The sequence below is a fragment of the Pseudomonas sp. TAE6080 genome, assembly GCF_018732265.1.
GTDB classification, from domain to species: domain Bacteria; phylum Pseudomonadota; class Gammaproteobacteria; order Pseudomonadales; family Pseudomonadaceae; genus Aquipseudomonas; species Aquipseudomonas brenneri.
This window is the reverse complement of the sequence record NZ_JAHIDY010000024.1, coordinates 1-57,671: the sequence shown is the minus strand read 5'-3', so window position 1 is coordinate 57,671 and position 57,671 is coordinate 1. Positions and strand designations below refer to the sequence as shown.

51 protein-coding genes and 3 pseudogenes (1 of these 54 running past the window's edge) are annotated in these 57,671 nt (G+C 59.2%); 32 read left to right on the top strand and 22 right to left on the bottom strand.

Annotated features, from left to right (window positions below; genetic code table 11):
• The 8 genes from KL786_RS18320 to cobA form a co-directional block, all read left to right on the top strand.
• A protein-coding gene (locus KL786_RS18320; RefSeq protein WP_215518503.1) for a CmpA/NrtA family ABC transporter substrate-binding protein crosses the window boundary here: on the top strand, positions 1-504 show its 3' end. The gene continues 723 nt to the left of window position 1, outside the view; only the last 504 of its 1,227 coding nucleotides appear in the window; its start codon lies off the left edge, out of view; its stop codon occupies positions 502-504.
• Between the two features lie 14 nt (positions 505-518).
• Complete coding sequence (locus tag KL786_RS18315) at positions 519-1,094, top strand: ANTAR domain-containing response regulator (RefSeq protein WP_032863377.1); 576 nt, start codon at positions 519-521, stop codon at positions 1,092-1,094.
• Positions 1,095-1,298: 204 nt separating this feature from the next.
• A complete protein-coding gene (locus tag KL786_RS18310) occupies positions 1,299-2,510 on the top strand; it encodes a nitrate/nitrite transporter (RefSeq protein WP_070995172.1) in 1,212 nt (403 codons plus the stop codon).
• Positions 2,510-4,177: a bifunctional protein-serine/threonine kinase/phosphatase gene (locus KL786_RS18305; protein WP_215518525.1), complete on the top strand. Its 1,668-nt coding sequence runs from the start codon at positions 2,510-2,512 to the stop codon at positions 4,175-4,177. Before KL786_RS18310 ends, KL786_RS18305 begins: the two co-directional genes overlap by 1 nt.
• Positions 4,178-4,448: 271 nt before the next feature.
• Positions 4,449-6,902: a nitrite reductase large subunit NirB gene (nirB, locus tag KL786_RS18300; protein WP_215518502.1), complete on the top strand. Its 2,454-nt coding sequence runs from the start codon at positions 4,449-4,451 to the stop codon at positions 6,900-6,902.
• Positions 6,899-7,216: a nitrite reductase small subunit NirD gene (nirD, locus tag KL786_RS18295; protein WP_032863380.1), complete on the top strand. Its 318-nt coding sequence runs from the start codon at positions 6,899-6,901 to the stop codon at positions 7,214-7,216. Before nirB ends, nirD begins: the two co-directional genes overlap by 4 nt.
• Entirely contained in the window at positions 7,216-9,924 is a 2,709-nt protein-coding gene (locus KL786_RS18290; protein ID WP_215518501.1) for a nitrate reductase, read from the top strand. Before nirD ends, KL786_RS18290 begins: the two co-directional genes overlap by 1 nt.
• Positions 9,925-9,935: 11 nt before the next feature.
• Entirely contained in the window at positions 9,936-10,673 is a 738-nt protein-coding gene (gene cobA / locus KL786_RS18285) for a uroporphyrinogen-III C-methyltransferase (protein WP_215518500.1), read from the top strand.
• 62 nt (positions 10,674-10,735) lie between these two features.
• Here cobA and KL786_RS18280 read toward each other — a convergent pair whose 3' ends face one another.
• The 8 genes and pseudogenes from KL786_RS18280 to ppsA form a co-directional block, all read right to left on the bottom strand.
• A complete protein-coding gene (locus tag KL786_RS18280; protein ID WP_215518499.1) occupies positions 10,736-11,716 on the bottom strand; it encodes an OmpA family protein in 981 nt (326 codons plus the stop codon).
• A 107-nt stretch (positions 11,717-11,823) separates the two neighbouring features.
• Positions 11,824-12,414 (bottom strand): RNA polymerase sigma factor SigX, encoded by a 591-nt coding sequence (gene sigX, locus KL786_RS18275; RefSeq protein WP_032863384.1) that lies wholly within the window; start codon positions 12,412-12,414, stop codon positions 11,824-11,826.
• An 87-nt stretch (positions 12,415-12,501) separates the two neighbouring features.
• Positions 12,502-13,326: a mechanosensitive ion channel family protein gene (locus KL786_RS18270; protein WP_032863385.1), complete on the bottom strand. Its 825-nt coding sequence runs from the start codon at positions 13,324-13,326 to the stop codon at positions 12,502-12,504.
• Positions 13,327-13,328: 2 nt separating this feature from the next.
• Positions 13,329-13,574 carry a hypothetical protein gene (locus tag KL786_RS18265; protein ID WP_029298275.1) on the bottom strand — a complete coding sequence of 82 codons (246 nt, stop codon included), beginning with the start codon at positions 13,572-13,574 and terminating at the stop codon, positions 13,329-13,331.
• Between the two features lie 85 nt (positions 13,575-13,659).
• Complete coding sequence (gene cmaX / locus KL786_RS18260; protein ID WP_215518498.1) at positions 13,660-14,655, bottom strand: divalent cation transporter CmaX; 996 nt, start codon at positions 14,653-14,655, stop codon at positions 13,660-13,662.
• Positions 14,656-14,681: 26 nt separating this feature from the next.
• Positions 14,682-15,170, bottom strand: coding sequence for a ribonuclease E activity regulator RraA (rraA, locus tag KL786_RS18255; RefSeq protein WP_215518497.1), 489 nt, complete (start codon positions 15,168-15,170; stop codon positions 14,682-14,684).
• A 230-nt stretch (positions 15,171-15,400) separates the two neighbouring features.
• A pseudogene (locus KL786_RS18250) lies at positions 15,401-16,389 on the bottom strand (alpha/beta fold hydrolase).
• Between the two features lie 99 nt (positions 16,390-16,488).
• A complete protein-coding gene (gene ppsA / locus KL786_RS18245; RefSeq protein WP_215518496.1) occupies positions 16,489-18,864 on the bottom strand; it encodes a phosphoenolpyruvate synthase in 2,376 nt (791 codons plus the stop codon).
• Positions 18,865-19,042: 178 nt separating this feature from the next.
• Here ppsA and ppsR point away from each other — a divergent pair, with 178 nt between their 5' ends.
• A complete protein-coding gene (gene ppsR / locus KL786_RS18240; protein WP_032863389.1) occupies positions 19,043-19,861 on the top strand; it encodes a posphoenolpyruvate synthetase regulatory kinase/phosphorylase PpsR in 819 nt (272 codons plus the stop codon).
• A gap of 111 nt (positions 19,862-19,972) precedes the next feature.
• Here the strand turns inward: ppsR and KL786_RS18235 are convergent, their stop codons facing one another.
• Positions 19,973-21,397 carry an aminotransferase-like domain-containing protein gene (locus tag KL786_RS18235; protein ID WP_215518495.1) on the bottom strand — a complete coding sequence of 475 codons (1,425 nt, stop codon included), beginning with the start codon at positions 21,395-21,397 and terminating at the stop codon, positions 19,973-19,975.
• Positions 21,398-21,557: 160 nt separating this feature from the next.
• On the opposite strand from KL786_RS18235, the gene KL786_RS18230 reads away from it, so the two are divergent.
• The 5 genes and pseudogenes from KL786_RS18230 (at position 21,558) to KL786_RS18210 (ending at position 27,029) form a co-directional block, all read left to right on the top strand.
• Positions 21,558-22,451 carry a DMT family transporter gene (locus tag KL786_RS18230; RefSeq protein ID WP_162237661.1) on the top strand — a complete coding sequence of 298 codons (894 nt, stop codon included), beginning with the start codon at positions 21,558-21,560 and terminating at the stop codon, positions 22,449-22,451.
• Positions 22,452-22,477: 26 nt separating this feature from the next.
• Positions 22,478-24,341, top strand: a pseudogene (gene moeB, locus KL786_RS18225) (molybdopterin-synthase adenylyltransferase MoeB).
• Positions 24,342-24,367: 26 nt separating this feature from the next.
• A complete protein-coding gene (locus KL786_RS18220) occupies positions 24,368-25,282 on the top strand; it encodes a PLP-dependent cysteine synthase family protein (protein ID WP_154841978.1) in 915 nt (304 codons plus the stop codon).
• 23 nt (positions 25,283-25,305) lie between these two features.
• Complete coding sequence (locus KL786_RS18215) at positions 25,306-26,298, top strand: serine O-acetyltransferase (protein ID WP_215518494.1); 993 nt, start codon at positions 25,306-25,308, stop codon at positions 26,296-26,298.
• Positions 26,299-26,300: 2 nt separating this feature from the next.
• Positions 26,301-27,029 (top strand): alanyl-tRNA editing protein, encoded by a 729-nt coding sequence (locus KL786_RS18210; protein ID WP_215518493.1) that lies wholly within the window; start codon positions 26,301-26,303, stop codon positions 27,027-27,029.
• A gap of 110 nt (positions 27,030-27,139) precedes the next feature.
• Here KL786_RS18210 and KL786_RS18205 read toward each other — a convergent pair whose 3' ends face one another.
• The 8 genes from KL786_RS18205 to KL786_RS18170 form a co-directional block, all read right to left on the bottom strand.
• The gene (locus KL786_RS18205; protein WP_215518492.1) at positions 27,140-28,069 is read right to left on the bottom strand and encodes a hypothetical protein; all 930 of its coding nucleotides are present in this window, start codon (positions 28,067-28,069) and stop codon (positions 27,140-27,142) included.
• A gap of 169 nt (positions 28,070-28,238) precedes the next feature.
• The gene (gene prpD, locus KL786_RS18200; protein ID WP_215518491.1) at positions 28,239-29,723 is read right to left on the bottom strand and encodes a 2-methylcitrate dehydratase; all 1,485 of its coding nucleotides are present in this window, start codon (positions 29,721-29,723) and stop codon (positions 28,239-28,241) included.
• Between the two features lie 203 nt (positions 29,724-29,926).
• A complete protein-coding gene (gene prpF / locus KL786_RS18195; RefSeq protein ID WP_215518490.1) occupies positions 29,927-31,117 on the bottom strand; it encodes a 2-methylaconitate cis-trans isomerase PrpF in 1,191 nt (396 codons plus the stop codon).
• A gap of 11 nt (positions 31,118-31,128) precedes the next feature.
• Positions 31,129-33,723 carry a Fe/S-dependent 2-methylisocitrate dehydratase AcnD gene (gene acnD, locus KL786_RS18190; protein ID WP_215518489.1) on the bottom strand — a complete coding sequence of 865 codons (2,595 nt, stop codon included), beginning with the start codon at positions 33,721-33,723 and terminating at the stop codon, positions 31,129-31,131.
• A gap of 187 nt (positions 33,724-33,910) precedes the next feature.
• On the bottom strand, positions 33,911-35,038 hold the full coding sequence (prpC, locus tag KL786_RS18185; RefSeq protein WP_215518488.1) for a bifunctional 2-methylcitrate synthase/citrate synthase: 1,128 nt from the start codon (positions 35,036-35,038) through the stop codon (positions 33,911-33,913).
• The gene (locus KL786_RS30125; protein ID WP_215518526.1) at positions 35,017-35,169 is read right to left on the bottom strand and encodes a hypothetical protein; all 153 of its coding nucleotides are present in this window, start codon (positions 35,167-35,169) and stop codon (positions 35,017-35,019) included. Before KL786_RS30125 ends, prpC begins: the two co-directional genes overlap by 22 nt.
• A gap of 28 nt (positions 35,170-35,197) precedes the next feature.
• Entirely contained in the window at positions 35,198-36,091 is an 894-nt protein-coding gene (gene prpB / locus KL786_RS18175; RefSeq protein ID WP_029298299.1) for a methylisocitrate lyase, read from the bottom strand.
• On the bottom strand, positions 36,088-36,810 hold the full coding sequence (locus KL786_RS18170; protein ID WP_065943460.1) for a GntR family transcriptional regulator: 723 nt from the start codon (positions 36,808-36,810) through the stop codon (positions 36,088-36,090). Before KL786_RS18170 ends, prpB begins: the two co-directional genes overlap by 4 nt.
• A 273-nt stretch (positions 36,811-37,083) precedes the next feature.
• Between KL786_RS18170 and rloA the strand changes: the two genes are divergently transcribed.
• The 6 genes and pseudogenes from rloA (at position 37,084) to KL786_RS18140 (ending at position 42,512) form a co-directional block, all read left to right on the top strand.
• The gene (gene rloA, locus KL786_RS18165) at positions 37,084-37,620 is read left to right on the top strand and encodes a retropepsin-like aspartic peptidase RloA (RefSeq protein WP_032863401.1); all 537 of its coding nucleotides are present in this window, start codon (positions 37,084-37,086) and stop codon (positions 37,618-37,620) included.
• A gap of 5 nt (positions 37,621-37,625) precedes the next feature.
• Entirely contained in the window at positions 37,626-39,158 is a 1,533-nt protein-coding gene (gene rloB / locus KL786_RS18160; RefSeq protein WP_215518487.1) for an osmotic stress tolerance membrane protein RloB, read from the top strand.
• The gene (locus tag KL786_RS18155) at positions 39,158-40,144 is read left to right on the top strand and encodes an alpha-L-glutamate ligase-like protein (RefSeq protein ID WP_032863403.1); all 987 of its coding nucleotides are present in this window, start codon (positions 39,158-39,160) and stop codon (positions 40,142-40,144) included. The genes rloB and KL786_RS18155 overlap by 1 nt, the downstream gene beginning before the upstream one ends.
• Positions 40,145-40,260: 116 nt before the next feature.
• Positions 40,261-41,604: an aminodeoxychorismate synthase component I gene (gene pabB / locus KL786_RS18150; protein WP_215518486.1), complete on the top strand. Its 1,344-nt coding sequence runs from the start codon at positions 40,261-40,263 to the stop codon at positions 41,602-41,604.
• Between the two features lie 249 nt (positions 41,605-41,853).
• Positions 41,854-42,156 (top strand): annotated as a pseudogene (locus KL786_RS18145) (type II toxin-antitoxin system HigB family toxin).
• Entirely contained in the window at positions 42,156-42,512 is a 357-nt protein-coding gene (locus KL786_RS18140) for a helix-turn-helix domain-containing protein (RefSeq protein WP_070995160.1), read from the top strand. The pseudogene KL786_RS18145 and the gene KL786_RS18140 overlap by 1 nt, the downstream one beginning before the upstream one ends.
• A gap of 68 nt (positions 42,513-42,580) precedes the next feature.
• Here the strand turns inward: KL786_RS18140 and thrH are convergent, their stop codons facing one another.
• Positions 42,581-43,198 carry a bifunctional phosphoserine phosphatase/homoserine phosphotransferase ThrH gene (thrH, locus tag KL786_RS18135; RefSeq protein WP_029298307.1) on the bottom strand — a complete coding sequence of 206 codons (618 nt, stop codon included), beginning with the start codon at positions 43,196-43,198 and terminating at the stop codon, positions 42,581-42,583.
• Between the two features lie 154 nt (positions 43,199-43,352).
• Here thrH and KL786_RS18130 point away from each other — a divergent pair, with 154 nt between their 5' ends.
• The 3 genes from KL786_RS18130 to KL786_RS18120 all read left to right on the top strand — a co-directional run bounded on the left by KL786_RS18130 (position 43,353) and on the right by KL786_RS18120 (position 46,853).
• The gene (locus tag KL786_RS18130; RefSeq protein WP_016973617.1) at positions 43,353-44,087 is read left to right on the top strand and encodes a phosphoadenylyl-sulfate reductase; all 735 of its coding nucleotides are present in this window, start codon (positions 43,353-43,355) and stop codon (positions 44,085-44,087) included.
• A gap of 494 nt (positions 44,088-44,581) precedes the next feature.
• Positions 44,582-46,111, top strand: coding sequence for an NCS1 family nucleobase:cation symporter-1 (locus KL786_RS18125; RefSeq protein WP_032863407.1), 1,530 nt, complete (start codon positions 44,582-44,584; stop codon positions 46,109-46,111).
• 13 nt (positions 46,112-46,124) lie between these two features.
• A complete protein-coding gene (locus KL786_RS18120; RefSeq protein WP_215518485.1) occupies positions 46,125-46,853 on the top strand; it encodes an aspartate/glutamate racemase family protein in 729 nt (242 codons plus the stop codon).
• A 14-nt stretch (positions 46,854-46,867) separates the two neighbouring features.
• Here the strand turns inward: KL786_RS18120 and KL786_RS18115 are convergent, their stop codons facing one another.
• Positions 46,868-47,341 (bottom strand): anti-virulence regulator CigR family protein, encoded by a 474-nt coding sequence (locus KL786_RS18115; protein WP_032863409.1) that lies wholly within the window; start codon positions 47,339-47,341, stop codon positions 46,868-46,870.
• A gap of 73 nt (positions 47,342-47,414) precedes the next feature.
• Complete coding sequence (locus tag KL786_RS18110; RefSeq protein WP_215518484.1) at positions 47,415-48,338, bottom strand: LysR family transcriptional regulator; 924 nt, start codon at positions 48,336-48,338, stop codon at positions 47,415-47,417.
• A 127-nt stretch (positions 48,339-48,465) separates the two neighbouring features.
• Between KL786_RS18110 and KL786_RS18105 the strand changes: the two genes are divergently transcribed.
• Positions 48,466-49,212: a 3-oxoacyl-ACP reductase family protein gene (locus tag KL786_RS18105; protein ID WP_215518483.1), complete on the top strand. Its 747-nt coding sequence runs from the start codon at positions 48,466-48,468 to the stop codon at positions 49,210-49,212.
• Between the two features lie 25 nt (positions 49,213-49,237).
• Here KL786_RS18105 and KL786_RS18100 read toward each other — a convergent pair whose 3' ends face one another.
• A complete protein-coding gene (locus KL786_RS18100; protein WP_215518482.1) occupies positions 49,238-49,927 on the bottom strand; it encodes an HAD-IA family hydrolase in 690 nt (229 codons plus the stop codon).
• A gap of 115 nt (positions 49,928-50,042) precedes the next feature.
• Here KL786_RS18100 and KL786_RS18095 point away from each other — a divergent pair, with 115 nt between their 5' ends.
• Entirely contained in the window at positions 50,043-50,429 is a 387-nt protein-coding gene (locus KL786_RS18095; protein WP_215518481.1) for a DUF2784 domain-containing protein, read from the top strand.
• Here KL786_RS18095 and KL786_RS18090 read toward each other — a convergent pair.
• Positions 50,376-51,428: an alpha/beta hydrolase family protein gene (locus KL786_RS18090; protein ID WP_215518480.1), complete on the bottom strand. Its 1,053-nt coding sequence runs from the start codon at positions 51,426-51,428 to the stop codon at positions 50,376-50,378. The genes KL786_RS18095 and KL786_RS18090 overlap by 54 nt on opposite strands.
• Positions 51,429-51,620: 192 nt before the next feature.
• On the opposite strand from KL786_RS18090, the gene KL786_RS18085 reads away from it, so the two are divergent.
• The 7 genes from KL786_RS18085 to KL786_RS18055 all read left to right on the top strand — a co-directional run.
• Positions 51,621-51,995, top strand: coding sequence for a c-type cytochrome (locus KL786_RS18085; protein ID WP_215518479.1), 375 nt, complete (start codon positions 51,621-51,623; stop codon positions 51,993-51,995).
• A 371-nt stretch (positions 51,996-52,366) separates the two neighbouring features.
• Positions 52,367-53,827, top strand: coding sequence for a site-specific integrase (locus KL786_RS18080; protein WP_215518478.1), 1,461 nt, complete (start codon positions 52,367-52,369; stop codon positions 53,825-53,827).
• A gap of 842 nt (positions 53,828-54,669) precedes the next feature.
• Positions 54,670-54,912, top strand: coding sequence for a hypothetical protein (locus KL786_RS18075; protein WP_215518477.1), 243 nt, complete (start codon positions 54,670-54,672; stop codon positions 54,910-54,912).
• Positions 54,899-55,540: a hypothetical protein gene (locus KL786_RS18070; protein WP_215518476.1), complete on the top strand. Its 642-nt coding sequence runs from the start codon at positions 54,899-54,901 to the stop codon at positions 55,538-55,540. The genes KL786_RS18075 and KL786_RS18070 overlap by 14 nt, the downstream gene beginning before the upstream one ends.
• A 79-nt stretch (positions 55,541-55,619) precedes the next feature.
• On the top strand, positions 55,620-55,829 hold the full coding sequence (locus KL786_RS18065) for a hypothetical protein (RefSeq protein ID WP_215518475.1): 210 nt from the start codon (positions 55,620-55,622) through the stop codon (positions 55,827-55,829).
• A complete protein-coding gene (locus tag KL786_RS18060) occupies positions 55,829-56,272 on the top strand; it encodes a hypothetical protein (protein ID WP_215518474.1) in 444 nt (147 codons plus the stop codon). The genes KL786_RS18065 and KL786_RS18060 overlap by 1 nt, the downstream gene beginning before the upstream one ends.
• 6 nt (positions 56,273-56,278) lie before the next feature.
• A partial coding sequence (locus KL786_RS18055; RefSeq protein WP_215518473.1) for a hypothetical protein occupies positions 56,279-57,671 on the top strand: 1,393 nt, incomplete at its 3' end.

The window sequence follows — 57,671 nt, the reverse complement described above, 5'->3', positions numbered from 1 at the left end:
ACCGCTCGCGTGCTGGTGATGGCGGTTCTGGAGGCCAGCCGTTTTATCGACGACAGCATCGAGAACCGCCGCTCCACGGCGCAACTGCTCAGTGCCGGGGACTACCTGGACGCCCCACTCGACTGCATCGAGCCGCGCCTGCTGGGCCTGTATGACGACGGCTTGGGCAATCACTGGCAGGACGCCCACGCACTGCGCTTCCACGCGGGTGGCGAGGTCAACTTGCCCTATCTGTCCGACGGCATGTGGTTCATGACCCAATTTCGCCGCTGGGGCCTGCTGCGTGAAGACCCCGACTACCTTGCCGTTGCTCGCCAGGTGCAACAACTGGATATCTATCGCCAGGCCGCGACAGCCGTGGGCGTCGCCGCCTGGGGCGAGGAAATGCGCAGCAGCCAATTGATCGACGGCAAGGTCTGGGATGGCTCGGACCCGGCCGCCTATGCCCGCAGCTTCCACCTGCATGCCCTGGCCGACGATGTCGTCCGCCACGCCTTGCGCTGATGGGAGACCGACCCATGTTGCGAATCCTGCTGATCAATGACACCCCGCGCAAAGTCGGACGTCTCAAGAGCGCGCTGACCGAGGCCGGCTTTGAGGTGATCGACGAGTCCGGCCTGATCATCGACCTGCCGGCGCGCGTCGAAACGGTGCGCCCGGACGTGATTCTGATCGATACCGAGTCACCCGGCCGCGATGTGATGGAGCAAGTGGTGCTGGTCAGTCGCGACCAGCCCCGGCCCATCGTGATGTTTACCGACGAACATGACCCTGGCGTGATGCGCCAGGCGATCAAGTCCGGGGTCAGCGCCTATATCGTCGAAGGCATCCAGGCCCAGCGCCTGCAACCGATCCTCGATGTAGCCATGGCCCGTTTCGAGAGCGACCAGGCCTTGCGCGCGCAGCTCATAGCCCGCGACCAGCAACTGGCGGAACGCAAGCGCATCGAGCTGGCCAAGGGCCTGTTGATGAAAATGAAAGACTGCAATGAGGAACAGGCCTACACCCTGATGCGCCGCCAGGCCATGAGCCGCCAGCAGAAGCTGATCCAGGTGGCCGAGCAGATTATTGCCATGAGTGAGTTGTTGGGCTGAGATAGCGGTGTCACGGTTGGCGCAAGACTTGCTATGTAAACATCACAGGTAGCCAACGGCGGTTGCCCCTCCACGACAAAGACGTCGCACATCCGGTTTGCATACACAAACCCGGTGGCGGCGTTTTTTCGTTTTGGTGGGGCGGCTTTTGCTGGCCGTTCCATCACCAGGCCTTCTACAAGATCCCCAATCGTGAGGTGCGTGATGAAATCAAGCTTCTGGAAATCCGGGCACACCCCGACCCTGTTTGCCGCGTTCTTGTATTTCGACCTGAGTTTCATGGTCTGGTACCTATTGGGCCCGCTGGCGGTACAGATCGCCGCCGACCTGCAACTGACCACCCAGCAACGCGGGCTGATGGTCGCCACGCCGATCCTGGCGGGGGCGATCCTGCGCTTCTTGATGGGCATGCTGGCCGACAAGCTGTCGCCCAAGACCGCCGGGCTGATTGGCCAGGTGATCGTGATTGTGGCGCTGTTCTTTGCCTGGAAACTGGGGATCCACAGCTATGAACAGGCGCTGCTGCTGGGGCTGTTCCTCGGCATGGCCGGGGCCTCGTTTGCCGTTGCCCTGCCGTTGGCGTCCCAGTGGTACCCCGCCGAGCACCAGGGCAAGGCCATGGGCATCGCCGGGGCCGGCAACTCCGGCACCGTGTTTGCCGCGCTGCTGGCGCCGTTGATCGCCGCCGCATTTGGCTGGAGCAATGTGTTCGGCTTTGCCCTGATCCCGCTGATCCTGACCCTGATCGTTTTCGCCTGGCTGGCGCGCAACGCCCCTGAACGGCCAAAAGCCAAATCCATGGCCGACTATTTCAAGGCCCTGGGTGACCGCGACAGTTGGTGGTTCATGTTCTTCTACAGCGTGACCTTCGGCGGTTTTATCGGCCTGGCCAGCGCCCTGCCCGGCTACTTCAACGACCAATATGGCCTGAGCCCGGTCACCGCCGGTTACTACACCGCCGCCTGCGTGTTCGGCGGTAGCCTGATGCGCCCTCTGGGCGGCGCCCTGGCCGACCGTTTCGGCGGGATCCGCACACTGCTGGGCATGTACGCCGTGGCAGCCGTGTGCATCGCCGCGGTGGGTTTCAACCTGCCCAGTTCCTACGCCGCACTGGCGCTGTTCGTATGCACCATGCTCGGCCTCGGGGCTGGTAACGGCGCGGTATTCCAACTGGTACCGCAGCGCTTTCGCCGGGAGATTGGCGTGATGACCGGGCTGATCGGCATGGCCGGCGGCATCGGCGGCTTCGCCCTGGCAGCGGGCATGGGCGCAATCAAGCAAAGCACCGGTAGCTACCAGTTGGCATTGTGGCTGTTCGCCAGCCTGGGCGTGCTGGCGTGGTTCGGCCTGTATGGCGTGAAGCGGCGCTGGAGAACCACTTGGGGTTCGGCTGCCGTCACCGCAGCGCGGGTCTGATGAGCCTGCAACTGAGCTTTGCCCAGGCCAGCGCCATCGGGCCACGGGAGGAAAACCAGGACGCCCTGCGCCTGGTCACCCCGGCCCTGGAGCTGGCCGCGAGCAAAGGCTACCTGTGTGCTATCGCCGACGGCGTCAGCCAATGTGCCGACGGTGGCCTGGCCGCGCGCTCTACCTTGCAGGCCCTGGCCCTGGACTACTACGCCACGCCGCAGACCTGGAGCGTGGCCCAGGCCCTGGACCGGCTGTTGCTGGCCCAGAACCGCTGGCTGCAGGCCAATGGTGGCGGCCAGCCGTTGTTGACCACCCTCAGCGCCGTGGTGTTTCGTGGCCAGCGCTTTACCCTGGCCCACGTCGGCGACTGCCGGGTGTATCGCTGGTTCGATGGCGAGTTGCAGCGCATCACTCAAGAGCATGTCTGGGAGCAACCGGGCATGCAGCATGTGCTCAAGCGCGCCCTGGGCCTGGATCAGCATCTGGTGGTGGACTTTCTCGACGGTGAACTGCGCCAGGGCGAATGTTTCCTGCTGCTCAGCGATGGTGTGTGGTCGACCCTGGCCGATCACAGCATCCGTGCGATCCTGCGCGAACAGGCTGACCTTAACCTTGCCGTGAATACGCTGGTCAGTGCCGCCCACCTGGCAGGTAGCCAGGACAATGCCAGCGCCTTACTGGTGCGCATTGACCAGCTCGGCGCGGCGACCCTGGGCGATGCGCTGGTGCAGTTGCAGCAATGGCCATTGCCGCCGCCCCTGAAGGCTGGGCAATCCTTTGAAGGCTGGCAGGTGGAAAGTGTGCTGACGCAAAGTCGGCAGTCGTTGCTGTACCGGGTACGCGATACCCAGCAGCAACCCTGGCTGCTGAAAACCCTGCCCCCTGGCCACGATGATGACAACGACGCCGCCCAGGCACTGCTTTCGGAGGAGTGGTTTCTGCGCCGGGTGGCCGGACGGGCGTTTCCTGAAGTCCATCCGGCCGGCGGGCGCCAGCACTTGTACTATGTGATGCGCGAATACAGCGGGCAGACCCTGGCCGCCCTGTTCCAGCACCAGGGCCCGTTGCCGCTGGCGCAATGGCAGTCCATCGCCGAGCGTTTGCTGCGCGCGGTGGGCATGCTGCATCGCCGGCAGATCCTGCACCGCGACATCAAACCGGAAAACCTGCTGCTGGGGGACGACGGTGAATTGCGGGTGCTGGACTTTGGCCTGGCCTATTGCCCTGGGTTATCCGAAGACCGCGCTCATCTGCTACCCGGCACCCCCAGCTTTATCGCGCCTGAAGCCTTTAGTGGTGAACGTCCGACCCCGCAGCAGGATTTGTACAGTGTCGGTGTGAGCCTGTATTACCTGCTGACCGGGCACTACCCCTACGGTGAAATCGAAGCCTTCCAACGGCCCCGGTTCAACACGCCGGTCAGCGCCAGTCGGTATCGACCGGACCTGCCCGACTGGTTGCAGCAAAGCCTGGAACGCTCGGTGGCGGCACAACCGAATCAGCGTTACGAAACCGCCGAGGAATGGCTGCTGGTACTGGAACAGGCCGACCGCCGCGAGCTGAGCCTGCGCCCCAGGCCGCTGCTGGAGCGCGAGCCACTCAAGGTCTGGCAAACCCTGGCGCTGGTGTCGCTGCTGATCAATCTGGTGCTGCTATATCTGTTATCCCTGTAGGAGGCAGACGCGCCAGTTGTGGGCGTCGCGCCTTTAAATGGTGCGAAAAAGCCTTGTGGTATCCACCAGAACCTCAGTAAATCCGGCTTTTCACGAGTTGGCACAACCACTGCATTAGCTCCTGCAACACCCCACATACAGCCCACCCTTCAACGACGAAGGTGGGGCTTTCCCGAGAGAACGGGACCAGGACAAAGGCGTCCTCGCTAGGCAACTAGCGGGACGCCTTTTTTGTTTGCGCGTGATTTGTCGAGCCATTGCGGAGAACGACATGAAGAAACTCAAACTGGTGATGATCGGCAACGGCATGGCCGGGGTTCGCACCCTTGAAGAACTGCTGAAACTGAGCACCGAGCTGTACGACATTACGGTCTTTGGCGCCGAGCCCCACACCAACTACAACCGCATCCTGCTGTCGCCGGTGCTGGCCGGTGAGCAGACGTTCGAAGAGATCGTGCTCAACGACCTCGATTGGTACCTGCAAAACAACATCAAGTTGCTGCTCAACCGCAAGGTGGTGCAGATCGACCGGGTCAAACGCAAAGTCATCGCCGAAGACGGCACCGAGGCCGAGTACGATCGCCTGCTGATCGCCACCGGCTCGACCCCGTTCATTCTGCCGATCCCTGGCAATACCTTGCAGGGCGTTATTGGCTACCGCGATATCGCCGACACCCAAGCCATGATCGACACCGCCAAGACCCACAAGCATGCCGTGGTCATCGGTGGCGGCCTGCTCGGCCTGGAAGCGGCCAACGGCCTGATGCTGCGCGGCATGCACGTCACCGTGGTGCATATCGGCGAATGGCTGCTGGAGCGGCAACTGGACAAGACCAGTGGCCAGTTGCTGCAAACCGAACTGGAAAGCCGCGGCCTGGTGTTTCGCCTGTGCGAACAGACCCAGGCCTTGCACGATGCCGGCAATGGCCGTGTGGGTTCGGTGCAGTTCAAAAACGGCGACGTGATTCCCGCCGACCTGGTGGTGATGGCCGCCGGTATCCGCCCCAACACCGAACTGGCGGAAAAGTCCGGCATCCCATGCAACCGTGGAATCCTGGTCAACGACACGATGCAAACCTACGACCCACGCATCTATGCCATCGGCGAATGTGCCAGCCACCGCGGGATTGCCTACGGCCTGGTGGCTCCGCTGTTCGAGCAGGCCAAGGTCTGCGCCAACCACCTGGCCCAGCTGGGGTTTGCTACGTACAAAGGCTCGGTGACCTCGACCAAGCTGAAAGTCACCGGCATCGACCTGTTTTCCGCTGGCGACTTCATGGGCGGCGAAGGCACCGAAACCATCACCCTTTCCGACCCGATTGGCGGCGTCTACAAAAAGCTGGTGATCAAGGACGACATCTTGGTCGGCGCCTGCCTGTACGGCGACACCGCCGATGGCGGTTGGTATTTCCGGCAGATCCGTGAGAACCATGGCATTGGCGAGATCCGCGACCACCTGATGTTCGGCGAAAACGCCTTGGGCGACGTCGGCCACCAAGGCCAGGACAAAGCCATGAGCATGGCCGACAGCGCCGAAGTCTGCGGCTGCAACGGCGTGTGTAAGGGCACCATCGTCAAGGCGATCCAGGAGCAGGGCCTGTTCAGCGTCGATGAGGTGAAAAAACACACCAAGGCCGCCAGTTCCTGCGGCTCCTGCGCCGGGCTGGTGGAGCAGATCCTGATCAACACCGTGGGCGGTGCGGCTGACGTCAAACCCAAGAGCGAAAAAGCCATCTGCGGGTGCAGCGACCTGAACCACGGGCAAATCCGCCAGGCGATCCGCGACCAGCACCTGCTGACCATCGCCGACACCATGAGCTACCTGAACTGGCGTACCCCCAACGGCTGCGCCACTTGCCGTCCGGCATTGAACTACTACCTGCTCTCCACCTGGCCGGGGGAAGCCAAGGACGATCCGCAATCACGCCTGATCAACGAACGGGCCCACGCCAACATTCAGAAAGACGGCACCTACTCGGTAGTCCCGCGGATGTGGGGTGGTGTGACCAATCCTTCCGAACTGCGGCGGATTGCCGATGTGGCCGACAAGTACAACGTGCCGATGGTCAAGGTCACCGGCGGGCAGCGCATCGACTTGCTGGGCATCAAGAAACAGGACCTGCCCGGCGTGTGGAAAGACCTCGACATGCCTTCCGGGCACGCCTATGGCAAATCCATCCGTACCGTGAAGACCTGCGTAGGTAGCGAGTTCTGCCGCTTCGGCACGCAGAACTCCACACAGTTGGGCATTGAGCTGGAACATGACCTGTTCAATATGTGGTCGCCCCACAAGGTCAAGCTGGCAGTCTCCGGTTGCCCGCGCAACTGCTCGGAAGCCGGGATCAAGGACGTGGGCATTATCGGCGTCGACTCGGGCTGGGAGATGTATATCGGTGGCAACGGTGGGATCAAGACCGAAGTCGCGGAGTTCTTCGTCAAGCTCAAGACCGCCGAGGAGGTGCGCGAATACAACGGCGCCTTCCTACAGCTGTACCGCGAAGAAGCCTTCTACCTGGAGCGCACCGTGCACTACATGCAGCGGGTCGGCATGGACCATATCAAGAAGGCCGTGCTGGAAGACCCGGCGCGGCGCCAGGCGCTGAACGAGCGCTTGCAGTTCTCCCTGTCGTTCGAACAGGACCCGTGGAAAGAACGTCTGGAACAGCCATTGCTGAAGAAGGAATTCGACACCATCGCCGTCAAACAGCTGGAGGTAGTGCTATGAACTGGCTGGATATCTGCGCCCTCGACGAAATCAACGCCCTGGGCTCGCGCATCATCAGTGGCCCGAAAGGTGAAATCGCGATTTTTCGTACCAGTGACGACGAAGTCTTCGCCCTCGACGACCGCTGCCCGCACAAAGGCGGGCCACTGTCCCAAGGGTTGATCTATGGCAAACGCGTGGCGTGTCCGCTGCACAACTGGCAGATCGACCTGGCATCCGGCGAAGCCCAGGCCCCGGATATCGGTTGCGCCCACCATCACCACGCCCGGGTTGAAAACGGCCGGGTGATGCTGGCCCTGCGGGACGCCGGTTGATGGAGCGCCAGACCACCGCATCGACCTGCTGCTACTGCGGGGTCGGCTGCGGCGTGCTGATCGAGCATGATGGCACACAGATCCTCGGGGTCAGTGGCGATCCGACGCACCCAGCCAACTTCGGCAAACTGTGCAGCAAGGGGTCCAGCCTGCACCTGACTGGCGACCTGGCAGCGCGAGCGCTGTACCCCGAATTGCGCCTGGGCAAAGGCCTGGCCCGTGGCCGTACCGATTGGGACAGTGCCCTGGACCACGCCGCCCAGGTGTTCGCCGACACCATCGCCGAGCACGGCCCTGACAGTGTGGCGTTCTATATCTCCGGGCAACTGCTGACCGAGGATTACTACAGCTTCAACAAACTCGCCCGGGCGCTGGTGGGCACCAATAATATCGACAGCAATTCCCGGCTGTGCATGTCCTCGGCGGTGGTCGGCTACAAGCGTAGCCTGGGGGCCGATGCGCCGCCGTGCAGCTATGAGGACCTGGAGACCAGCGATTGCGTGATGATCGTCGGCAGTAATATGGCCTACGCCCATCCGGTACTGTTTCGCCGGCTGGAAGAGGCCAAGGCGCGCCGCCCGGACATGAAAGTGCTGGTGATTGATCCACGGCGCACCGATACCTGTGACCTGGCGGATATGCACCTGGCAATCCTGCCGGGTACTGACGTCGCGTTGTTCCATGGGATTTTGCATCTGCTGCTGTGGGAAGACTGGATCGATCGCGACTTTATCCAGGCTCATACCGATGGCCTGGTCGAACTCAAACGCCTGGTCCACGACTACACGCCGCAGATGGTCACCCAATTGTGCGGGATCAGCGTCGAGCAACTGCGCCAATGTGCGCAGTGGGTTGGCACCTCGGCGAGCTTTTTGTCGCTGTGGTGCATGGGGCTTAACCAGTCCACCGCCGGTAGTGCGAAAAACAGCGCCCTGATCAACCTGCACCTGGCCACCGGCACCATTGGCCGCCCAGGTTGCGGGCCGTTTTCCCTGACCGGCCAGCCCAACGCCATGGGCGGCCGGGAAACCGGTAGCCTGTCGAACCTGCTGCCGGGCCATCGTGATGCCAACAACCCCGAGCACCGCGCACAAGTGGCCGCCTACTGGGGGGTTGAGCAACTGCCATCGAGCACCGGCTTGACCGCCATCGAGCTGTTCGAGCAGGTACAGGCCGGCAAGGTCAAAGCGCTGTGGATCGCCTGCACCAACCCAGCGCAATCGTTGCCGGACCAGAACAACGTGCACCAGGCCCTGGCCGCGTGCCCATTCGTGGTGTTGCAGGAAGCCTTCCGCACCACAGAAACAGCAGCCTTTGCCGACTTGTTATTGCCCGCCGCCAGTTGGGGCGAGAAAGAAGGCACCGTGACCAATTCCGAGCGGCGCATTTCCCACGTACGCCAGGCCATTGCCCCACCGGGTGAGGCGCGGTCGGACTGGGCGATTACCGTGGATTTCGCACAGCGCCTGGAGCAACGTTTGCGACCTGGCCTACCGAGCCTGTTTGCGTTTGCGCAACCGGCGCAGATTTTTGATGAGTTCAAACTGCTGACACGCGGTCGGGACTTGGACCTGTCAGGCATCAGCCATGCCCTGCTCGACCGGATCGGCCCGCAGCAATGGCCGTTTCCCGCCGAGGCGCAAAGCGGCACGCCACGTCTGTACACCAACGGTATATTCCCGACTGACAGTGGCCGTGCGCACTTTATCGCCGAGCCTTATCGCGCTGCCAAAGAACAACGTGATGCACGCTTTCCACTGACCCTGATCACCGGCCGGCTGCGCGACCAATGGCACGGCATGAGCCGCACCGGTACGGCGGCGCAACTGTTCGGTCACGTCAGCGAAGCACTGCTCAGCCTGCACCCGGACGAACTGCGCCGGCACCGCTTCAAAGAGGGCGATCTGGTGAGCCTGAAAAGCCGACGTGGCAATGTGATTGTGGCGGTGACCAGTGATGACAGCGTGCGGCCCGGCCAGGCGTTCTTGCCAATGCACTGGGGTGATCGCTTCCTCAAGGGCGGCGTCAACCTGCTGACTCAGCCGGCATTCGACCCCTTGTCGAAACAACCCGAGCTCAAGCACAGCGGTGTACGCCTGGAAGCCGTGCAATTGCCTTGGCAGCTGTTTGCGTTGATCGAAGGTGACGTGCAGCAACACTTCGAGGCCTTGCGTCCTTTGTGCGAGCGCTTTGCCTACGTCAGCCTCAGCTTGACCGGGCGTGAGCGGCCGGCGCTGCTGCTGCGTGCTGCCCATACCGAGGCGCCGGACCTGCAGTTGCTCAAGAACATCGACCAATTGCTGGGCCTCAATGACGGCCCGGTCATGGCCTATGACGACCCACGGCGCTCCATCGGCAAACGGGTAAAAATCGAGAAAGGCCGGATTACCGCAATCCGTCTGGCCGGCGAAACCCTGGCCCGCCATTGGCTGCAAAGCCTGTGGCTGGAAGGCCGGGCCGATGAGCAACTGCGCCGCTGGCTGCTGGCCCCGCTAAGCGCGCCACCCGGTGCGGGTACGAGCAGCAACAAAATCCTCTGCAACTGCAAGAACGTCAGTGAACACGCGATATGTGCAGGCATCAGCCGCGGCCTGGGCCTGGATGGACTGAAGCAGGAGCTGGGCTGCGGCACGCAATGTGGCTCATGCGTGCCAGAAATCAAACGGCTATTGGCGAGCACCTCGCAGCCAATCGCAATCAGTGTGTGAGGGCAATGAATATGAGCGCAAAAGTCTGGTTGGTAGGCGCAGGGCCGGGTGATCCGGAGCTGTTGACCCTCAAGGCGGTACGGGCCCTGCACGAGGCCGATGTGGTGTTGATAGATGACCTGGTCAACCCGGCGGTGCTTGAGCATTGCCCGAGCGCGCGGGTGATTACCGTCGGCAAACGCGGCGGCTGCCGCTCCACACCCCAGGATTTCATTCATCGTTTGATGCTGCGTTATGCGCGACAGGGTAAATGTGTGGTGCGCCTCAAAGGCGGTGATCCGTGCATTTTTGGCCGTGGCGGCGAAGAAGCGACCTGGCTCAGGGAGCGAGGCGTGAGCGTGGAGTTGGTCAATGGCATCACCGCCGGGCTGGCAGGTGCGACCCATTGCGATATACCGCTGACACTGCGCGGGGTCAGTCGCGGCGTAACGCTGGTCACGGCCCATACCCAGGACGACAGCAGCCTCAATTGGCGGGCCTTGGCCGAGGGTGGCACGACACTGGTGGTGTACATGGGCGTGGCGAAGCTTTCAGAGATTGCCCGGCAGTTGCTGGACGGTGGCATGGCTGCAGATATGCCAGTGGCGATGATCGAGAATGCCTCGCTGCCCCAACAGCGTGAGTGCCGCAGCTCCCTGGCGTGCATGCAGGATGATGCCAAGGCATTCGCCTTGAAGAGCCCGGCTATCCTGGTAATCGGTGCCGTGGCGGCAACGGCGGTTGAAGCTGCATTGTTGGCCAGCGCCTGAGGTAAATCGCAGGCGAAAAAAAGCCCGGCTCAAGAGCCGGGCTTTTTTCTACCACTCAGTAATTACTGAGCTTGAGCTTCAACCGATGCTTCTACGCGACGGTTAACAGCACGACCAGCTTCAGTTGCGTTGTCAGCAACTGGGCGGGATTCGCCGTAACCTACGGAGGTGACGCGGCTTGGAGCAACGCCATCTTTAACCAGGACTTGCTTAACAGCGTCAGCACGACGCTGGGACAGCTTCTGGTTGTAAGCGTCTGGACCGACGGAGTCAGTGTGACCAGCAACTTCTACGTTGGTAGCTGGGTACTGAGCCATGAAGTCGGCCAGGTTTTTCACGTCGCCGTAGCTGTTAGGCTTAACAACGGCCTTGTCGAAGTCGAACTTAACGTCCAGCTCAACACGAACAACCTGAGCAACCGGAGCTTCTGGCTCTGGAACTGGCTCTGGAGCTGGTGCTGGGGTAGGAGCTGGAGCGGCTGCGCCAGCGTTACCGCCGAAGTTTACGCCCAGGCCGACCAGTGCGGAGTAATCCCACTTGCCGTTGTCCAGACCGTAGTCAGCTTCAACACCGGCACGAGCGTACAGGTTGTTGGTGAAGTAGTACTTAACACCGGTACCGATGATGGCTTGAGTGGTCTGATCGCGACCGCTGTGACCGTCAGCCAGTACGTTGGTACGGCTCTGGTGACCGAAACCACCTTCTACGTATGGACGCAGGGAGTCGACGCCAGCCTGACCGAAGTGGTACTGAGCAGTCAGGCTGCCGGTATCACCTTTGATCTTCTGGTTGCCAGTACCGTCGTTCGAACGGGTGTGGTTGGTTTTGTCGTAGGACAAGTTCAAGGACAGGTCGTCGGTCAGGAAGTAACCGATGCGAGCGCCAGGATTGAAGCCGTCTTCGATGTGCTTGACGCTATCGTTGTACTGCTTCTTGTAGAACAGCTCGCCTTCAACTGCGCCTTGGCCTTGTGCCAGAACGCCGAAAGAAGTAGCGGCAATAAGAGAACCAATGGCCAAGCCCAAGGTGTTTTTCAGTTTCATCCGTTAAATCCCCATCTGGTGATTGTAAAGCAGTCCCACATACCGGGGGACAACTCGGCGACAAGTCTAACAGAACTTGCCTACACGTAAGAGATATTTGCACCGAACTAAGTTTCAGTACTGCCCGCAAATTTCTCACGTAATTTATCAAGAGCACGTTTGTAACGCATTTTTGTAGCACTCAAACCCATATGCATAATGTCAGCAATTTCCTGAAATTCCAGTTCTGCGACAAATCGTAGCACCAGAATTTCCCGGTCAATTGGGTTCACATGCACCAACCAGCGATCAAGCCCGCCCTTCTCCTCGGGTGCCGGCGTCTTTTCTTCAGACGCCTCCTCAAGGGGGTCCAGGCTCAACGCGTCCATCAAGCGACGCTTTCGCCGTTCCTTACGATACTGCGTGATGCACTCGTTGTACGTGATGCTGTAGAGCCAGGTTTTGAACTTCGATTTACCTTCGAAGTTCTTCAGGCCATACAACACCTTGAGCATCACTTCCTGACAGACATCATCCGCATCACGATCGTTCCCTAAATATCTTGAACAAACGTTGAACAGAGTGCGTTGATACCTGCGCATCAATTCTTCGTACGCGCGTGTTACGTGAAACAGCTCCGTGTGCGAGCGCGCGACCAACTCCTCATCAGAGAGCTCACGGGGGTCATAGCGCGTGGACAGCGTTTGGGCTTTATTCAAAACAAGTCGTGCCGACAGTCAGGTCAATGTCCGCCACACCCTGGATAGCCAGGATTGCGGCGGCGTACATTAGCAGGGTTTACCGGGTTAGCGGCTATTGACCTGCTGTTCCAGCAGAACCCGATTGGACAGCGACACTAGTTCGCCATCATCGGTCAGCACCGTAGTCTTCACCGTACCGATCTCTTCAATCTGCCCTTCGACCTCGCCAACACGCACGTGTTGCCCCACCTGATACAACTCACGCACATAGATTCCCGCAAGAATCTGCCCGGCAATTCCCCGGCTTCCCAAACCCATGGCCAGCGCAACGGCCAGACCAACGGTAATCAAAACGATCACAATCACATGGTTGAGCAGGTCAGTCTTGACCTCCAACTGGCTGATCGCCACCGAAATACTGATGATGATCACCAACCCCTGGGCAATTCGCCCCAGGCCTGCGGCATAGTCCAGGCCGACACCTTCGGCAGCACCGCGTACCAGGCCATTGGCCAACTGCGCCAGCAAAACCCCTACCAGCAACACCAGCGCGCCGCCGAATACTTTCGGCAAATACAGCGCCAGCATGTCGAGCGTAGCTGAAACTCGCTCAAGTCCAAGGGATTGCGCCGCAGAAACCAGAAAAATCAGCAAAACAAACCAATAGACGATCTTGCCGATCAACGTCGAGATCGGCACTTGCAGCCCGACGCGCCCCAGCAGCTTGGTCAATCCGGTGCCGGCCATCAAGCGGTCGAGGCCCAGCTTGGCGAGCAGTTTGGAAAGCAGGGTGTCGAGCAGCTTGGCCACGACAAAGCCCAGCAATACCAGCACCAGCGCACCAAACAGGTTGGGAATGAAATTCGCCACCTTGGTCCACAACGCAGTCATTGCAGTGACCAGACTCTGCGTCCAGAGATCAAGTTCCATATTCAATCAGCCTTATCAGCAGTGCGAGCAATAGGTTTACGACGAGAAACAGGTGATACATGGGCCGAACCGTTGTTCAGCGCCATCATCAGTGCCGGCAGCCAGCGACCGAGCAGACCGAACAGGTCGCCCGCGCCTACCTGGCGGTTGGCGGTTTTCAGTACGCGGCCCAGGCAAGCATCGTCGTCACGGTTGGACGGCGAAGCGTTAAGCATGTCACGCAAAGACTGTTCAAACGGATCGTGCATAGGGACCTCTCGCAAGTGATTTAAAAGACGAGGGCAAAATTCATCGGGTCACATGACCTCACCCGCCGTTCAGGTCACGTTCAGGTCAAACCCAGCGTAAACGTCGAAACAACCACCACTGCCCAAGGGCCACCGAGACCATCAACAAGCAGGCAATCACGAAGCCATAGGGGCTCTCGGAGAACGGAATGCCCCCCACGTTGATCCCCAGCAAACCGGTCAGAAAACTCATCGGCAAAAAGATCCCGGTGATGATCCCGAAGCGATACATAGTGCGACTCATGCGCAGGCTCAAACGCCTATCCTCGGCCTCCAAAACCAGCCCCACGCGCTCCCGGCTCAGTTCCAGCTCTTCCAGGTAACGGGTCAGGCTGTTGTTCAATTCATTCCAATAGTCGGCATCGTTATCGACAAACCAGGGCAATTTTATGCGCGTCAGTTGCGCGAAAATATCGCGCTGCGGTGCCAAAAATCGCTTGAGCGCGGCAGCACGCCGACGGATCTGCAGGACACTGCCATGCTCCGGGGTATACCGTTCGTCGGTATCCAGTTTTTCTTCTTCGATATCGACGATTTCAGACAGGTCACTGACCAGATCCTGCACTTTGTTGGTCAGGTATTGCGCCATGCACAGGATCAGTTCGGAAGCAGTCCTTGGACCTTTTCCATCCGCCAGTTGCACCAGCAACTCGTCCGTGGCGCGTAAAGGCCGCAGCCGCAGGGAGATGACCCGGTCAGCCGAGGCAAAGATACGCACCGACACCATGTCTTCCGGCTCCGCCCCCGGATTGAGGTTGATCCCACGCAGAAACAGTAGCAGCTCATCGTCCGGCAACGGCAACAGCCGTGGTCGCGTGTTCTCCTCCAGCAGCAGGTCACAAGCGAACTCGCTCAGGCCACTGGATTTGCGCAGCCAGGTCTGGGTCTGGGGATGACTGCGGTCCCAATGCAGCCACAGGCTTTCCTGAGGCTGCAATTGCAGGTCATCAAGCTCAGTCCGGGCAATCGAACGCGCACCGCCTTTACCGTCCAGCACCAGGGCATGCACCAGCCCCCACTGCGCGTTTTCTTCCTCGAACATCCTCACCCCGTCAATTACTGCGGTTATTAAGGCATTTTCAGCGGGCTGGGCGAAACAATCACGCCATTGTTATCGGCATAGACATATTCGCCTGGACGGAATGTCACGCCGGCAAAGGTCACAGCCCCGCCCAGGTCACCCACACCCTGGCGATGACTCTTTTTCGGATGGCTGGCCAGGGCCTGCACGCCGAGGTCAGTCTGGGCGAGGACATCAACGTCCCGTACACAGCCGTAGATCACCAACCCTTCCCAGCCATTTTTTGCGGCTCGATCGGCGATCATGTCGCCCAACAAGGCGCAGCGCAGCGAACCACCACCGTCGACCACCAGCACTTTACCGGTGCCGTCCAGCTCGGCCTGTTCCTTGACCCGGGAGTTGTCCTCAAAGCACTTGACGGTCACGATCTGGCCACCGAAGGAGTCCCGACCACCAAAGTTGGCGAACATCGGCTCCAGCACCTGCACCAGGTCCGGGTAGGCGTCACACAGGTCGGGGGTAACGTAATGGTTCATCGAAAAACTCCTGTCGGTGAAAGAAGGTGTCGAACATCCACAGCCACATCAAGAAAACGCATCGCAACGGGCATTCTTTAAGACCTGCCGCCTCGCAGGACTGCAATGATCAGACCCACCAGCCTGTAACGCAATAACCACTGCGCGACTGAATATGACCAGAACAGCCTCGTGCGTCATATCTTAGCCGCAAGTCCCATCAAGCGAAACGCCCGTCTCAGAGCCTTTTCTCAGACTGCCGCGAGCACCTGCGCCTGCGCGCCCACCAAGGGTGTCTGTGGATCTTTCAGCCAACGCGGCACCAGTGGCCACACTTCGGCCTGGGCGGCTTTACTGACCAGCATCTCGACATGCCCGAAATCACCGCTGAACCCTTGCTGGCGCCCCAAACACAGGTATTGACGATGCTCGCTGCCCACTTGCTCAAACAGCTTGCGGCAGGCCCAGTCCGGATCTTGATGGTCACCCGCGGCACTTACCGCCAGCAGCGGAACATCGACCTCAGCCAGACCTTTCCACCAATCGCGCTCGGCATCGCCAAAACGCCCGAACAAACCGTGCCAGCGCATGCTTTCCAGGGCCAACCCAATGGGCTCGTCTTCCGGGCCACGCTTGAGCCGCGAGCCGGAGAGCTGGGCAAAGCGCTTCAGGATCAAGCGCCCCCCCACTCCACCGGCGGAATTTTCAACGGCCAGTAAGTACGACTGACCTGGCAGCCAAACAGTGCCACCGATGCCACCGCCGGCGCGCCCAGGTACTGGCCACCCAAGGCTGCCGCCAAGGTCGTGCCACCCAGCGAATGGCCGATCCAGTGCGGGATCTGCCCACTTTGCTCACGCACAAAGGCGGCGATGGCGGGCAAGTCGTATCGAGCATAGTCGGCGACACGATTCTTGGCGTAATCCTGGTTGCGCCGGGAAAGCCCGTGCCCACGCATTTCCGGGATCCATACATCAAAGCCCTGGCGTGCCAGATATGCCCCCAGGCCAATGCCTTTGGGCGAATACCAGAAGCGTCGATTGGAGAAGCTGCCATGCACCAGCACCACCGGGACACCACGGCTTTGCGCGGCATCGGCCAGGCCCAGGCGTGTCACCGCCAGCTCTACGGTGCTGTCGGGACTGTTGCCAGGCTTGAGGCGATAGACATCTTCACTCAGGTCGCCACGACGTTCAGCGCTGATCAGGGCGACGGGAAACAGGTTGCTGCTGCTTTGCATAATGTTCTTGCACAAAAAAGGGCGGCGTCCGGAGGGAGTTCCGCCCTGTACAGAATGAGAAATGCCGGCCAGCCACAATGGCTGGCCGGCAAATGGCGATTACGCCGAGGCTTGGCCTTCAGCCAGGAAGAACCAGGTTTCCAGTACGGAATCAGGGTTCAACGAAACGCTTTCGATACCCTGTTCCATCAGCCATTTGGCCAGGTCCGGGTGATCGGAAGGGCCCTGGCCACAGATACCGATGTACTTCCCGGCCTTGTTACAGGCCTGGATGGCATTGGCCAGCAGCTTCTTGACCGCAGGATTTCGCTCGTCGAACAGGTGGGCGATGATCCCGGAATCGCGGTCCAGGCCCAGGGTCAGCTGGGTCAGGTCGTTGGAACCGATGGAGAAACCATCGAAGAACTCCAGGAACTCCTCGGCCAGGATCGCGTTGGACGGCAACTCGCACATCATGATCACGCGCAGGCCGTTCTCGCCACGGGACAGGCCGTTCTCGGCCAGCAGGTCAACCACCTGGCTCGCTTCGCCCAGGGTGCGCACGAATGGCACCATGATCTCGACGTTGGTCAGGCCCATCTCGTTGCGCACACGCTTGAGCGCACGGCATTCGAGCTCGAAGCAGTCACGGAACGCTTCGCTGATGTAGCGCGAAGCGCCACGGAAGCCCAGCATCGGGTTTTCTTCTTCCGGCTCATAGAGCTTGCCGCCGATCAGGTTCGCGTACTCGTTGGACTTGAAGTCCGACAGGCGCACGATGACTTTCTTCGGCCAGAAGGCCGCCGCCAGGGTGCTGATGCCTTCCACCAGCTTCTCGACGTAGAAGCCAACAGGGTCGTTGTAGCCGGCGATACGCTTGTCGACGCTGTCCTTGATTTCCACCGGCAGGCCGTCGTAGTTCAACAGGGCCTTGGGGTGCACGCCGATCATGCGGTTGATGATGAACTCCAGGCGGGCCAGGCCCACACCAGCGTTCGGCAACTGCGCGAAGTCGAAGGCGCGGTCGGGATTGCCGACGTTCATCATGATCTTGAACGGCAGGTCAGGCATGGCATCGATGGAGTTTTGCTTGATATCGAAGCCCAGCTCACCTTCGAAGATGAAGCCGGTATCGCCTTCGGCGCAGGATACGGTGACGCCCTGGCCATCCTTGAGCAGTTGGGTAGCGTTGCCGCAACCGACGACTGCCGGGATCCCCAGTTCACGGGCGATGATCGCCGCGTGGCAGGTACGCCCGCCACGATTGGTGACGATGGCGCTGGCGCGTTTCATCACCGGTTCCCAGTCCGGATCGGTCATGTCAGAGACCAGCACGTCGCCTGGCTGGACCTTGTCCATCTCGGACACGTCCTTGATGATCCGCACCTTGCCGGCGCCGATACGCTGGCCGATGGCACGGCCTTCCACCAGCACAGTGCCGGTTTCTTTCAACAGGTAGCGTTCCATGACATTGGCCGACGTACGGCTCTTCACGGTTTCCGGACGCGCCTGGACGATGTACAGCTTGCCGTCGTCGCCATCCTTGGCCCATTCGATGTCCATCGGGCACTTGTAGTGCTTCTCGATGATCATCGCCTGCTTGGCCAATTCACTGACTTCAGCATCGCTGAGGCAGAACCGGGCACGCTCGGCCTTGTCCACATCAACGGTTTTCACCGAGCGACCGGCCTTGGCCTCGTCGCCGTAGATCATCTTGATGGCCTTGCTGCCCAGGTTGCGGCGCAGGATCGCCGGGCGACCGGCTTCAAGCGTGTGCTTGTGGACGTAGAACTCGTCCGGGTTGACCGCGCCTTGTACGACGGTTTCGCCCAGGCCGTAGGCGCCGGTAATAAACACCACGTCACGGAAGCCCGACTCGGTATCCAGGGTGAACATCACGCCGGCGGTACCGGTTTCCGAACGCACCATGCGCTGCACACCGGCAGACAGGGCCACCAGCTTGTGGTCGAAACCCTGGTGCACACGGTAGGAAATGGCGCGATCGTTGAACAGCGAGGCAAACACCTCCTTGGCCGCGCGGATGACGTTTTCCACGCCGCGAATGTTCAGGAAGGTTTCCTGCTGGCCGGCGAAGGAGGCGTCGGGCAAGTCTTCGGCGGTGGCCGAGGAGCGCACGGCGACGGCCATGTCCGGATTGCCGGCCGACAGGCTGGCGAAGGCAGTGCGGATTTCGGCGTTGAGCTTCTCGGGGAACTCGGCTTCCATGATCCACTGACGGATCTGTGCGCCGGTCTTGGCCAGGGCGTTGACATCATCGACGTCCAGCGCGTCCAGGGCAGCGTGGATCTGGTCGTTGAGACCGCTCAGTTCGAGGAAATCGCGGTATGCCTGGGCCGTGGTGGCGAAACCACCGGGCACCGAGACACCAGCGCCTGCAAGATTACTGATCATCTCGCCGAGGGATGCGTTCTTGCCCCCCACATGCTCTACATCATGGACGCCGAGCTTATCGAGGGAAACTACGTACTCTACCAAGGTGATCTCTCCACTAACTGTGTTGGAAAAGCTCAGGGCGCCGGCGGCTCAGTAGGAGCATTTACCGGCGTTTGTGGCCTGGACCTGGAAAATAAGTGAGAATGCGGCCCACTGTGGGACGGCAAAATCGCGCCTATCATATCCAAGATTCGTCATCAGCTTAAGGCCCAAGGCTCAAATGAAACGATCTGCTTTCTTTATCTCCGATGGCACCGGCATTACCGCCGAAACCCTGGGTCAAAGCCTGCTGGCGCAGTTCGAAAGCATTACCTTCGCCAAATTCACCCGGCCTTATATCGATAACGTGGATAAAGCGCGGGCCATGGTACAACAAATCAATCTGGCCGCCGAAAAAGACGGGATGCGCCCGATCATTTTCGACACCATCGTCAACCAGGACATTCGTGAGATCCTCGCGACCTCCAATGGTTTCATGATCGACATCTTCTCGACCTTCCTTGCGCCCCTGGAGCAGGAGCTGAGTGAACACTCCTCGTACTCCGTGGGCAAGTCCCATTCCATTGGCCATAACTCCAACTATATGGAGCGGATCGAGGCGGTGAACTTCGCCCTGGATAACGACGATGGCGCCCGCACCCACTACTACGACAAGGCCGACCTGATCCTGGTCGGCGTGTCGCGTTGCGGCAAGACCCCGACCTGCCTGTATATGGCCATGCAATTTGGGATCCGCGCGGCCAACTACCCACTGACCGAAGACGATATGGAGCGCTTGCAGCTACCGGCGGTGCTGCGTACCCACCAGCACAAGTTGTTTGGCCTGACCATCGATCCGGATCGTCTGACGGCCATCCGCAATGAGCGCAAGCCCAATAGCCGCTATTCGAGCTATGCCCAGTGCGAATTCGAGGTGCGGGAAGTAGAGAACCTATTCCGCCGGGAAAATATTGCGCACATCAACTCCACGCATTTTTCGGTGGAAGAGATTTCGGCGAAGATCCTGGTGGAAAAAGGCGTTGAACGGCGTTTCAAGTAATTTTCATAGTTGGGTCCATCGCTATCGCAGACAAGCCAGCGCCCACACTTGATGGGGTTCACGCGTCAAAATCTGGGAGCTGGCTTGCCTGGGATAAACGATAACGCGGTCTCACAGATGAAACCGGTCCCCACCCTGCCCCAGCGCCGTGGCCAACGCATCAAATCCCGCACGTAACAGCTGATCGTCCCCGGACGTATTGCAGATACTTGCCCGAATGAACTGCGGCACCGCCGTCTGTCCTACCGCAAAGGCTTCTGCCGTGGCGATCAGGTAATTGTTCTGCTTGAGTTCAGCCTCGATTTCCGACGCACGCCAAGGCTCCGGGACTTCAATCCAGAAGTGCGGGCTGTTGGGGTGCGTTCGGTATTCCAGGCCCGTCAACAGGTCTTCGACCAACGTTTTGCGGCGGCTGATCTCGTTGATCTGCTGATGCAACAAATACTCTGCCGTGCCGTTTTCAATCCACTGCGTGGCCAGTTCCAGGGTCACCGGCGTGGCCATCCAGCAGGTTGAGCGCAAGGCCGCAGAAATACGGCTGACCAGCGCCGGCGGCGCATGTACATACCCCACCCGCAGGCCCGCCGACACAGCCTTGCTCAGGCTGCTGATCAGAATCGTGCGCTCCGGGGCAAAATGACTCAAAGGTGGCGGCCGGTCCTCCACCAGCACCCCATGTGCCTCGTCTTCCAGGATCAACAGGTTGTGCTCGCGACACACCTTCACCAGCGCCTCACGGCGGGCCACCGACAACACCGCGGTCGTGGGATTCTGAATGGTCGGCGTGCAATACAGAGCCGACACCCGGTGATTGCGACAGACTTCGTCCAAAGCCGTGGGCAACACGCCCTCCTCATCCATTTCCAGGCCAATCAGCCGGATGCCGAGCATCCGTGCGGCGGTGATCAGGCCAGGGTAGGTCAACTGCTCGGTCACCACCGTGTCGCCCGCGCGCACCAAGGCCATCAAGGCGCACAGCAACCCATGCTGGCCGCCATTGACACAGATGACCTGCTCTGGAATCGGATGAAAATCGCGCTGCACCAGCCATTGCGCCCCCGCCTCGCGGTAACGGGGCAAACCGGCGTCCGGGGTATAGGCGCTGATGTCCTGGAGAAACTTGGCGTTGGTCGACAGGGTTTGGAAGCTCTGGGCCAGGAAGGTCGTTTCCTGACCCGGAATATGCATGTTGCGACTCATATCGAAGTACTGGCGCGGCTCCTCGCTGAAATTGCGAAAGCCCTCGTCACGCTGGCGCTCCATCCCACGCTTGCGCACGAATGTTCCGTCACCCACCCGCGCCACCACCAGGCCCAGTCGCTCCAGTTCGCCGTAGGCACGACTGATGGTACCGATGGTCACCCCCAGGTTGTCCGAAAGCACCCGGTGAGGCGGCAGCTTTCGTCCCGGCTCGATCAAGCCTTCGAGGATGCCCCGTTCCATGACGTCGGACAGGCGCTTGTACTTCACGCCCTGCCCGTTGGACAGTCCCTCTCGCATAATTGACACCATGTCAATATTTGTTTTGACAGCCATCTTTCGCCCTAATAGTGTGCTTTTACGGGTTCAATCACCGGGTTAAACCTCTAATTACAAGTTCAATATAGAGTTCAATTCCGGCTCAGGGAAGCAATAAACGATGCCAATGTCCGCCGTTCTCGAAAATGCCGAAAAAACCAAATCACACAAACAATGGCTGGCTGGCCTGATCACCAGTGTGATGTTCCTGATTGTCTGCCTGAGCTGGGGCACCACCTGGCTGGGGATCAAGATCGCGGTGGAAAGCGTGCCGCCATTGACATCGGCGGGCTTGCGCTTCCTGATCGCCTTTCCACTGTTCCTGTGTTTTGCCCTGGTGCGTCGCGAGCCGATCCTGTTTCCACGGGAAAGCCGCTGGTTCTTTGTATTCGTGACCCTCTGCTACTTCAGTGTTCCCTACTACCTGCTCAACTATGGCGAAATGCACGTCTCGTCCGGCCTCACCGCCCTGCTGTTCAGTTGCATGCCGGTGTTTATCCTGATTTTCTCGGCGCTGTTCCTGCGCGAGCGCATCTACTTTTCCCAGGTCGTGGGGATTGGGATCGGTTTCGGCAGCCTGTACATGATCATCAGGAGCCAGGGATTGCACCTTGACCATGCCGAGTTCTTCGGCGTGCTGGCGATTCTGACCGCCGCGATCATGCATGCCTTGTGCTATGTCATTACCAAGCAAAAAGGCAGCGCCATCAGCGTGATCACCTACAACACCCTGCCCATCGGGATTGCCGGGCTGATGCTGTTCGTCGCCGGCCTATGGTTCGAAGCCCCGACCTTCGAGGCCATCACCCTGCGCTCCTGGAGCGCCCTGCTGTACCTGGGCCTGGTGGCCTCGGTCGGCGGTTTTATCGTGTATTTCATGCTGCTCAAGCGCCTGAGCCCGATCATCCTGTCGTTCGTCTTTATCATTTTCCCGGTGTTCGCCGTGATCATCGGCGCCTGGTACGAAGGCCTGGAGCTGTCCCGGGACCTGATGCTGTACTCGGCGATCCTGCTGGCCGGCTTTGCAATCACCAAGTTGCCCATCGAAAAGCTCCTGGCCAAGCCCAATTGACCCTTTCCCCACCACGCGAGAGAAACATGGACGTCCTCCGCCAAACCGCCCTGGAACAAATCTACGCCCACGCCGCCAGCACCTATCCCGAAGAGTGCTGCGGCTTTGTCTTCGCCGACGGCAGTGTGTACCTGGGCAGCAATATCCAGAACGAGTTGCACTGCAAGAACCCCGAGATGTACCCGCGCAGCGCGGCCAACGGCTACACCTTCTCGGTGACCGACACGCTGTTGATGAACAAGGCCTTTCGCACGGATAACCCGGTGGTGGTGATCTACCACTCCCACCCGGATGTCGGTGCGTACTTCAGCGACGAGGATCAGGACAAGGCCCTGTACATGGGGGAACCCATCTACCCCGTCAGCTACCTGGTGGTGGATGTCCGCCAGGGCAAGGCCCTTGGGTCGAAACTGTTTGCCTGGGATGGCACGCACTTCGCCCTCAACCCCTTCAACGACCTGCAAACGGAGTTGTACATGAACGCTGTCTCTTTCCCCGACATCCTGGTGCGCGTGGCCAAGTTGCCAGAATCGACCCTTGAGGGTGCCGGATCGACATTGCGCAAAGTCATTGAAGACACCTGCACCCGCTACCCGCAACTGCGGGCGCACCTGTTCCACGAAAACAACGGCCAGCTCAAGGAGCACTTCCTGTTCACGGCGGGGGAAGAACTGATCGGCCCCGACGAGCCGCTACCCGAAAAGGCCAGAATCGAAGTGCTGCTGGCCACCTCCGGCGGCATGGACATCGAGTCGCTGAGCAACGAGGAAGTGCAGCGTTATGTGCGTCATATCACCCTGCCCGGCGTTGGACGCGAAGGTCAACTGAACCTGAAGAAGGCCAAGGTGCTGATCATCGGCACGGGTGGCCTGGGCTCGCCTATCAGCCTGTACCTGGCCGCCGCCGGCATCGGCACCCTGGGGCTGGTGGATTTCGACGTGGTGGAAAGCAGCAATCTGCAACGCCAGGTCGTCCACGGCAACAGCACCCTGGGCCTGCCCAAGGTCGAATCCGCCAAGCAGCGCCTGCAAGACCTCAACCGCCATATCCAAATCAACACCTACGACACCGCATTGAATGCCGACAATGCCCTGGAGCTGGTCGGTGCCTACGACCTGGTGATCGACGGCACCGACAATTTCGAGACCCGCTACCTCGTCAATGATGCCTGCGTACAGTTGGGCAAGCCGCTGGTGTACGGCGCGATCTACCGTTTCGACGGCCAGATCAGCGTATTCAACTATCAAGGCGGGCCCTGCTACCGCTGCCTGTACCCTAACGCGCCACCGGCGGAACTGGCGCCCAATTGCAGCGCCGGCGGGGTCATCGGTGTACTGCCTGGGGTGGTCGGGATGATCCAGGCCACCGAGGCAATCAAATTGCTGATCGGTCTGGGCGAACCGTTGTCAGGCCGGTTGATGCGCTTTGATGCCCTGGCCATGAAATTCAGTGAAATCCGTTTCAAGCGTCGCGCCGATTGCCCGTGCTGCTCCGAACTGCGCGATGAGCACCAACCCACAGCCGTCGTGTGTGCCGATGCCGTCCGCAATGCCCCCCAGCCTGGCCGAAGAGCACTACATCAAGCCCCAGGTGCTCAAGCAGTTGCTTGAACACCGTAGCAGCGCCGACATCCTGCTGGATGTGCGCGACGCCAGCGAGCTGGAGGTGTGCCAACTCCCCGGCGTGGTGCACATCCCCCTGGCCCAGCTCGACGATCAGCTCGATACCCTCAGCCGTGACAACACCCATTACCTGATCTGCTACGCCGGCATCCGCGCCGAGCAAGCCGCCAGTACCTTGCTGGCAGCGGGCTTTGCCAACACCCGGGTGCTGGAAGGCGGCATGAAACACTGGGTGCGCGACGTCGAACCCGACATGCCTTTGTACTGATCACGGGCCTTGGGGGTACTTATCTGATGCTGCATAACTCCATACTCGACGCCATTGGCCAAACGCCCATCGTGCGCCTGGAACAATTCTCCGAAGATCTCGGCATCGAGGTCTTTGCCAAGCTCGAATCCCTGAATCCGGGCGGCAGCCACAAGGCGCGGATCGCCCTGGGGATGATCCTCGACGCCGAACGCAGGGGCATCCTGATTCGCGATTCGGGGCAAACCATCATCGAACCCAGCGGCGGCAACACAGGCATCGGCCTGGTCATGGCCGGCAATGTGCTGGGCTACAAAGTGGTGCTGGTGATTCCCGACAACTACAGCCCCGAAAAGCAGAAACTGCTGCGCCTGTATGGCGCCAAGGTGGTGCTGTCGGACAGCCGCCTGGGCAACAACTCCCATGGCGAAAAGTGCATGGAACTGCAGTTGGAAAACCCCAGCTTCGTCATGCTCAACCAACAGCGTAACGGCGCCAACCCCCAGACCCATCGCGACACCACCGCCCCGGAAATCATCCGCGCCTTTGGCGAGCGCCAGGTCGACTATTTTGTCAGTGGCATCGGTACCGGGGGTCATATCACCGGTATAGGTGAAACCCTCAAGGCCACCTGGCCGCAGATCCGCGTGATGGGGGTCGAACCCGAGGAGTGCGACCTGCTCAGCGACCGCCATGCGCCGCACCATATCCAGGGCCTGTCCATCGGCTTGATCCCGAGCATTCTCAACCTGAATGTACTGGACGGCATGCTCAAGGTTTCGCGCCTCGACTGCCTGGACATGATGAAGCGCATCATGCGTACCGATGCCATCAGCCTGGGGCTGTCGTCAGCCGCCAATATGGTGGCCATCGCCAGGCTCGCCCCGGAACTGCCCACCGACACCGTCGTCCTGACCATGGTGTACGACAGCGCCGACAGTTATCTGCCCTGTTTCGAATAACGACAATTACGGGGGTGCCTTCCATGGGAGGCTTTATCGACATGCAACAGTTGCACGATGAGTTGCTGACCCACCTCATCAAGACCCTCTCGCCGGCGCAGATGGCACAGTTGCAGCCGCACCTGGCGCAATTGATCCAGCCGGCGGCGCAGGAAGTGGCCGAGGACCTGATCGCCTATGCCTGGCGCGATCCGGCGTCCAGGGGCCGGGGCGAACTGATCCTGGAATCCTACGCCTCGTTCAAGGCCGTGCTGTATTACCGGTTGGCGCACCGGGTATGGAATCTTTCCGGCCAGCCCCACCCCCAGTTCTGTGCCATCGCGCTGACGTTGAGCAACCAGGGCAAGATCCTGTCCGGGGCCGAAATCCACCCGGCTGCCCGCATTGGCCGACGTTTTGTACTGGATCATGGCTTTGGCACGGTGATCGGCGAAACCTGCGAGATCGGCAATGACTGCTACATCCTGTGTGGCGTGACCCTGGGCGCACGAGGCATCGCCAACAACCCTGATGGCAAACGCCACCCGCGCCTGGGCAACAATGTAGAAGTCGGCTCGGGCGCCAGGGTGCTGGGCTATGTGCTGATCGGCGACAACGTGTTTATCAGCCCCTCCTGTGTCATCACCCAGGACGTGCCCGCCGGCACCAAGGTGAAGGTAGTCAATCAGATCCAGTTGCAGAAAAACGACGAATCAGACGCCAGCAATTACCTCGGGGCATTTGCCCTCGACGAACGTCTGCATGTGGTCGGCGAAGTCAGCACCAGCCACCGGGTCATGGTGCTGGATGCCGACTTCCATCCGCTGTCCAGCCTGGTGCTGGAGCCCACGGTCAAGGAACGTCATCACCTGCAATTTCGCCTGCGCACGCTGCAGGCTCCCACCCACCCACCGCGCCTGCCCCTGAACCTGAAGGTGTGCGGGCCGAAGTTCGAGGTCACCCTGCTTTCCCCACCCGGGTTGAGCGCAATGGTGCGGCGCCTGCTGCAAACCAGCCCACTGATCGTTGGAGGTTGAACATGTCCGTACACACAATGGAAACCCTGGCGCTGTTCGACAGCGCGCCTTACCAGAACGCCTTCAGCGCCCGCGTGATCGCCGTCAGCGAACAGGGCATCGCCCTGGAACACACCCTGTTCTACCCCACCGGAGGCGGGCAGCCGGGAGATACCGGCTACTTCACCCTGCCCGACGGCAGCCGCGTCAACGTGACAGGGACCGTGCGCGACCCCGTACTGCGCTCGATCATCTGGCACCAGGTGGAACATTGCCCCGAATCATTGCGTGCCGGTGTGCAGGTGGATGCCGGCCTGGACTGGGAGCGGCGCTACCAGCACATGAAGATGCATACGTGCCTGCATTTGCTGTGCTCGATCATCGATGCCCCGGTGACCGGTTGCAGCATCAGCGCCGACAAGGGCCGCCTGGATTTCGACCTGCCGGAAATGACCCTGGACAAGGAAAGCATCACCCGCGACCTCAACGCCTTGATCGAGCAGGCCCATGAGGTCAAGTCGCTGTCGATGCCGGCGTCTGAATATTCCACCCTGCTACAAATCACCCGTACCCAGGCCGTCGCGCCACCGGTGATCCAGGGCGCGGTGCGGGTGATTGAAATTACCGGCATCGATATCCAGCCGTGTGGCGGCACCCATGTGGTCAACACCGAGGAAATCGGCCGGGTGTTCTGCGAAAAAATCGAGAAGAAGAGCAAGCATAACCGGAGGGTGATCTTGCGGTTTGAGTAAAGCATTCGCCAGGCTGCGATTTTTTCCACGAAAGACACAAATGAAGTTTTGCGAATCGTGTGCCGACAGCGTTCCATTCACTGTCGGCAATGCTATTACCGTGCCCCACCTTAAGCATCTGGAGTGCTGACTTTCTGGTTAAGGTCAACAATTTCCCGCTCAAGCTCTTTAATCACTGCTTTAAAATGCTCAATCATCTTTGCAACCTCAGCGCTCAGCGTTTTGGTTTCAAGGGCCAGATTGTCAATGCTGCTCTGAGTAGCGGGACTCTGTTCACTGGAACCAGCCGCCGCCGTCTCAGGAGTAGAGGCCAGCGGGGCTTGCTCATCATAGGATGCTGATTCGGCGTCGTGGGCGTGATTCGACGAGACTTCTGGAGGCGCATCTGAACCGGAGTTTCCGATTTTTTGTTTGAGCTCGCCGATTTCCTGTTGAAGTCGCGCAACCACTTGATTGAAATCATTCCTCATACTCTCAATCGTTGCATGAAGCTCCTTGTTTTCTTCGGACATTTTTTTGATATTGCTAGATGTATTCGCGCCAGATGAGGGTGCCCTCTGATCAGCCGCGGACACTTCAGGCTCAGTGCGTTTAGGGACGCGCCCAGAACCAGAGGTATCAGCGGGGCTTGGAGTCGACGGCCTGGCAGGTGTTTGGGATGCCGCCGAAGTGGGACTTTTTTTAGCCTCAACCTGCTGTTTCAACTGGGCTATTTGCTGCGCAAGCCCATTTATTATCGGTGTGAGTTCTGCCATCACTTGCTTGATCTTGTTTTTAAGCTGAGCGTTCTCTTGGGAAAGCTGTGCAAGCCGGGCGGGGTCGGTATTCTTCGCCGATGGCGTCGAGTTGACCAGCCCCTTATGCGCCGAAAACTGCCCCCGCTGCGGTGTAGTCATCGGCTGACGAGAGGGTGCTGAATCTGACTGGGGTTGGTCAGGAGTACCTGCTTTGGCGCTGTTTTCTTGCTGTGTGGGCCCTGGCTTGGGGGGCATTTCATAGGCGTAGTTGGGCGCGTACTGCTGAGGACTTACGTTAGTCATGTCGGACCTCTCAGATTCAGGTATTGGATTCACAGGCATTGCCTACCAGACGACCCTGTAAAACAGGTCATCTGGCTACTTGATTGGTGATTATCTGAATAAGGTTCCGACGATGTAGGACTTACGAATAGCAAAGTATGTCTACTTCACAACCGGCCACCTGACCTTCTCACATCGCCCACAGGTCCACAAACCGGCTTACGGACGTCGCTTCAAGCCGTGCCTGGTCCTTGCACAAGGCAAAAATCTCGGCACTGCGCTGGGCGGTAAAGCGTGTGGCCAGGTTGGCCTTGAATTTGGCTTCGAGCAACGGAATCCCGTCGCCCCGGCGACGGCGATGGCCAATCGGGTACTCCACCACCACCTGCTCAGTGCTGGAACCATCATTGAAGAAAACCTGCACCGCGTTGGCAATGGAGCGCTTGTCGGCCTCTAGGTATTCGCGGCTGTAGCGGGGGTCTTCGACAATGACCATCTTCTCGCGCAATTCATCAATGATCGGATGCGCGGCATGGAACTCATCTTCGTACTGCTCGGCCACCAGATTGCCGAACGCCAGCGGCACAGCCGTCATGTATTGCAGGCAATGGTCACGGTCTGCCGCATTGGCCAATTGGCCGACCTTGGAAATGATACGAATCGCCGACTCGTGGGTAGTGATGACGATCCTGTCGATTTCATCCAGGCGCCTTTTAACCTGCGGATGCAAAGTGACCGCCGCTTCACAGGCAGTCTGCGCGTGGAACTCGGCAGGAAAGCTGATCTTGAACAGCACGTTCTCCATCACATAGGTGCCATAGGGTTGGGGCAGGCTGAACGCGCGCTTGTCCTCGGGCTTGAGGGCCAGGTCCTTGTTGGTATGGCTGAACAGCACGTCATAGAAACCCCACTGCGGCGCGCTCAATACGCCCGGAATCCCCATTTCGCCGCGCATGGCGATGTCCGCCAGGCGCACGCCACGGCTCGACGCATCCCCCGCCGCCCAGGACTTGCGTGAACCGGCGTTGGGCGCATGGCGGTAAGTGCGCAGGGCCTGCCCATCGACAAACGCCTGGGACAACGCCGCCAGCAGTTGCTCACGATTGGCGCCCATCAACTTGGCGCACACCGCAGTGGAGGCGACTTTGACCAGCAGCACATGGTCAAGGCCGACGCGGTTGAAGGAGTTTTCCAGGGCGATCACGCCCTGGATTTCGTGGGCCATGATCATCGCTTCCAGGACCGCGCGCACCGTCAACGGCGTTTCACCGTTGGCCACGCGCTTTTGCGAAAGGTGATCGGCGACGGCCAGGATGCCACCGAGGTTATCCGAAGGATGGCCCCATTCGGCGGCGAGCCAGGTGTCGTTGTAATCGAGCCAACGCACGATGCAACCGATGTCCCACGCGGCCTTGACCGGGTCCAGGCGATAGGACGTACCCGGCACCCGTGCACCGAACGGCACCACCGTGCCTTCGACGATAGGCCCCAGGTGCTTGGTGCACTCAGGGAAACGCAAGGCCAGCAAGCCACAGCCGAGGGTGTCCATCAGGCAGTTGCGGGCAGTGTCCAGGGCGTCCCGGGAATCGATCCGGTAGGTGAGGACGTAGTCGGCAATGTCCTGCAAAACCTGGTCGTAGTCTGGGCGGTTGTTCTGGTCGACGTTGGCGCTCATGGCAGTACTCCAAAATGGGTGGGGTTATTCCTTCTTCAGGCTCAGGTTATTTTCTCTGACAGGTCTAAAAAGCCTGCTCTTTGTTTTATCTGTAGGAGCGAGCTTGCTCGCGAAGGTCGCCAACGATGACACGGGAAACCTGACCCCCAACTGCGCGCTTAGGCTCTTCGCGAGCAAGCTCGCTCCTACAAAAAGTCCGACAGCTAAAAAGAATCGCCCGGGACGCGCACATAGCCTTCCATCAATACGCGCGCACTGCGGCTCATGATGGCTTTCTTCACCACCCATTCGCCGTTCACCTGGCTGGCCTCGGCGCCCACGCGCAGGGTGCCGGACGGATGCCCGAACCGCACCGCATTGCGCTCCACACCGCCCGCCGCGAGGTTGACCAGGGTCCCGGAAATCGCCGCCGCCGTGCCAATCGCCACCGCGGCCGTACCCATCATCGCGTGGTGCAGCTTGCCCATGGACAACGCTCGCACCAGCAGGTCAACATCCCCCGCCTTGATCGCCTTGCCGCTGGAGGCCAGGTAATCCGCAGGCTTGGCCACGAACGCCACTTTCGGCGTGTGCTGGCGCTGGGCGGCTTCGTCCAGGTGTTTGATCAAGCCCATGCGCAATGCGCCGTAGGCTCGCACAGTCTCAAACATCGCCAGGGCTTTCGGGTCGCTGTTGATCGCGCCTTGCAGCTCGGTGCCGGTGTAGCCGAGATCTTCAGCATTGATAAAAATCGTCGGGATACCCGCATTGATCAGCGTCGCCTTGAACGTACCGATACCCGGCACTTCCAGGTCATCGATCAGGTTGCCGGTGGGGAACATCGAGCCGCCGCCGCCCTCTTCTTCCGCTGCCGGGTCGAGGAACTCCAGTTGCACTTCGGCCGCCGGGAAGGTCACGCCATCCAGCTCGAAGTCGCCGGTTTCCTGCACCGCACCGTCGGTGATCGGCACATGGGCGATGATGGTCTTGCCGATATTGGCCTGCCACACCCGCACCACGGCTACGCCGTTATGGGGCACGCGGCTGGGATCAACCAGCCCGGCGCTGATGGCGAACGAACCGACCGCCGCCGACAGGTTGCCGCAGTTGCCGCTCCAATCGACAAAGGGCTTGTCGATAGACACCTGGCCAAACAAGTAGTCCACGTCATGATCGGCTCGGGTGCTTTTGGCGAGGATCACGGTCTTGCTGGTGCTCGACGTGGCCCCCCCCATACCATCGATCTGCTTGTCATAGGGGTCGGGGCTGCCGATCACCCGCAACAGCAAGGCATCGCGGGCCGCGCCCGGGACCTGGGCCGATTCGGGCAAGTCCTTGAGCTTGAAAAACACGCCCTTGCTGGTGCCGCCCCGCATGTAGGTGGCGGCGATCTTAATTTGCGCTACGTGTGTCATGGTCATCCTCTTCAGGCCGTCGCCGCCGATTCCAGGAAGTCCTGGGCAAAGCGCTGCAACACGCCGCCCGCCTCGTAGATCGACACTTCTTCAGCAGTGTCCAGGCGGCAGGTCACCGGCACCTCGACACGTTCGCCATTCTTGCGGTTGATCACCAGGGTCAACTGCGCACGCGGGGTGCGTTCACCGATCACGTCATAGGTTTCGCTGCCATCGATCTGCAAAGTCTTGCGATCAGTACCCGCCAGGAACTCCAGGGGCAACACGCCCATGCCCACCAGGTTGGTGCGATGGATACGTTCGAAGCCTTCGGCGGCAATCGCCTCCACTCCGGCCAGGCGTACGCCCTTGGCCGCCCAGTCGCGGGACGAACCCTGGCCGTAGTCGGCGCCGGCAATGATGATCAGTGGCTGCTTGCGCTCCATGTAGGTCTCAATGGCTTCCCACATGCGCGTGACCTTGCCTTCCGGCTCGATGCGCGCCAGGGAGCCCTGCTTGACCTTGCCGTTCTCCAGGACCATTTCGTTGAACAGCTTGGGGTTGGCAAAGGTCGCGCGCTGGGCGGTCAAGTGGTCGCCACGGTGCGTGGCATAAGAGTTGAAGTCGACTTCCGGCAGGCCCATTTTCGCCAGGTATTCGCCGGCGGCACTGTCGAGCATGATCGCGTTGGACGGCGACAGGTGATCAGTGGTGATGTTGTCCGGCAACACCGCCAGCGGGCGCATGCCCTTGAGCGGACGCGCGCCGGCCAGGGCGCCTTCCCAATAGGGAGGGCGGCGGATGTAGGTACTCTGCGCACGCCAGTCGTACAGCGGCGTGACTTTCGGGCCGGTGTCCTCGTGGATGGCAAACATCGGGATATAAACCTGGCGGAACTGCTCCGGCTTGACCGAAGCCTTGACCACCGCGTCGATTTCTTCGTCGCTCGGCCAGATGTCCTTCAGGCGGATTTCCTTGCCGGTCGCATCCAGGCCCAGCACGTCTTTCTCGATATCGAAACGGATGGTGCCCGCAATCGCGTAGGCCACCACCAGCGGCGGCGACGCCAGGAACGCTTGCTTGGCGTACGGATGGATGCGCCCGTCGAAGTTGCGGTTGCCCGACAACACGGCGGTGGCATACAGGTCGCGGTCGATGATTTCTTGCTGGATCACCGGGTCGAGCGCACCGGACATGCCGTTGCAGGTCGTGCAGGCGAAGGCTACGACGCCAAAACCCAACTGCTCCAGCTCGCTGGTCAGCCCGGCTTCGTCGAGGTACATGGCCACGGTTTTCGAACCCGGCGCCAGGGACGACTTGACCCACGGTTTACGGGCCAGACCCAGCTTATTGGCATTGCGCGCCAACAGGCCGGCGGCGATGACGTTGCGCGGGTTGCTGGTATTGGTGCAACTGGTGATGGCAGCAATGATCACCGCGCCATCGGGCATTTGCCCCGGCACGTCGTCCCATTGCCCGGAAATCCCCTTGGCCGCCAGGTCGCTGGTGGCCACGCGGGCGTGCGGGTTGCTCGGGCCAGCCATGTTGCGCACGACGCTGGACAAATCGAAGCTCAAGCCACGCTCGTATTGCGCGCCCTTGAGGTCATCGGCCCACAGGCCGGTGTGCCGGGCGTACTGCTCGACCAGGGCGACCTGTTCGTCTTCGCGGCCGGTGAGTTTCAGGTAGGCAATGGTCTGTTGGTCGATATAGAACATCGCGGCCGTGGCGCCGTACTCCGGGGCCATGTTGGAGATGGTCGCGCGGTCGCCCAGGGTCAGTGCCGAAGCACCTTCGCCGAAGAACTCCAGCCAGGCACCCACTACTTTCTGCTGGCGCAGGAACTCGGTCAGCGCCAGCACCATATCGGTGGCGGTGATGCCTGGTTGCAGCTTGCCCGTCAGCTCGACGCCAACGCTTTCCGGCAGGCGCATCCACGAGGCGCGGCCGAGCATCACGCTCTCGGCTTCCAGGCCGCCAACGCCGATGGCGATCACGCCCAGGGCGTCCACATGAGGCGTGTGACTGTCGGTACCAACGCAGGTATCCGGGAAGGCCACGCCGTCACGCACCTGGATCACCGGGGACATTTTCTCCAGGTTGATCTGGTGCATGATGCCGTTGCCCGGCGGGATCACATCGACGTTTTTGAAGGCCTTCTTGGTCCACTCGATAAAGTGGAAACGGTCTTCGTTACGGCGGTCTTCGATGGCGCGGTTTTTCTCAAAGGCGTCCGGGTCAAAACCACCGGCCTCGACGGCCAGGGAATGGTCGACGATCAGTTGGGTCGGCACCACTGGGTTGACCTGGGCCGGGTCGCCGCCTTGCAGGGCAATGGCATCACGCAGGCCGGCGAGGTCCACCAGGGCGGTCTGGCCGAGGATGTCATGGCACACCACACGCGCCGGAAACCAAGGGAAGTCAAGGTCGCGCTTGCGCTCGATCAGTTGGCTCAAGGAAGCGTTGAGGGTCGCCGGGTCGCAACGGCGCACCAGGTTCTCGGCGAGCACGCGGGAGGTGTAGGGCAAGGTGGCGTAGGCACCAGGCGTGATTGCCTCGACTGCCGCCCGGGCGTCGAAGTAATCCAGGCGGCTGCCGGGGAGCGATTTGCGAAATTCAGTGTTCATCGTCAGGACTCGGTCACGGTAGGTTCACAGGGCGAACTGTCGACACTGGCTTGGCTTTTTTGTGGGAGCGGGCTTGCCCGCGATAGCGGTGTGTCAGCCCACAGTGATGTTGGCTGACAGTCAGTCATCGCGGGCAAGCCCGCTCCCACAGAGAAGCACAATCGCCAATGTGCTCGGCTCATCCCATTCAGCGACGTTCGATTGGCACGAACTTGCGCTGTTCGACGCCGGTGTATTCGGCGCTTGGACGGATGATGCGGTTGTTGGCACGCTGCTCAAACACATGCGCCGCCCAGCCAGTCAGGCGCGAGCACACGAATATCGGGGTGAACAGCTTGGTCGGGATACCCATGAAGTGGTACGCCGAGGCATGGTAGAAGTCGGCGTTGGGGAACAGTTTTTTCTGCTCCCACATGGTCTTGTCGATGGCTTCGGAGACCGGGAACAGCACTTTGTCGCCCACTTCATCGGCGAGTTTTTTCGACCAGCCCTTGATCACTTCATTGCGCGGGTCGTTGTCTTTATAGATCGCGTGGCCAAAGCCCATGATCTTGTCCTTGCGCGCCAGCATGCCGAGGGTGCCTTCGACCGCTTCCTCTGCCGAGGAGAAACGCTCGATCATTTCCATCGCGGCTTCATTCGCGCCGCCGTGCAGCGGGCCGCGCAGCGAGCCGATGGCCGCGGTGACGCAGGAATACAAGTCCGACAGGGTCGAAGCGCAGACACGCGCGGTAAAGGTGGACGCGTTGAATTCGTGCTCGGCGTAGAGGATCAGCGACACGTTCATGACCTTGACGTGCAACTCGCTCGGCTTTTTGCCGTGCAGCAGGTGCAGGAAGTGGCCGCCAATCGACGGCTCGTCGGTCACACAGTCGATGCGCTTGCCGTCATGGCTGAAGCGATACCAGTAGCACATGATCGCCGGGAAGGCCGCCAGCAGGCGGTCGGTGACATCGCGCTGCACGCTGAAGTCTTTTTCCGGCTCGATATTGCCCAGGAACGAGCAACCGGTGCGCATCACGTCCATCGGGTGGGCGTCGACGGGGATGCGTTCCAGCACTTCCTTGAGCGCCTGGGGCAGGTCACGCAGCTTGCTCAGTTTGGCGCTGTAGGCGGCCAGCTCGGCCTTGGTCGGCAATTGGCCGTACAACAACAGGTAGGCGACTTCTTCGAACTGCGCGTCGGCGGCCAGTTCACGTACGTCATAGCCACGATAAGTCAGCCCGGCACCGGCCTGGCCCACGGTGGACAATTCTGTCTGCCCGGCCACCTGGCCACGCAGGCCGGCGCCACTCAGTACTTTTGCTTCAGCCATGGTTCTTCTCCAATCTTATATTTATCAGGGCGACCACCGCCCCCTGTAGGAGCGGGCTTGCCCGCGAAAAACGCCAGGGCACCGTGTTTATTCAGGTTGGCCGCGTTATCGTTGACGATCTTCGCGGGCAAGCCCGCTCCTACAGTGAGCACGTAGCCTTTATTTTTTCGCGGCGAACAGCGCGTCGAGCTTCTGCTCGAAGGTGTGGTAGTCGATGCGATCGTAAAGCTCCATGCGCGTTTGCATGGTGTCGATCACGTTCTGTTGGGTACCGTCGCGACGGATCGCGGTGTAGACGTTTTCGGCGGCCTTGTTCATGGCGCGGAACGCCGACAGCGGGTACAGCACGATGGAAACATCGGCAGATTTCAACTGTTCGGTGGTGTACAGCGGCGTCGCGCCGAACTCGGTGATGTTGGCCAGGATCGGCGCTTTCACACGCGAAGCGAACAACTTGTACATCTCAAGCTCGGTAATCGCTTCGGGGAAGACCATGTCGGCGCCAGCCTCGATGCACGCGGCGGCACGCTCCAGCGCGGACTCCAGGCCTTCCACGGCCAGGGCGTCGGTACGCGCCATGATCACGAAGCTGTCATCGGTGCGGGCATCCACGGCGGCCTTGATGCGGTCGACCATTTCCTGCTGGGACACGATTTCTTTGTTCGGGCGATGACCGCAGCGCTTGGCGCCCACCTGGTCCTCGATATGGATCGCGGCGGCGCCAAACTTGATCATCGACTTGACGGTGCGCGCCACGTTGAAGGCCGAGGAACCGAAACCGGTGTCCACGTCCACCAGCAGCGGCAGGTCGCACACGTCGGTAATACGGCGCACATCGGTCAACACATCGTCCAGGCCGGTGATGCCCAGGTCCGGCACACCGAGGGAGCCCGCAGCAACACCACCACCGGACAGGTAAATGGCCTTGAAACCGGCGCGTTTGGCCAGCAGGGCATGGTTGGCGTTGATCGCGCCAACCACTTGCAACGGGTGTTCGCTGGCGACGGCGTCACGGAAACGCTGGCCCGGTGTGCTGTTTTTATAGGAACTCATGACTCACCTCGTGGAGTGGCTGTCTGGGGGGCGCCGTCGGGGAAGTGACGGGCGATATTGCGTTTGGAGGCGCCGATATGCCGGCGCATCAACAACTCGGCCAGTTCACCGTCGCGATCGGCAATCGCGTCAAGAATACGGTGATGCTCGGCAAAGGCCTGGCGTGGACGATTGGGGGTGGCGGAGAACTGGATGCGGTACATGCGCACCAATTGATACAACTCGCCGCACAACATTTGGGTCAAGGTGCGGTTGCGTGCGCCTTGAATGATCCGGTAATGAAAGTCGAAGTCGCCTTCCTGCTGGTAGTAGCCAACACCGGCCTGGAACGCGGCATCGCGCTCATGGGTGTGCAGGACCTGGCGCAGCTCCTCGATTTCTTCGTCGGTCATGCGCTCGGCGGCCAGGCGGCAGGCCATGCCTTCGAGGGACTCGCGGATTTCGTAGAGTTCGACCAGTTCGGCCTCGCTCAGGGACACCACCCGCGCGCCGACATGGGGCACGCGCACCAGCAGGCGCTGCCCTTCCAGGCGGTGGATCGCCTCGCGCAGCGGGCCACGACTGATGCCGTAGGTGCGCGCCAGCTCCGGTTCCGAGATCTTGCTGCCGGGGGCTATCTCGCCCTTGACGATGGCGGCCTGGATACGGCGGAAGACGTTCTCGGACATCGTCTGGGAATCGTCCTGCCCTGCCACCGGAATTTCCAGCTGATCCAGCATGATTGTCGACACCTTTAAAAGCAATGCCGCAAAAACTAGCCAATCAGCCCAAGATAGTCAAAGAATAAATACACATTGTCGACAATCGTCTAATAACCCTGCTCGCACCTTATAAGGGCATGGCCGCCTGCCAGCGCTGGCGCCAGAAAACCTTCATGTTAGAATGCCCGCCGCATTTGCCTGACATCTATTGATGAAAAGGCGCACGAGGGAGCTTGCGCAGCAATGCCAGTCGCCTTGAATCAAACATCGCACTGCACCGCCTCAGGATCTATGAGACTCAAGCCCTTCCCCCTATTGCTTTGCCTACTGTTGTTTCCGGGCCTTGGCTTCGCTGCCGAGAAGACCGTGTATGGCCTCAATGAATACGCCAAGCTGGCGGGCATTGACCTGGAAGTCGCCGCCAAGCTCGACACCGGCGCCAAGACCGCGTCCTTGAGTGCCCGGGATATCAAGCGCTTCAAGCGCAATGGTGAATCCTGGGTGCGCTTCTACCTGGCCATCGATACCGCCCATTCGCACCCCATCGAGCGCCCCCTGGCCCGCGTCAGCAAGATCAAGCGCCGCGCCGGTGACTACGACCCCGATGAGGACAAGAACTACACCGCCCGTCCGGTGATTGCCCTGGACATCTGCATGGGCACCGCTTTACGCAGCATCGAAGTGAACTTGACTGACCGCAGCGCCTTCCAATATCCGCTGCTGATCGGCTCCGAAGCCTTGAAACGCTTTGATGCGCTGGTCGACCCCAGTCTTAAATACGCAGCAGGCAAACCTGCCTGCGCCACCGACGCTCATACCGCCGAGTAATTCCAATGCGCTCTCTTACTATGCACCTGAAGATTCTGATCGCCGTCCTGGTGGTACTGGGCATTTCAGTCACGGCCTATCAGATCTTCGTCCTCGGCATCCCGGTGACCGAAGACGCCACTGACGACCTGTGGAACATCGACGCCAAGGTCGAGTTCGTCGCCAACGCCAAGGACCCGGTCAAGGTGCAGATGTTCGTGCCACCCCTGAGCCGCGACTTCGTCAGCCTCAATGAGAGTTTCATCTCCAATAACTACGGGGTGAGCGTCAATCGCATCGACGGCAACCGCAAGGTCACCTGGTCGGCCCGGCGCGCCAAGGGCAACCAGACCCTCTACTACCGCCTGGTGCTGACCAAGCGCTACAGCGGTGAAAAGCTCAAGGTCAAGGGCCCGACCTTCCGCGACAGCATCGCCGTGGAAGGCCCGGAAAAAATCGCCGCCGAGGCCCTGCTGGCGCCGATCCGCCAACACTCGGCCGACGTCGAGACCTTTATCAGCGAAGCCATCAAGCGCACCAACAACCTCAACGACGACAACGTCAAGCTGCTGCTCGCGGGCGATCCGTCGACGCCGCACAAGGCCAAGATCGTCGAGTTGCTGCTGTCCATCGCCCATGTGCCGGTGGAAAAGGTCCACACCATTCGCCTGGTGGCCGACCAGCCGCAAACCCCGGAACTGTGGCTGCGCAGCTTCAATGGCAACGACTGGCTGTACTTCAACCCGGAAACCGGCGAACAGGGCCTGCCTTCTGACCGCCTGCTGTGGTGGACCGGTGATGAAAACCTGATCACCGTCGACGGCGGCAAGAAAGCTGCCGTGACCTTCAGCCTGAACAACAGCGAGATGAACGCCATTCGCCTGGCCAAGCTGACGGACGAGAACACCGACGCCAACTTCCTCGAATACTCGCTCTACGGCCTGCCGCTGCAAACCCAGCAGACCTTCATGATCATGGTGATGATCCCGATTGGCGTGCTGGTGATCCTGATCCTGCGCAACCTCATCGGCCTGCAGACCCTGGGGACGTTCACCCCGGTGCTGATCGCCCTGGCGTTCCGCGAGACGCAGTTGGGCTTTGGCATCGTGCTGTTTACCGTGATTACCGCGCTCGGGCTGTCTCTGCGTTCCTACCTGGAGCACTTGAAATTGCAGATGCTGCCGCGCTTGTCGGTGGTGTTGACCTTTGTGGTAGTGCTGATCGCGGCCATCAGCCTGTTCAGCCATAAGCTGGGCCTGGAGCGCGGCCTGTCGGTGGCGCTGTTCCCGATGGTGATCCTGACCATGACCATCGAACGCCTGTCGATCACCTGGGAAGAACGCGGTGGCGGCCACGCGATGAAAGTCGCGATCGGTACCCTGTTCGCCGCGTCCCTGGCACACATCATCATGAGCGTGCCGGAGCTGATCTACTTCGTGTTCACCTTCCCGGCGATCCTGTTGATCCTCGTGGGTTTCATGCTGGCCATGGGACGCTATCGCGGTTACCGCCTGACCGAGCTGGTGCGTTTCAAGGCCTTCCTCAAGGCTGATTCGTAATGTTCGGGTTCTGGAAGACCTGGAAGGCCCTCCAAGCGCGGGGCATCATGGGCATCAACCGGCGTAACGCCGACTACGTGCTCAAGTACAACAAGCGCAGCCTGTATCCGATTGTCGATGACAAGATCATCACCAAGGAACGGGCGATTGCGGCCGGCATCCATGTGCCGGAAATGTACGGGATCATTTCCACCGAAAAAGAAATCGACAAGCTCGACGAAATCATCGGTGGCCGCAGCGATTTCGTGATCAAGCCGGCCCAGGGCGCCGGCGGTGACGGCATCCTGGTGATCGCCGATCGCTTTGAAGGACGCTATCGCACCGTGTCCGGCAAGATCATCAGCCATGAGGAAATCGAGCACCAGATTTCCAGCATCCTCACCGGCCTCTATTCCCTGGGCGGTCACCGTGACCGCGCACTGATCGAATACCGGGTGGTGCCTGACCAGATCTTCAAGAGCATCAGCTACGAAGGCGTGCCGGATATCCGCATCATCGTGCTGATGGGTTACCCGGTGATGGCCATGTTGCGTCTGCCCACCCGCCAATCCGGCGGCAAGGCCAACCTGCACCAGGGCGCGATTGGCGTCGGTGTGGACCTGGCCACCGGCCTGACCCTGCGCGGCACCTGGCTGAACAACATCATCACCAAACACCCGGACACCACCAACGCAGTAGACGGCGTGCAACTGCCCAACTGGGACGGTTTCATGAAGCTCGCCGCCGGCTGCTACGAGCTGTGCGGGCTGGGTTACATCGGGGTGGACATGGTGCTGGACCAGGAAAAAGGCCCATTAATCCTGGAGCTCAATGCCCGGCCGGGGCTGAACATCCAGATCGCCAACGATTGCGGCCTGACCTTGCGCACCCATGCCGTGGAAGCGCGCCTTGAAGAACTGAAAGCGGCGGGCGTGACGGAAACGGCGGAAGAACGCGTGAAATTTGCCCAGGAAATGTTCGGCCATATTCCCCCCGTGGAAGGATAAAAACCGCTGCAAGCCGCAAGCTATAAGCTGCAAGACAGGCAGACACGCTTGCAGCTTGTAGCTTAAAGCTTGAAGCTGCTCTAATCCCCCACCCCCATGGCTGATCCACCCCCCGCATGTCGACCTGCTCCGTACACCCGCTGCCCTACCTGGAAAACCCTGCCGAGTATTTCGCGGCGATCCGCCATGCCCCTGGCGCCATCCTGCTGGACAGCGGCCGGCCGGCAGCCGAGCGTGGTCGCTATGACCTGCTCAGCGCCTGGCCAGAGGCAACACTGGCGGTGTGGCCGGACGAAAGCGGTAGCGATTTTCTGCAACGACTGCGGGAAAACCTCACGCTACTGGGTGAAGCCAGCCTGCCCGCACCGTATGAGCTGCCATTTGCCGGCGGCTTGATCGGCTACCTGAGCTACGATTTTGGCCGCCATCTGGAACACCTGCCGCACCAGGCAATCGACGACCTGGGCCTGCCCGATGCACGTTTTGGCCTGTATGCCTGGGCACTGATCAGTGACCACCAGGCGCGCACCAGCCAATTGGTGTTCCACCCAAAGCTGTTGGAAAGCGAACGGCAACGGCTGCTGGCACTGTTCAGCCGCCCCGCCGCCCACACCCCGGCCAGCTTCAAGCTACACACCCGGATGACCCCGGACCTGAGCGCCGGTGCCTATGAACAGGCCCTGTCCCGCATCCAGGACTATATCCAGGCGGGTGACTGCTATCAGGTCAACTTCGCCCAACGCTTTCGCGCGACCTGCAACGGTGATCCCTGGGCCGCCTATTGCGCCTTGCGTGCCGCTTGCCCAACACCGTTCTCGGGCTTTCAGAGCCTGCCGGACGATGGCGCGGTCGTGAGCCTGTCGCCAGAGCGTTTCGTCCGGATCAGCCAACGCCAAGTGGAAACCCGCCCGATCAAGGGCACCCGCCCCCGAGGGCTGACACCCCAGGAGGATGCGGCCAACGCCGCCGAACTCCTGGCAAGCCCCAAGGACCGTGCAGAGAACCTGATGATCGTCGATCTGCTGCGCAATGACCTGGGCCGCACCTGCCGCACCGGCTCGGTCAAGGTGCCGGAGCTGTTCAGCCTGGAAAGCTACCCGAACGTGCATCACCTGGTCAGCAGCGTCACCGGCGAACTGGCCGACGGCAAAGACGCCCTGGATTTGGTCGCCGGCAGCTTCCCCGGCGGCTCGATCACCGGCGCACCGAAGATCCGCGCGATGCAGATCATCGACGAGCTGGAACCGACCCGACGCGGACTGTACTGCGGCTCATTGTTGTACCTGGATGTGCGCGGCGAGATGGACAGCTCCATCGCCATTCGTAGCCTGCTGGTCAAGGATGGCCAGGTCTGTTGCTGGGGCGGCGGCGGGATCGTCGCGGACTCCGAGTGGCAGGCGGAATATCAGGAATCGATGACCAAGGTGCGGGTGTTGCTGGAAACGCTGGAAGGGCTGTAAGCGCACCTCCCAGGGAAAGAACCTGAATCAGAACGGCCGTGGACAGCATCGGGGCGCAGGGATAGCGTCTCGCTTCGATATTACTTGGCCGTCTGTGAGGGATCACATGGATCGACTGCTTGTTGCCTTTGTCGTTTTGTCGCCTGCTGCGTTGAAACAAAGCCCATTTCCTACACATCGCGCGCCCTGCCAGGACTTGAAAACCCCGGAAGCGACGCCTAATATCTCCCAAATTGGGAGGTTCGATAGATGCGAATAATCGCAAGAGCCGCCTGAAGGGAGCTCTGGGAAAGCAGCCCGGCTTATACCGACTCAAAAACACCACTGGTTGAATGGTATCGCCATCTAGAGAAATCCACTTATCACACGCCACAGGACCTGAAGAGGGTGCTTCGAACCGCAAGCATGCTCAAAGGAGGAAGGGTCGTGTTCAATATTGGTGGCAATAAGTATCGGGTGGTTGTGGCGATCGACTATTTGCGGCAGTTGGGTTTCATACGGTTTGTTGGCACCCATGCCCAGTACGACCAGATCAACGCGGAGACTGTGTGATGAACATCAAACCTATTCGTACCCCAGAAGACCTGGCCGCTGCGCTGGCGCGGGTGGATCAGCTATGGGGGGCAGAGATCGGCTCGCCGGCAGGTGATGAGCTGGAAATCCTCGCGCTACTGATCGAAAAATACGAAGACGAACACTTTCCCATGCTGCCTTCCGATCCGGTGGAGGCGATCAAGTTTCGCATGGACCAGATGGGCCTGACGGCACGCGACCTGGAGCCCTTTATCGGCTCCAGCGGTCGCGTCTCCGAAGTGCTGAACCACAAGCGCAAGCTGAGCCTGGCCATGATCAAGCGCCTGCATGAAGGTTTGCGCATTCCTTATGAGCGGTTGTTTGAGGGGGCTTGATCTTCAGGGGTTTCGAGGGCCTCATCGCGGGCTTGCTCGCGATGAGGCAATCAGCTTCGCTAAATCACCTACAGACTCAACGAACGATTCGAAGCCTTGATGAACTCCCGCTTCAAGTCCTCAAAGGTATGCACCGCCGGGAACTGCGGGAACTCGCGAATCACGTTTTCCGGCGCATGGAACAGAATCCCACGATCCGCTTCCCCGAGCATGGTGGTGTCGTTATAGGAGTCCCCGGCCGCGATCACGCGGTAGTACAAGGTCTTGAAGGCCAGCACCGACTGGCGCTTGGGATCTTTCTGACGCAATTGATAGCTCACCACCCGATCATTTTCATCGGTGATCAAACGGTGGCAAAGCAGGGTCGGAAAGCCCAGTTGACGCATCAACGGCTGGGAAAACTCATAGAAGGTGTCCGACAGGATCACCACCTGGAAGCGCTCGCGCAGCCAATCGACGAACTCGATGGCCCCCTCCAGCGGCTTGAGGGTGGCAATCACTTCCTGGATATCCGACAGCTTCAAGCCGTGTTCGTCGAGAATCCGCAGGCGCTGCTTCATCAGTACGTCGTAGTCGGGAATGTCCCGGGTGGTCGCCCGCAAGGATTCAATACCGGTTTTTTCAGCGAAGGCGATCCAGATTTCCGGAACCAGCACCCCTTCCAGGTCGAGACAGGCAATTTCCACAAGACACTCCCATTTGGATTTTTTTTCAGTTGAGCGAGCAAAAGGACTGCCAAACTCTAGCGATTCGCGCTGGCCGCCGCAACGCAGAGCGGATTTTGTTAACATCCCACTCCTATAGAGCGCTCAGCGCCACTGACCTGTAGGAACCGTCCTGATGAACCAAGCCTTCGACGTCGCTGAACTCGCCGCGACCTATGCCAACAAGTCCGCCCAGGACATCCTCAAGCTGGCGTTCAGCCAGTTCGGCGATGACCTGTGGATCTCCTTCAGCGGTGCCGAGGACGTGGTGCTGGTGGATATGGCCTGGAAGCTGAACAAAAACGTCAAGGTCTTCAGCCTCGACACTGGACGCCTGCACCCTGAGACCTACCGGTTTATCGAACAGGTGCGTGACTTCTACAAGATTGATATCGAGTTGATTTCACCGGACCAGAGCAAGCTGGAACCCTTCGTCAAGGAAAAGGGCTTGTTCAGCTTCTACAAGGACGGCCATGGCGAATGCTGCGGCGTGCGCAAGATCGAGCCGCTGCGCCGCAAACTCTCGGGCGTCAGCGCCTGGGCCACCGGCCAGCGCCGCGACCAGAGCCCCGGCACCCGCAGCCAGGTGGCAGCCCTGGAAATCGACACGGCGTTCTCCACGCCGGAACGCACCCTCTACAAGTTCAACCCGCTGGCGCAAATGACCAGCGAAGAGGTCTGGGGCTATATCCGCATGCTGGAGCTGCCCTACAACAGCCTGCACGAGCGCGGCTTTATCAGCATCGGCTGCGAGCCGTGCACCCGCCCGGTGCTGCCGAACCAGCATGAGCGCGAAGGCCGCTGGTGGTGGGAAGAGGCAACGCAGAAGGAATGCGGGCTGCATGCGGGGAACATCATCAGCAAGGCCTGATCTGGCGACACATGACAAATGTCGGGTGGGCTTGTGTGGGAGCGGGCTTGCTCGCGAAAGCGGTGTATCAGTCTCTATTTCGCTAACTGATACACCGCTTTCGCGAGCAAGCCCGCTCCCACATTTGCTTGCGGCGCACCATCATTGTGTACACATAAACGTAACCAACAGTGCCATTTTTGTGTGCACTTTAATAATTACGCACCGAAAAGTTACACCCCTTCTCAGCCAACTTCCTACATAACCTACTCCTACATTCCTGCATAAAAATAAATACCTGTTCAAATGGTCAACTTATAACTGTTTAAATTCAGCCATTTATTAATCGAGTATGCAAAAACGAAATAAACCAAACTTTTGATAGATAAAAACCTGGCACACAAGTGGCTAAGGGAGTTGAAGTCTTTGTATACAACTTCAACAACAACCCTCATACACTTTGTGTCCGCATGCCAGGCGTCCGCGCCTGCTGCAGATGCCAGGAGCCTGCCGGAATGCGTACAAGTCTCTCCAACAACCTCGCACTGGATCTGCCCTCCTCCACGTCGATACCCACGGCCACCACGCCTGGCCCGCTGGTACTGAGCCCACGCCTGCATAACAAGGACCTGGCACCCACCAAGGTCGAAGGCCGGCGCTGGGGCGGCTACAGCATCTTTGCCCTATGGACCAACGATGTGCACAACATCGCCAACTATTCCTTTGCCATCGGCTTGTACGCCCTGGGCCTGGGCGGCTGGCAGATTCTGTTGTCCCTGGGGATCGGCGCGGCGCTGGTGTATTTCTTCATGAACTTGTCGGGTTACATGGGCCAGAAAACCGGCGTGCCGTTTCCGGTAATCAGCCGGATAAGTTTCGGCATACATGGTGCGCAAATTCCCGCACTGATCAGGGCCGTGATCGCCATCGCCTGGTTCGGGATTCAAACCTACCTCGCATCGGTGGTATTCCGTGTGCTGTTGGTGGCGATTCATCCAGGATTTGCCGATTACGACCACAACGCGATCCTCGGCCTCTCAACCTTGGGCTGGGCGTGCTTTGTGATCATCTGGTTCGTGCAACTGGTGATCCTGGCCTACGGCATGGAAATGGTCCGCCGCTACGAAGGTTTTGCCGGTCCGGTGATTCTGCTGACCGTTGCGGCGCTGGCCGGTTGGATGTACTTCCAGGCCAGCGGCAATATCGCCTGGTCGATCCGCGAACCTCTGAGCGGCGGCGAAATGTGGCGCAATATCTTTGCCGGCGGCGCCTTGTGGCTGGCGATCTACGGCACGCTGATCCTCAACTTCTGCGACTTCGCCCGCTCCTCGCCGTGCCGCAAGACCATCAAGGTCGGTAACTTCTGGGGCCTGCCGGTGAACATCCTGGTGTTCGCGATCATCACCGTGCTGTTGTGTGGCGGGCAGTTCCAACTCAATGGCCAGGTAATCGAAAGCCCTACCCAGATCATCGCGGCCATCCCCAATACCTTCTTCCTGGTGCTCGGTTGCCTAGCGTTCCTGATCGTCACTGTGGCGGTGAACATCATGGCCAACTTCGTTGCCCCGGCCTTTGTGCTGAGCAACCTGGCGCCCAAGTACCTGAACTTCCGCCGCGCCGGGCTGATCAGCGCCTTCCTCGCGGTACTGATCCTGCCGTGGAACCTCTACAACAGCCCACTGGTGATCGTGTACTTCCTCTCCGGCCTGGGCGCGCTGCTGGGCCCGCTGTATGGCGTGATCATGGTGGACTACTGGCTGATCCGTAAGGGCCAGATCGACGTGCCGCAACTGTATAGCGAAGACCCCAACGGCGCTTATTACTACAGCCGCGGGGTCAACCTGCGAGCGGTGGCAGCGTTTGTCCCGGCGGCGGTGATTGCCATTGTGTTGGCGCTGCTGCCGGGGTTTGCCAGCGTCTCGCCATTCTCCTGGCTGTTTGGGGCCGGCATTGCCGGGGTGCTGTACCTGCTGATCGCCAAGCGCCAGCCGTTTTATGCCGACATCAGCGGCGAAGCCATCGCTGTCGACAATGTCAGCCATTGATCAAGGACATTCCATGCGCATTCTTGTTGTCAACGTCAACACCACCGAATCCATCACCCAGGCCATCGCCCAGCAGGCCCGCAGCGTGGCGGCAGTGGGCACCGAAATTGTCGGGTTGACCCCGTTTTTCGGCGCCGAATCGGTAGAAGGCAATTTCGAAAGCTACCTGGCGGCCATTGCGGTGATGGACCGGGTAATGGCCTACGACCAGCCATTCGATGCCGTGATCCAGGCCGGTTATGGCGAGCATGGCCGTGAAGGTTTGCAGGAGTTGCTGAACGTGCCGGTGGTGGACATCACCGACGCTGCGGCCAGCACCGCGATGTTCCTTGGCCATGCTTACTCAGTGGTCACGACTCTGGACCGCACGGTGCCGCTGATCGAAGACCGGCTCAAGCTCTCCGGGCTGTATGAGCGCTGCGCCTCGGTACGGGCCAGTGGCATGGCGGTGCTGGAGTTGGAAGAGCACCCGTTGCGGGCCATGGAAGCGATTGTGCGCCAGGCCGAACTGGCCATCAGCGAAGACAAGGCCGAAGTGATCTGCCTGGGTTGCGGCGGCATGGCCGGGCTGGATGAACAGATCCGCCAGCGCACCGGCGTGCCGGTGGTGGATGGTGTGACCGCCGCCGTGACCCTGGCCGAATCACTGGTCAGGCTGGGCTTGTCGACCTCGAAGGTGCGGACCTATGCGACACCCCGGCCAAAGAAAGTCATCGGTTGGCCGGGGAAGTTCGGACGCTGAGTGAGCGGTTTCGATCAGTTCAGCACATCGTTGAGCACTTCATAAATGATCCCGGTGGCGATCGTCACCAGGATCAGGTCGGTGCCCGCCTGCTGCCATTCGTAACCGTCGTAATGGGGCAGGCGTCCCAACAGGCGGCCATCAAGTTTTTTGGCAATCCCCGGTGGCAGGGGTTTGCCCCGGGCGAGGTTTTTCTGGATACCCGGCGGCAGGGACGAACCGCCGCGCCAGTAGTCGCGGTTATCACCAAGGATCACCCGCACGCCACCGATATCAATCTGCGGCGCGCTGTAATTGCCGCCACCCCCGCCTTTCTTGCCGCCGCCCTGGCCCTGATTGCCCGAGCCGCCCTGCCCGCCTTTATTGCCATGGGCACTGCCTTTGTCCTTGCCATTGCCATTGCCGTTACCGGGATCGGCCAGCAGCGCCGGGGAACCTGCAATCAACGCCAGGCTGGTGAACACAATCAACACGCGTGATTTGGACATGATTGATCTCGAGAGTCGCAAGCCCCATTGGCTCGTATCAGCTTAGAACAGATACCGCTCACAAGTTCCGTCTCTACACCGCGCTGAACCGCTGCGCCAGCTGTTGCTGGGCAAACTGCTCGATGATGAAGTCGACAAATACCCGAGTCTTGCCCGGCAGCAACTTATGCTCGGCGTAATACAGGGAAATGTTGCCGTCATCGACGTACCAGTCGGGCAGCACCCGTTGCAGCTGTTTGCTTTGCAGGAACGGCACGGCCATCGGCATGCTCACCAGCGCAATGCCCAAGCCTTGGCTACAAGCGCAACATGCCGCTTCAGAATCGCCCATGGTCATGCGCGGCTTGAGCATCAACGGCCGTTGCTCGCGGGCGCGGTTGGTCAGTTGCCAGGTGCGTACGCGCCCGGTTTGCGGCGAACGAATCAGGATGCCATTGCACAGCGCCAGGTCTTCGGGGACCCGCACAGGCAGGCGTTGCGCCAGGTAGTCGGCGGAGGCCACCAAAATCCGGTGGGCCGGGGTCAATTTGCGCGCAACCACCCCCTGGGGCAGTTCGAACCCGCCGCCAATGGCCGCATCGAAGCCTTGGCCGACCAGGTCGACCTGACGGTTATCAAAGTGCCAATCGGGGCTGATATCAGGAAATCGCCGCAAAAACTCCGCCAGCAAGGGCACCACGTAGCGATTGCCAAACACGGTGCCCATGCTCACCTTGAGCGTGCCCACCGGTCGGCCTTCGGCACTGGCCAGGTTCGCCACGGCATTCTGGATGGTCGTGAGGCTGGCGCCGACTTGCTCCAGGAACAACTGGCCGGCTTCGGTCAACGTCAGGCGCCGCGTACTGCGCTGAAACAGTCGCACGCCCAGGCGCGCCTCCAATTTGGCGACGCTTTTGCCGACGGCCGCCGGGGTCAGGCTCAGGTGCCGGGCCGCTTCGGCAAAGCTGCCACCTTCGGCACTGCGCACAAAGCATTCGATACTGCCAAAGCTCTCCATCTCGCCACACTCTAAACTTTTGGTTTACACAGACTATAGCAATCACGGTCTACCGAGACCGGTCAACGAGGTCGATACTCGCCTCCAACAACAAGGCAGCCCCGCCTTGAATGATCTGGAGATCGACATGACCACGCAAAACCTCAGCGGCAAAGTTGCCTTGATCCAGGGCGGTTCCCGCGGCATCGGTGCCGCCATCGTCCAGCGCCTGGCGGCACAAGGTGCAGCCGTTGCCTTCACTTACGTCAGCTCCGCCGCCAAGGCCGAGGCCCTGCAGAACAGCGTTATCAGCGCTGGCGGCCAAGCCTTGGCAATTCACGCCGACAGCGCCGATGCGAACGCCATCCGCAATGCGGTGAACGCCACCGTCGAGGCGTTCGGGCGCCTGGATATCCTGGTGAACAATGCAGGCGTGCTGGCCGTCGGCCCGCTGGAAGATTTCACCCTGGAAGATTTTGACCAGACCCTGGCCATCAACGTACGCAGCGTATTTATCGCCACTCAGGAAGCCGCCCGGCATATGGGCGAAGGCGGACGCATCATCAATATCGGCAGCACCAACGCTGAACGCATGCCATTCGCCGGCGGCGGCCCCTATGCCATGAGCAAGGCGGCACTGGTGGGTTTGACCAAAGGCCTGGCGCGCGACCTGGGGCCACGGGGCATCACCATCAACAACGTGCAACCGGGCCCGGTGGACACCGATATGAACCCGGCCAACAGTGAGTTTGCCGAGAGCCTGATCGGGTTTATGGCGGTTGGCCGTTATGGCCATGTCGAGGAAGTGGCCAGCTTTGTCGCTTATCTGGTGGGGCCGGAAGCCGGCTACATCACCGGCGCCAGCTTGACCATTGATGGCGGTTTCAGCGCCTGAACACCTTCTGCCGTTCCTACAGAATTCAACGCAGGGGCGGCAGGCCGTAGTCGGCCAGGTCGAAGTCCGCGAGTTTGCGGATGATCTGGTCGGCATGCGCGTACTTGCTGTCGGCCATGGCTTCATCAGGCACAGCGATAGCGGTCATGTGCGCAGCCTTGGCAGCCGTCACGCCAAACGGTGAGTCTTCAAACACCAGGCAATCTTCGGGCGCAACGCCCAGGCGGCGGGCGGCGGTGAGGAAGATGTCCGGCGCCGGCTTGGCAGCGCCGACCTCCGGGTCGTCGGCGGTGACAATGGTGCCGAACAGGCTGAACCACTCACGGTGCAGCGTAGTCTTGTGCTCGAACGAGTTACGCGACGAACTGGTGCCCACGGCTATCGGGATATTGTGTGCACTTAAATGCCGCACCAACGCCTCGGCACCCGGCATGCCCAGCGCCTTGGGAAAGCGCTCGCTCATCAACGGCTCACGGATACGCAGGAACTCTTCAGGGCTGATCGGCAAGTCCAGCGCCTTGACCACATACTCGGCCAGGTCCTGGGCACCACGGCCAATGATGTGCTGCTTGATGCCCCAGTCGTAAGTGCGGCCATAGCGCTCGGCGATGATCTGCGTGACTTCGGTGTAGATGCCTTCGGTGTCCAGCAACAACCCGTCCATATCAAAAATCACGGCCTTGATCGGGCCGACAGCAGTACGCGATGCGCTCATCACAAAAGATCCGTGGCAAAGGACTAAAAGGATTCAGCACAATAACGGCCCTGTCGGCCTGCAAGCAACTGATTATCCCTTAGACTGGCCTCCCATCCGTTCAAGCGACCCCGACATGCTTTTGCGCATTGCTGCCGACAGCCTGGTGCTGTTTCACCTGTGTTTTATCCTGTTTGTACTGTTCGGTGGCCTGCTCGCCCTGCGCTGGCGCCGGGTCATCTGGCTGCACCTGCCCGCCGCAGCCTGGGGCATGGCGGTCGAATTCTTCCACCTGCCCTGCCCCCTGACCCGCTGGGAAAACCTGCTGCGCCAGCTGGCCGGGCAGGAAGGGTATGGCGGGGGGTTTATCGAGCACTATGTACTGGCATTGATTTACCCCAACGGGCTCACCCCACAGATCCAACTGGTTCTGGGGACGCTAGTGTTGTTGATCAACCTGACGGTTTATCTATGGCTTTTCAGGCAATGGAAGCGGGCTCGCCAAAAACTCAACAATCAATGAGGCGACCTGCTGCTGGATCACCTCACGCGGTCGCGCGCCGTCACCATCCCGGCAGATCATGCCGTCGCCTGGCGAGCTCTCTTCGATCAGCGCCTCGCCGCCTGCCTTGCAGATCGCCATGAAGCTGAAGTGAGTCGCGTCGCTGATCTCGACATAACGCGTCGATGCCGGGGGCAGGCGCTTGGCCAAGTCAGCCGATTCCAACTCGGCGGGAAGCTCCGTTGAGGGCACGCCCGCAGCAATCACCAGCGTCGGCACCGGCAACGCCGCGAGGCTGGCATCGGTAAACCCACGGGACAAGCCCAGGTCCAGTGACACAATGGCGCTGACGCGCTGATCACTCAAGTCCGCCGCCAACTGCGCCTGCGCAGCCAGAGTACTGGCGGGGTTCATCTGCTGGTAGACCGCGCAAGGGGCCAACTGCGAGTGAACCTTGCAGTCCTGGGCGTAACGCTCTGGGTCGAAACGTGCGCCGGCGACTTCCAGCGCCGTCCAACCGCCGAGTGAATGACCCACTACCGCAATTCGATGATCAGCGACTGCCCCAAACTGTTTGGGCTGCGCGATCACCCCATCAATCGCCCGACGGATATCGACCGGCCGCTGCCACAACTGCGCGGCCGCCTCCGGCCGACGGTCCTTGCTGGTCGTACCAGGATGATTGACCGCCGCCACGATAAACCCCTGATGCGCCAGGGCACTGGCCAGCCACACCTGGTTGCCCCAATTACCGCCGAAGCCATGGGAAAGCACCACCAATGGATGCTTGCCGATAGACGGCGGCGCATTGCGCACGGCTGGGGCACCGATGAATACGGTGTTATCGGCGATCAGTTCAGGCGTGGCGGTGGTGGCGCTGGGGTACCAGACGACCATCTCCAATGGGCGGTCGTTGCGTGGGTCCGCCAGGGTGGAGGTCTGGAAGCCGATGGCGTTATTGTTGGCAAGTGCGGGAGTGGCTGCACAGATCAGAAGCAGAGCGCCGAGGGATGCTTTCAATGGATCTTCCTTGATTGGGCCAACTGAGTGAGCGTTGGAATATAACGGAACAGATTCGCTGCGTATTCCCATATCACGTGCTTACAGGCGCCGAAAAATCAAAAATCACCGATTTTATCTAGCCGAATCATGGGGTTGTGTTGTAAAAAATCCTCGACTCAGACCCGATTCAAACAACAAGACCCTATAAAAATGAAAATCCTGTTCATCGCTTCGCTGGGATTGCTATCGCTCATTCAACCTTCACTGTCCGTTGCGGATAATGCCAATGGGAAAAACCTCTATTTGCAAAGATGCGCCATGTGCCACGGAACAGATATCAAAGGAACCGGGCCATTGGCGAATAAAAGCAATCCCCCTACGCCAAACCTTACAACAACCGCCTTCAAGAAACGGCTGAATGATTATCCGGGCGTTATTGTCTCATCGATAATACTTCGTCCAAATGGAGACTTGATTCCAAGAACCCTACGAGAGAATGGTGTGAAGTTGTCGCCACATTCTTGGAGCATTCAGGATCTACGCGATTTGAATCAATACATGAGTCGTGTGATTTCAAAAAGCTGATGAGGTTTAGAACAGAGCAGCCTCTAAAAGGCTGCGTACCGGGATTCAAGATTTATATAAGCGGCGATCAATACTGCTCTGAAAAGAGGACAGATTTATGTTCTGTACTCTAAACGCCCGCCATGGACCGAGCGTAGACACACAGGCTGGCGCGGTTGAGGTATTTTCGCAGACACAAAAACCACAAACCCCCGGCTTTCTCTAGGAAAACCGGGGGTTTGTGTTTGTAGAATGTGGCGGTGAAGGAGAGATTCTAATTTAACACCACTTTCGACCAATAAGGCCCGTATTCCGGGGCTTTCAGCGTGCATAGTAGTACAATTGAGTAGTACAATCCGCTGTACCACTCCCCCCCCACGCACGGCACTCCAATGGCAGATAACCTGATTCAGAAGAAAGGCGAGTCCACTTGGTATGTGCGACTGGCAGTGCCTGTTGATGTGCGAAAAGCCATGGGCGGGAAATCCGTTCTGATTCAATCATTGAAGACTGGGTTACGGTCTGAGGCCATGACTCGACGCCTGAGCGTTCTGGCCGACTGGAAAGCAGCGATTGCAGCAGCACGCGAGAAACGAGCACTTCCTGAAGACTGGCAAGAAGGTGTCATTTCCAAGCTGGAGCAGTTCGACCAGATTGCACTTGAACAGAAACGTAAACTGATTGGGGAGACAGTGCCGGACCTTCCACCGCACGACCCTAAGATGTTGGCGAAAATGGAGGCTGACCCCAACATGGTCGCGTTCGCCACCAAACTGGTTACCGACAAAATGAAAAATGGTCTGGCGGGCCAAATTCAGTTCGAGGAAAGGCTGGCTCACCTGTTCAAACGGTTGGTTCCTGCCCAGTTCGCAAAGAACTACCAATTGAATGCCGCACAACGTACAGAACTTGACGCCTTGACCGGCAACCCTTCCAGCTACAAGCCAGCCTCACTAATTACCACTGCCCGACTGAAGACATATCGAGAGTTCAGGGAAAGTCGCGGCGGAGCTCCAAAGCACGTCGATCAGCAAGTGGTGAAGATGGAACGGCTCTCAGCCTTCCTCAAGAAAGAGGGACTGCCTATCAACTTCGATACGGTAGACGAATGGCTGAAATCATTGAATCGTGCGCCAGCAACGTTGGGCCAGTATCTCATGGCTGGCACTGCGTTCTGGAAGTGGGCGATAAAGTACGACGCTGCTTGGCGTGAAGAATTCAAAGACAAGGTAAACCCGTTCGTAGGCCACGAACTGCCTCAGGGCGGAGGCTCTGAGACAGCGGGCAAGGACAGAGAAATCTATACGCGTGCTGATACCCTCAAGCTGCATCAAGCCGCATTGGATAACAGAGATAGACCGCTTGCTGACCTCATCGCATTGGGCTGGTACACAGGGGCTAGAATTGAAGAACTTTGCCGACTCAGCAAAGACAACGTGGTCATTGTTGACGGCATCAAGTGCTTCGACTTCCCGAAGAGCAAGAGCAAGGCGAGCAAACGCGTAGTGCCGATCCATCCAAGCTTGTTGCTCACCATTGATCGCCTGAGCGAAGACAGCACTGATACCTTCCTCATCCCCACCAACTCACACGACCACTACGGCAAACGCTCACACGCGATATCCAAAGCGTTTGGCAGGTTGCGTACAGCAGCGGGTTTTACCAAGCTCCACGTCTTCCACAGCTTCCGTCACACCGTAGTTACTGAGCTGATCAGAGCGGACGTGCCAGACGCCTTGGCAAAAGAACTGGTTGGACATGAAACGGGCTCAGTGACTCACGACGTATATTCAAAAGGTGCGAGTACGGTACAGAAGCTCGCAGCAATCTCTAAACTTCCCTCCCTTGGCTAAGCAGGTAGTAAACGCTCGTACCTACTTCTCAACCAGTACAACTTCCATAGCCCAACCCTATTGAGACTCAGATATAAATTAATTTAAATTAGTTGACTATTTGACAGTCTTGGGTATTGACAAAAACAAGGTCTGACCTTATAATTAACATAGGAGCACAGGTAAACTTCTTTGCTCTTCTAATTCTATAAGTTGGGACTTCGCTCCCGATCTTCGCCGGTTATCCTTTCCCGGCCCCCTTCAAAGATTTCCATTGCGTTTCCTCAACGCACGCCAACTCTCCCCACAGTAGAGTCTTCGTCTTCCCGCTAGTGAAGTGGCAAAAACTAGCAACTAATCCCCTACTGCCTGCCTACAGGTAGCGACCAATCTAGTTCTGGGTTGGGCCGCAATAGGCAACTTATTGTTATGAAAATCGTGGGAAGACGAGAAAGAATTGGGCAGACCTAGAATCTGCCCATTTTTTCATCTGTACAACGTTAGCGTAGCAACAAACAAAACAAATCAACTTAAATCACCATTAAAAAGGAGGTGCCCCCTCGAATGAAAATAAGAAAACCTTGTGTGGAATGCGGAACTCTATTCGTAACTACACGCTGTACTGCCCAGTATTGCTCTGGCACCTGCCGAGTCAAAGCCAACCGAAAAAAGAAAAAGGAGATTGCAGTCAATGCCAATGAAATTTGAAACCTGTGGCTACTGCCTCATGCGATATGCAGCGTACCGGTGCACTTCGAAATATTGCAGCGAGGCATGCCGTAAAGCAGCATCGAGGCTGAGAGCCCGCCAGCAAGACAACCCAGCACCACAACCACCACAACACTACTAAAAGGAAACTTCCCATGATTCATATAGAAAACCTCACAATCAATATCAACTTCCAAACCCCCACCCCCATCGTCATTGGTAAGAGCAGCGAACAACAGTCGGCAGAGTACAGAGAGCGCACTCAGCTTGAAGAAGATACAAAAGCCGGCGCTATCAACCGAATGGTTTACCGTCAGCGTTTATCAGACTGGGCACGTAGTCGTTTTGGTGATGATGTTGCAAATACGATCTTAGGTGGAGGCTATGCAAAATGCTGATGATTCCAGCCTATGCAACATTCGCCCTGTGCATCGCAAGCGCAATGCTTGCCTCTGGAATTACGGGTCACATTCTTCTTTCCAAACCAACAACCCACACAAACCAATAGGAGATACAAAAATGACAAGCTTTAATCAAGACCACTTAAATAATCTGAAGAGCAATGCTGAATACGCTTACAAGGTTGGTTCTGCAATGGAATCCACTCTAGGACAAGATAGCTTTGCAACTATTAGCTTCGTAGCTGGAGCTCTTGGGTCGGCACTAGATCGCTTCCAAGATATGGTGCTTTTAGGCTGGAGAAAGAACGTAGATCATGAGCCTATGCTTTATCCGAACGGTGCAGGCTTCATCTTTCATATGACGAAACCCGCCGAGCAACAAGCAGATGAACTCAAGGTCATTATTGAGAAACTAGAATCCGACTACAAAGCCAATTGTACAGCCGCAGATAACGCAGCAGCCGAAGCGGAAGAAGCTCGCATCCTTGCAGAAGTTACCGCCACCGTGGACGCTGAGATCGAACAAGAACGTCAAACGCGCATTGAAGCGGCTAAAACTGAGCGTATGACTCGCATCATTGAAAAAACTCCAGCTAAACCAGTAACCAAGAGAGCCATCAAGTAACAGCCCCTTGGGGGCGCCATGCCCCCAACAACTTCCCATAACCCAGTACACACCACCTACTTTCTAAGGAGCCACAACCGTGCAAGAAATTCATCTCAAGCAACAACAATCCCAATTACTAGCTTTCATTTTTGCCCTCTGCTCTAACACCCCAAACGAGAGACTTGTCGGTGAACTCGGAGCCTTTGAACTCATGAAGGAATTTGATGAGTATACGCTCAACCTAGCAGTTGATTTTTATTCAGCTCTCAAAATCAAAACTGAAGCGTACACACAAGGAGCCCATTAATGGCAACATTCAGAAGACAAGCACCACGCCACTTGGCTGCTCTCTTTGAAACTGGAAAACAGTTTAGCGTCTATATTGCTGGCCCCGGCGTTAATGTATTGAAGTTCACTCGCTTCCTTCCACGCTTTCTAAAGCAACGAATGGGCATCCGCCCTAAGTACCATATCTTTTGGTTTGCCACATCACATGGCTTGTGCGTTGCTATCTCTTCCACAATGGCAGTGCGCCGCCTCATTGATGACTTCTACAAGGAAGCGTTGGCGCTCAAGTACCTTGAAGGGGCACACCAACTGTACTTGGGTGGCAACAAGACGAAACTAACCACGACGCTCGCAGCTTTGATGCTCCAATACCAATCGCAGAAAGGTATTCGTACATTGGGCGGTAGTGTAGTGAGCCCTACAGCACATCAGGCAGCATCTCGAATGCTAGCAGCAAGGTAATCCACAATGAGTATCCGAGAGGAAATCGCCCGACTGACGGGCAGGCTAGTATTTGAAGTTAATAGCGCCCCACTACAACGCTTCCAAACCTTGATGAATCGCAGCGCACAAACCATGGCAAAGTTTGGCGAAGAATACAACAAACTTGCTGCCGCGATGAACAAAACTTTGAAGTTGAAGGTTGACACAACTGCTCTCGACAGAGCCAAAGGCAAACTCAACAACGCCTTAAATCGAGAACTACGCAGTGAGGTTGCATTAGCAAACCAGAGACGGTTGACGTTCGCGGCTGAACTATCTCAGCAGAAATTGAGTTACACCGGCACGAAAGAACAACAACGTCTTGTATCCAACCTTGTACGGAGCCAGCAGCAAGGTGCTGTAGTTGCCGCCAAAGCCCATGCACAGCAGTTGAAGACCTACGGCACCACAAAGCAACAGCTCGCCTCACAGGACGCCCTGAAAGCATCCCTGATCAAAACCGCCCGCCTAGAAGCAATTGTTGCCAAAACTCGTGCAACCACACTTAAAGCTGATGCCAATCATTTGATGGCAATGAGTAAGACCCAACGTATTCAAGAGCAGATCAATCGGGCAGCAGGCCAAGCCCATAGAGCTAACATCAAGCACAACGCTCAGATGGCAAGCATGAAACAAGCGGCAGCGGCCAAAGCAGCGACCCAAGCCCAGAAAGATCAGAGATTCCAGTGGGCACAGCAACGCCAGCAACATTGGCAGGCTAACAAAACCTCCCCAAGCAACTCAGGGGGGCTTGGCCTTGGCGGTATGGGTGGCCTACTCGCCCTTGGAGGTATCGGTGCAGCTATCGCTGGCCTGACTCGGGCTGTCGGTTTGATCGGGGAGCGCGTACAAGCCCGCCAAGATGCCACCAGCGAAGCGGAGCAGTACAACAATCTGTTCTCTCAGATGGGGAAAGGGAATCAGCAGAACGTCGACAAACTGCGTAAAGGTTACGAGAAAATCTCCATGGATAATGGAGCGGTTGTCTCTCTCGATGACGCCAAAATGTTCCGTACATACGCCATCTCAGAAATGCAGCGGGGCAAGAACGCAGATCAGGTACTGAAGCAGTACGAAGTCCAACAGCAGGCATATCGTATCGCTGGCCTAACGCCTGAAGAGGCGAAGCGTTCCAACATCCAGCAACAGCAGATTCGTGGCAAAGGATACGGCGATACCGAAGACCTCAACACGCTGACGGAGGCCAACCCACTGCTACGCCCGTACATCCTGAAAGCCTGGGGCGAAGCCAACAAGTTCAAAGACATGAGCGACCCCAAGAAGCTGGAAGCGGCGTTCATGAAGGCTCTGCCCAAACGCGGACTCACTCGCGATGTGCTAGATCGCAGTCAACAGATGTTGGTAGCCGACAACCAAC

What these genes read in the sequence shown, in the direction of transcription:
- KL786_RS18315 (WP_032863377.1), top strand. Translation starts at nt 519, where the DNA reads ATGTTGCGAATCCTGCTGATCAATGACACCCCGCGCAAAGTCGGACGT.
- KL786_RS18310 (WP_070995172.1), top strand. Translation starts at nt 1,299, where the DNA reads ATGAAATCAAGCTTCTGGAAATCCGGGCACACCCCGACCCTGTTTGCC.
- KL786_RS18305 (WP_215518525.1), top strand. Translation starts at nt 2,510, where the DNA reads ATGAGCCTGCAACTGAGCTTTGCCCAGGCCAGCGCCATCGGGCCACGG.
- nirB (WP_215518502.1), top strand. Translation starts at nt 4,449, where the DNA reads ATGAAGAAACTCAAACTGGTGATGATCGGCAACGGCATGGCCGGGGTT.
- nirD (WP_032863380.1), top strand. Translation starts at nt 6,899, where the DNA reads ATGAACTGGCTGGATATCTGCGCCCTCGACGAAATCAACGCCCTGGGC.
- KL786_RS18290 (WP_215518501.1), top strand. Translation starts at nt 7,216, where the DNA reads ATGGAGCGCCAGACCACCGCATCGACCTGCTGCTACTGCGGGGTCGGC.
- cobA (WP_215518500.1), top strand. Translation starts at nt 9,936, where the DNA reads ATGAGCGCAAAAGTCTGGTTGGTAGGCGCAGGGCCGGGTGATCCGGAG.
- KL786_RS18280 (WP_215518499.1), bottom strand. Translation starts at nt 11,716, where the DNA reads ATGAAACTGAAAAACACCTTGGGCTTGGCCATTGGTTCTCTTATTGCC.
- KL786_RS18270 (WP_032863385.1), bottom strand. Translation starts at nt 13,326, where the DNA reads ATGGAACTTGATCTCTGGACGCAGAGTCTGGTCACTGCAATGACTGCG.
- KL786_RS18265 (WP_029298275.1), bottom strand. Translation starts at nt 13,574, where the DNA reads ATGCACGATCCGTTTGAACAGTCTTTGCGTGACATGCTTAACGCTTCG.
- cmaX (WP_215518498.1), bottom strand. Translation starts at nt 14,655, where the DNA reads ATGTTCGAGGAAGAAAACGCGCAGTGGGGGCTGGTGCATGCCCTGGTG.
- rraA (WP_215518497.1), bottom strand. Translation starts at nt 15,170, where the DNA reads ATGAACCATTACGTTACCCCCGACCTGTGTGACGCCTACCCGGACCTG.
- ppsR (WP_032863389.1), top strand. Translation starts at nt 19,043, where the DNA reads ATGAAACGATCTGCTTTCTTTATCTCCGATGGCACCGGCATTACCGCC.
- KL786_RS18235 (WP_215518495.1), bottom strand. Translation starts at nt 21,397, where the DNA reads ATGGCTGTCAAAACAAATATTGACATGGTGTCAATTATGCGAGAGGGA.
- KL786_RS18220 (WP_154841978.1), top strand. Translation starts at nt 24,368, where the DNA reads ATGCTGCATAACTCCATACTCGACGCCATTGGCCAAACGCCCATCGTG.
- KL786_RS18215 (WP_215518494.1), top strand. Translation starts at nt 25,306, where the DNA reads ATGGGAGGCTTTATCGACATGCAACAGTTGCACGATGAGTTGCTGACC.
- KL786_RS18210 (WP_215518493.1), top strand. Translation starts at nt 26,301, where the DNA reads ATGTCCGTACACACAATGGAAACCCTGGCGCTGTTCGACAGCGCGCCT.
- KL786_RS18205 (WP_215518492.1), bottom strand. Translation starts at nt 28,069, where the DNA reads ATGACTAACGTAAGTCCTCAGCAGTACGCGCCCAACTACGCCTATGAA.
- prpD (WP_215518491.1), bottom strand. Translation starts at nt 29,723, where the DNA reads ATGAGCGCCAACGTCGACCAGAACAACCGCCCAGACTACGACCAGGTT.
- prpF (WP_215518490.1), bottom strand. Translation starts at nt 31,117, where the DNA reads ATGACACACGTAGCGCAAATTAAGATCGCCGCCACCTACATGCGGGGC.
- acnD (WP_215518489.1), bottom strand. Translation starts at nt 33,723, where the DNA reads ATGAACACTGAATTTCGCAAATCGCTCCCCGGCAGCCGCCTGGATTAC.
- prpC (WP_215518488.1), bottom strand. Translation starts at nt 35,038, where the DNA reads ATGGCTGAAGCAAAAGTACTGAGTGGCGCCGGCCTGCGTGGCCAGGTG.
- prpB (WP_029298299.1), bottom strand. Translation starts at nt 36,091, where the DNA reads ATGAGTTCCTATAAAAACAGCACACCGGGCCAGCGTTTCCGTGACGCC.
- KL786_RS18170 (WP_065943460.1), bottom strand. Translation starts at nt 36,810, where the DNA reads ATGCTGGATCAGCTGGAAATTCCGGTGGCAGGGCAGGACGATTCCCAG.
- rloA (WP_032863401.1), top strand. Translation starts at nt 37,084, where the DNA reads ATGAGACTCAAGCCCTTCCCCCTATTGCTTTGCCTACTGTTGTTTCCG.
- rloB (WP_215518487.1), top strand. Translation starts at nt 37,626, where the DNA reads ATGCGCTCTCTTACTATGCACCTGAAGATTCTGATCGCCGTCCTGGTG.
- KL786_RS18155 (WP_032863403.1), top strand. Translation starts at nt 39,158, where the DNA reads ATGTTCGGGTTCTGGAAGACCTGGAAGGCCCTCCAAGCGCGGGGCATC.
- pabB (WP_215518486.1), top strand. Translation starts at nt 40,261, where the DNA reads ATGTCGACCTGCTCCGTACACCCGCTGCCCTACCTGGAAAACCCTGCC.
- KL786_RS18140 (WP_070995160.1), top strand. Translation starts at nt 42,156, where the DNA reads ATGAACATCAAACCTATTCGTACCCCAGAAGACCTGGCCGCTGCGCTG.
- KL786_RS18130 (WP_016973617.1), top strand. Translation starts at nt 43,353, where the DNA reads ATGAACCAAGCCTTCGACGTCGCTGAACTCGCCGCGACCTATGCCAAC.
- KL786_RS18125 (WP_032863407.1), top strand. Translation starts at nt 44,582, where the DNA reads ATGCGTACAAGTCTCTCCAACAACCTCGCACTGGATCTGCCCTCCTCC.
- KL786_RS18120 (WP_215518485.1), top strand. Translation starts at nt 46,125, where the DNA reads ATGCGCATTCTTGTTGTCAACGTCAACACCACCGAATCCATCACCCAG.
- KL786_RS18115 (WP_032863409.1), bottom strand. Translation starts at nt 47,341, where the DNA reads ATGTCCAAATCACGCGTGTTGATTGTGTTCACCAGCCTGGCGTTGATT.
- KL786_RS18110 (WP_215518484.1), bottom strand. Translation starts at nt 48,338, where the DNA reads ATGGAGAGCTTTGGCAGTATCGAATGCTTTGTGCGCAGTGCCGAAGGT.
- KL786_RS18105 (WP_215518483.1), top strand. Translation starts at nt 48,466, where the DNA reads ATGACCACGCAAAACCTCAGCGGCAAAGTTGCCTTGATCCAGGGCGGT.
- KL786_RS18100 (WP_215518482.1), bottom strand. Translation starts at nt 49,927, where the DNA reads ATGAGCGCATCGCGTACTGCTGTCGGCCCGATCAAGGCCGTGATTTTT.
- KL786_RS18095 (WP_215518481.1), top strand. Translation starts at nt 50,043, where the DNA reads ATGCTTTTGCGCATTGCTGCCGACAGCCTGGTGCTGTTTCACCTGTGT.
- KL786_RS18085 (WP_215518479.1), top strand. Translation starts at nt 51,621, where the DNA reads ATGAAAATCCTGTTCATCGCTTCGCTGGGATTGCTATCGCTCATTCAA.
- KL786_RS18080 (WP_215518478.1), top strand. Translation starts at nt 52,367, where the DNA reads ATGGCAGATAACCTGATTCAGAAGAAAGGCGAGTCCACTTGGTATGTG.
- KL786_RS18075 (WP_215518477.1), top strand. Translation starts at nt 54,670, where the DNA reads ATGATTCATATAGAAAACCTCACAATCAATATCAACTTCCAAACCCCC.
- KL786_RS18070 (WP_215518476.1), top strand. Translation starts at nt 54,899, where the DNA reads ATGCAAAATGCTGATGATTCCAGCCTATGCAACATTCGCCCTGTGCAT.
- KL786_RS18060 (WP_215518474.1), top strand. Translation starts at nt 55,829, where the DNA reads ATGGCAACATTCAGAAGACAAGCACCACGCCACTTGGCTGCTCTCTTT.